58 protein-coding genes and 1 pseudogene (2 of these 59 running past the window's edge) are annotated in these 57,005 nt (G+C 45.3%); 20 read left to right on the forward strand and 39 right to left on the reverse strand.

All coding sequences use genetic code 11. The annotated features are described in order from the left end of the window. Positions 1 to 501, forward strand: partial view of a tRNA dihydrouridine synthase DusB gene (gene dusB, locus ACYQ0C_RS20545; RefSeq protein ID WP_016274700.1) — the 3' portion only. Its footprint begins 489 nt before the window's first position; only the last 501 of its 990 coding nucleotides appear in the window; its start codon lies beyond the left edge, outside the window; it ends in the stop codon at positions 499 to 501. A 67-nt stretch (positions 502 to 568) separates the two neighbouring features. On the opposite strand, the gene ACYQ0C_RS20550 is transcribed toward dusB, so the two are convergent. The 4 genes from ACYQ0C_RS20550 to ACYQ0C_RS20565 form a co-directional block, all read right to left on the reverse strand. After that, positions 569 to 1,423, reverse strand: a complete 855-nt coding sequence (locus ACYQ0C_RS20550; protein ID WP_016274701.1) for a head GIN domain-containing protein — start codon at positions 1,421 to 1,423, stop codon at positions 569 to 571. Between the two features lie 176 nt (positions 1,424 to 1,599). Then, the gene (locus ACYQ0C_RS20555) at positions 1,600 to 2,577 is read right to left on the reverse strand and encodes a phosphatase PAP2 family protein (protein WP_016274702.1); all 978 of its coding nucleotides are present in this window, start codon (positions 2,575 to 2,577) and stop codon (positions 1,600 to 1,602) included. Further along, positions 2,568 to 3,614 carry an NAD-dependent epimerase/dehydratase family protein gene (locus ACYQ0C_RS20560; protein WP_016274703.1) on the reverse strand — a complete coding sequence of 349 codons (1,047 nt, stop codon included), beginning with the start codon at positions 3,612 to 3,614 and terminating at the stop codon, positions 2,568 to 2,570. Before ACYQ0C_RS20560 ends, ACYQ0C_RS20555 begins: the two co-directional genes overlap by 10 nt. 10 nt (positions 3,615 to 3,624) lie before the next feature. Then, entirely contained in the window at positions 3,625 to 4,527 is a 903-nt protein-coding gene (locus ACYQ0C_RS20565; RefSeq protein WP_025018403.1) for a cation diffusion facilitator family transporter, read from the reverse strand. A gap of 130 nt (positions 4,528 to 4,657) precedes the next feature. On the opposite strand from ACYQ0C_RS20565, the gene rnr reads away from it, so the two are divergent. Further along, positions 4,658 to 6,805 (forward strand): ribonuclease R, encoded by a 2,148-nt coding sequence (rnr, locus tag ACYQ0C_RS20570; RefSeq protein ID WP_016274705.1) that lies wholly within the window; start codon positions 4,658 to 4,660, stop codon positions 6,803 to 6,805. A gap of 62 nt (positions 6,806 to 6,867) precedes the next feature. Here rnr and ACYQ0C_RS20575 read toward each other — a convergent pair whose 3' ends face one another. Beyond that, positions 6,868 to 6,996 (reverse strand): hypothetical protein, encoded by a 129-nt coding sequence (locus ACYQ0C_RS20575; protein ID WP_016274706.1) that lies wholly within the window; start codon positions 6,994 to 6,996, stop codon positions 6,868 to 6,870. A 109-nt stretch (positions 6,997 to 7,105) separates the two neighbouring features. Here ACYQ0C_RS20575 and ACYQ0C_RS20580 point away from each other — a divergent pair, with 109 nt between their 5' ends. After that, a complete protein-coding gene (locus tag ACYQ0C_RS20580; RefSeq protein ID WP_016274707.1) occupies positions 7,106 to 8,014 on the forward strand; it encodes a serine O-acetyltransferase in 909 nt (302 codons plus the stop codon). Positions 8,015 to 8,076: 62 nt separating this feature from the next. Here ACYQ0C_RS20580 and ACYQ0C_RS20585 read toward each other — a convergent pair whose 3' ends face one another. Then, positions 8,077 to 8,553, reverse strand: coding sequence for a Dps family protein (locus ACYQ0C_RS20585; RefSeq protein ID WP_016274708.1), 477 nt, complete (start codon positions 8,551 to 8,553; stop codon positions 8,077 to 8,079). Positions 8,554 to 8,678: 125 nt separating this feature from the next. Here ACYQ0C_RS20585 and ACYQ0C_RS20590 point away from each other — a divergent pair, with 125 nt between their 5' ends. After that, positions 8,679 to 9,605 (forward strand): hydrogen peroxide-inducible genes activator, encoded by a 927-nt coding sequence (locus ACYQ0C_RS20590; RefSeq protein WP_016274709.1) that lies wholly within the window; start codon positions 8,679 to 8,681, stop codon positions 9,603 to 9,605. An 812-nt stretch (positions 9,606 to 10,417) separates the two neighbouring features. Here the strand turns inward: ACYQ0C_RS20590 and ACYQ0C_RS20595 are convergent. After that, positions 10,418 to 10,615 (reverse strand): hypothetical protein, encoded by a 198-nt coding sequence (locus ACYQ0C_RS20595; RefSeq protein ID WP_016274710.1) that lies wholly within the window; start codon positions 10,613 to 10,615, stop codon positions 10,418 to 10,420. A 108-nt stretch (positions 10,616 to 10,723) separates the two neighbouring features. Between ACYQ0C_RS20595 and ACYQ0C_RS20600 the strand changes: the two genes are divergently transcribed. From ACYQ0C_RS20600 to mnmC2, 6 genes are read left to right on the forward strand one after another with little or no spacing between them, the layout of a single operon-like run. Continuing rightward, positions 10,724 to 12,235 carry a THUMP domain-containing class I SAM-dependent RNA methyltransferase gene (locus ACYQ0C_RS20600; protein WP_025018414.1) on the forward strand — a complete coding sequence of 504 codons (1,512 nt, stop codon included), beginning with the start codon at positions 10,724 to 10,726 and terminating at the stop codon, positions 12,233 to 12,235. A gap of 6 nt (positions 12,236 to 12,241) precedes the next feature. Next, a complete protein-coding gene (locus tag ACYQ0C_RS20605; protein ID WP_016274712.1) occupies positions 12,242 to 14,455 on the forward strand; it encodes a S9 family peptidase in 2,214 nt (737 codons plus the stop codon). Between the two features lie 15 nt (positions 14,456 to 14,470). Further along, positions 14,471 to 15,739, forward strand: coding sequence for a phosphoribosylamine--glycine ligase (purD, locus tag ACYQ0C_RS20610; RefSeq protein ID WP_016274713.1), 1,269 nt, complete (start codon positions 14,471 to 14,473; stop codon positions 15,737 to 15,739). 48 nt (positions 15,740 to 15,787) lie between these two features. Beyond that, a complete protein-coding gene (locus ACYQ0C_RS20615) occupies positions 15,788 to 16,693 on the forward strand; it encodes a hypothetical protein (RefSeq protein ID WP_016274714.1) in 906 nt (301 codons plus the stop codon). Continuing rightward, the gene (locus ACYQ0C_RS20620) at positions 16,669 to 17,136 is read left to right on the forward strand and encodes a YqaA family protein (RefSeq protein WP_016274715.1); all 468 of its coding nucleotides are present in this window, start codon (positions 16,669 to 16,671) and stop codon (positions 17,134 to 17,136) included. The genes ACYQ0C_RS20615 and ACYQ0C_RS20620 overlap by 25 nt, the downstream gene beginning before the upstream one ends. Positions 17,137 to 17,140: 4 nt before the next feature. Beyond that, on the forward strand, positions 17,141 to 17,824 hold the full coding sequence (gene mnmC2 / locus ACYQ0C_RS20625; RefSeq protein ID WP_016274716.1) for a tRNA (5-methylaminomethyl-2-thiouridine)(34)-methyltransferase MnmC2: 684 nt from the start codon (positions 17,141 to 17,143) through the stop codon (positions 17,822 to 17,824). 288 nt (positions 17,825 to 18,112) lie between these two features. Here the strand turns inward: mnmC2 and ACYQ0C_RS20630 are convergent, their stop codons facing one another. Together ACYQ0C_RS20630 and ACYQ0C_RS20635 are read right to left on the reverse strand one after the other, a co-directional pair. Beyond that, positions 18,113 to 20,941 (reverse strand): PL29 family lyase N-terminal domain-containing protein, encoded by a 2,829-nt coding sequence (locus ACYQ0C_RS20630; RefSeq protein ID WP_016274717.1) that lies wholly within the window; start codon positions 20,939 to 20,941, stop codon positions 18,113 to 18,115. Between the two features lie 60 nt (positions 20,942 to 21,001). Further along, a pseudogene (locus tag ACYQ0C_RS20635) lies at positions 21,002 to 21,168 on the reverse strand (helix-turn-helix domain-containing protein); the annotation flags it as partial. A gap of 673 nt (positions 21,169 to 21,841) precedes the next feature. Here ACYQ0C_RS20635 and ACYQ0C_RS20640 point away from each other — a divergent pair. From ACYQ0C_RS20640 to ACYQ0C_RS20655, 4 genes are all read left to right on the forward strand, one after another. Continuing rightward, complete coding sequence (locus tag ACYQ0C_RS20640) at positions 21,842 to 22,747, forward strand: metal ABC transporter solute-binding protein, Zn/Mn family (protein WP_016274720.1); 906 nt, start codon at positions 21,842 to 21,844, stop codon at positions 22,745 to 22,747. A gap of 9 nt (positions 22,748 to 22,756) precedes the next feature. Continuing rightward, positions 22,757 to 23,524, forward strand: a complete 768-nt coding sequence (locus tag ACYQ0C_RS20645; protein ID WP_016274721.1) for a metal ABC transporter ATP-binding protein — start codon at positions 22,757 to 22,759, stop codon at positions 23,522 to 23,524. A gap of 383 nt (positions 23,525 to 23,907) precedes the next feature. Continuing rightward, positions 23,908 to 27,312, forward strand: coding sequence for a glycosyltransferase family 117 protein (locus ACYQ0C_RS20650; protein ID WP_016274722.1), 3,405 nt, complete (start codon positions 23,908 to 23,910; stop codon positions 27,310 to 27,312). Between the two features lie 71 nt (positions 27,313 to 27,383). Next, entirely contained in the window at positions 27,384 to 27,995 is a 612-nt protein-coding gene (locus tag ACYQ0C_RS20655; protein WP_016274723.1) for a polysaccharide deacetylase family protein, read from the forward strand. Positions 27,996 to 28,055: 60 nt separating this feature from the next. Here ACYQ0C_RS20655 and ACYQ0C_RS20660 read toward each other — a convergent pair whose 3' ends face one another. Next, entirely contained in the window at positions 28,056 to 29,228 is a 1,173-nt protein-coding gene (locus ACYQ0C_RS20660) for a BT3233 family polysaccharide utilization protein (RefSeq protein WP_016274724.1), read from the reverse strand. Positions 29,229 to 29,659: 431 nt separating this feature from the next. Here ACYQ0C_RS20660 and ACYQ0C_RS20665 point away from each other — a divergent pair, with 431 nt between their 5' ends. Further along, positions 29,660 to 30,883 (forward strand): site-specific integrase, encoded by a 1,224-nt coding sequence (locus tag ACYQ0C_RS20665; protein WP_016274725.1) that lies wholly within the window; start codon positions 29,660 to 29,662, stop codon positions 30,881 to 30,883. A 21-nt stretch (positions 30,884 to 30,904) separates the two neighbouring features. Then, the gene (locus tag ACYQ0C_RS20670; protein ID WP_016274726.1) at positions 30,905 to 32,227 is read left to right on the forward strand and encodes a site-specific integrase; all 1,323 of its coding nucleotides are present in this window, start codon (positions 30,905 to 30,907) and stop codon (positions 32,225 to 32,227) included. A gap of 58 nt (positions 32,228 to 32,285) precedes the next feature. Here the strand turns inward: ACYQ0C_RS20670 and ACYQ0C_RS20675 are convergent, their stop codons facing one another. From ACYQ0C_RS20675 to ACYQ0C_RS20725, 11 genes are all read right to left on the reverse strand, one after another. After that, complete coding sequence (locus tag ACYQ0C_RS20675) at positions 32,286 to 32,597, reverse strand: helix-turn-helix domain-containing protein (protein WP_016273983.1); 312 nt, start codon at positions 32,595 to 32,597, stop codon at positions 32,286 to 32,288. Then, positions 32,594 to 32,887: a helix-turn-helix domain-containing protein gene (locus ACYQ0C_RS20680; RefSeq protein ID WP_016274727.1), complete on the reverse strand. Its 294-nt coding sequence runs from the start codon at positions 32,885 to 32,887 to the stop codon at positions 32,594 to 32,596. Before ACYQ0C_RS20680 ends, ACYQ0C_RS20675 begins: the two co-directional genes overlap by 4 nt. Positions 32,888 to 32,919: 32 nt before the next feature. Continuing rightward, entirely contained in the window at positions 32,920 to 33,219 is a 300-nt protein-coding gene (locus tag ACYQ0C_RS20685; protein WP_016274728.1) for a helix-turn-helix domain-containing protein, read from the reverse strand. A gap of 228 nt (positions 33,220 to 33,447) precedes the next feature. Next, entirely contained in the window at positions 33,448 to 33,864 is a 417-nt protein-coding gene (locus ACYQ0C_RS20690; RefSeq protein WP_016274729.1) for a dihydrofolate reductase family protein, read from the reverse strand. Positions 33,865 to 34,150: 286 nt separating this feature from the next. Next, on the reverse strand, positions 34,151 to 35,467 hold the full coding sequence (locus ACYQ0C_RS20695; protein ID WP_032941299.1) for a sigma-54-dependent transcriptional regulator: 1,317 nt from the start codon (positions 35,465 to 35,467) through the stop codon (positions 34,151 to 34,153). After that, positions 35,442 to 37,751: a hybrid sensor histidine kinase/response regulator gene (locus tag ACYQ0C_RS20700; protein WP_016274731.1), complete on the reverse strand. Its 2,310-nt coding sequence runs from the start codon at positions 37,749 to 37,751 to the stop codon at positions 35,442 to 35,444. The genes ACYQ0C_RS20695 and ACYQ0C_RS20700 overlap by 26 nt, the downstream gene beginning before the upstream one ends. Before the next feature lie 11 nt (positions 37,752 to 37,762). Beyond that, on the reverse strand, positions 37,763 to 39,139 hold the full coding sequence (locus tag ACYQ0C_RS20705; RefSeq protein WP_016274732.1) for an alpha/beta hydrolase: 1,377 nt from the start codon (positions 39,137 to 39,139) through the stop codon (positions 37,763 to 37,765). A 7-nt stretch (positions 39,140 to 39,146) separates the two neighbouring features. After that, a complete protein-coding gene (locus tag ACYQ0C_RS20710) occupies positions 39,147 to 39,947 on the reverse strand; it encodes an META domain-containing protein (RefSeq protein ID WP_016274733.1) in 801 nt (266 codons plus the stop codon). Position 39,948: 1 nt separating this feature from the next. Further along, positions 39,949 to 40,293: a DUF3795 domain-containing protein gene (locus ACYQ0C_RS20715; RefSeq protein WP_016274734.1), complete on the reverse strand. Its 345-nt coding sequence runs from the start codon at positions 40,291 to 40,293 to the stop codon at positions 39,949 to 39,951. Between the two features lie 2 nt (positions 40,294 to 40,295). After that, entirely contained in the window at positions 40,296 to 40,712 is a 417-nt protein-coding gene (locus ACYQ0C_RS20720) for a DUF3795 domain-containing protein (RefSeq protein WP_016274735.1), read from the reverse strand. 229 nt (positions 40,713 to 40,941) lie between these two features. Continuing rightward, positions 40,942 to 42,111 (reverse strand): M56 family metallopeptidase, encoded by a 1,170-nt coding sequence (locus tag ACYQ0C_RS20725; RefSeq protein WP_257205061.1) that lies wholly within the window; start codon positions 42,109 to 42,111, stop codon positions 40,942 to 40,944. Between the two features lie 28 nt (positions 42,112 to 42,139). Between ACYQ0C_RS20725 and ACYQ0C_RS20730 the strand changes: the two genes are divergently transcribed. Next, a complete protein-coding gene (locus ACYQ0C_RS20730; RefSeq protein WP_229107001.1) occupies positions 42,140 to 42,322 on the forward strand; it encodes a hypothetical protein in 183 nt (60 codons plus the stop codon). Here the strand turns inward: ACYQ0C_RS20730 and ACYQ0C_RS20735 are convergent. From ACYQ0C_RS20735 to ACYQ0C_RS20820, 18 genes are all read right to left on the reverse strand, one after another. Then, on the reverse strand, positions 42,303 to 42,668 hold the full coding sequence (locus ACYQ0C_RS20735; RefSeq protein ID WP_016274737.1) for a BlaI/MecI/CopY family transcriptional regulator: 366 nt from the start codon (positions 42,666 to 42,668) through the stop codon (positions 42,303 to 42,305). The two genes, ACYQ0C_RS20730 and ACYQ0C_RS20735, sit on opposite strands and share 20 nt — an antisense overlap. 165 nt (positions 42,669 to 42,833) lie before the next feature. After that, a complete protein-coding gene (locus ACYQ0C_RS20740; RefSeq protein WP_016274738.1) occupies positions 42,834 to 43,199 on the reverse strand; it encodes a VOC family protein in 366 nt (121 codons plus the stop codon). A gap of 92 nt (positions 43,200 to 43,291) precedes the next feature. Next, positions 43,292 to 44,098, reverse strand: coding sequence for an EFR1 family ferrodoxin (locus ACYQ0C_RS20745; protein ID WP_016274739.1), 807 nt, complete (start codon positions 44,096 to 44,098; stop codon positions 43,292 to 43,294). Continuing rightward, positions 44,095 to 44,724, reverse strand: a complete 630-nt coding sequence (locus ACYQ0C_RS20750) for a hypothetical protein (protein WP_016274740.1) — start codon at positions 44,722 to 44,724, stop codon at positions 44,095 to 44,097. The genes ACYQ0C_RS20745 and ACYQ0C_RS20750 overlap by 4 nt, the downstream gene beginning before the upstream one ends. Beyond that, a complete protein-coding gene (locus tag ACYQ0C_RS20755) occupies positions 44,721 to 45,323 on the reverse strand; it encodes a TetR/AcrR family transcriptional regulator (protein WP_025076937.1) in 603 nt (200 codons plus the stop codon). The genes ACYQ0C_RS20750 and ACYQ0C_RS20755 overlap by 4 nt, the downstream gene beginning before the upstream one ends. Positions 45,324 to 45,405: 82 nt before the next feature. Then, positions 45,406 to 46,206, reverse strand: coding sequence for an AraC family transcriptional regulator (locus ACYQ0C_RS20760; RefSeq protein WP_016274742.1), 801 nt, complete (start codon positions 46,204 to 46,206; stop codon positions 45,406 to 45,408). A 52-nt stretch (positions 46,207 to 46,258) separates the two neighbouring features. Further along, positions 46,259 to 46,678: a pyridoxamine 5'-phosphate oxidase family protein gene (locus ACYQ0C_RS20765; RefSeq protein WP_016274743.1), complete on the reverse strand. Its 420-nt coding sequence runs from the start codon at positions 46,676 to 46,678 to the stop codon at positions 46,259 to 46,261. A gap of 11 nt (positions 46,679 to 46,689) precedes the next feature. Beyond that, positions 46,690 to 47,370 carry a zinc ribbon domain-containing protein gene (locus ACYQ0C_RS20770; RefSeq protein ID WP_016274744.1) on the reverse strand — a complete coding sequence of 227 codons (681 nt, stop codon included), beginning with the start codon at positions 47,368 to 47,370 and terminating at the stop codon, positions 46,690 to 46,692. Positions 47,371 to 47,388: 18 nt separating this feature from the next. Then, positions 47,389 to 47,919, reverse strand: a complete 531-nt coding sequence (locus tag ACYQ0C_RS20775; protein ID WP_016274745.1) for a GNAT family N-acetyltransferase — start codon at positions 47,917 to 47,919, stop codon at positions 47,389 to 47,391. An 84-nt stretch (positions 47,920 to 48,003) separates the two neighbouring features. Then, on the reverse strand, positions 48,004 to 48,894 hold the full coding sequence (bla, locus tag ACYQ0C_RS20780; RefSeq protein ID WP_016274746.1) for a class A beta-lactamase: 891 nt from the start codon (positions 48,892 to 48,894) through the stop codon (positions 48,004 to 48,006). After that, positions 48,891 to 49,550 carry a hypothetical protein gene (locus ACYQ0C_RS20785; protein WP_016274747.1) on the reverse strand — a complete coding sequence of 220 codons (660 nt, stop codon included), beginning with the start codon at positions 49,548 to 49,550 and terminating at the stop codon, positions 48,891 to 48,893. Before ACYQ0C_RS20785 ends, bla begins: the two co-directional genes overlap by 4 nt. Before the next feature lie 13 nt (positions 49,551 to 49,563). Beyond that, positions 49,564 to 49,935 (reverse strand): BlaI/MecI/CopY family transcriptional regulator, encoded by a 372-nt coding sequence (locus ACYQ0C_RS20790; RefSeq protein ID WP_016274748.1) that lies wholly within the window; start codon positions 49,933 to 49,935, stop codon positions 49,564 to 49,566. A 144-nt stretch (positions 49,936 to 50,079) separates the two neighbouring features. Further along, on the reverse strand, positions 50,080 to 50,868 hold the full coding sequence (locus ACYQ0C_RS20795) for a PRTRC system ThiF family protein (protein ID WP_016274749.1): 789 nt from the start codon (positions 50,866 to 50,868) through the stop codon (positions 50,080 to 50,082). Next, positions 50,865 to 51,569, reverse strand: coding sequence for a prokaryotic E2 ligase family D protein (locus ACYQ0C_RS20800; protein ID WP_016274750.1), 705 nt, complete (start codon positions 51,567 to 51,569; stop codon positions 50,865 to 50,867). Before ACYQ0C_RS20800 ends, ACYQ0C_RS20795 begins: the two co-directional genes overlap by 4 nt. Further along, a complete protein-coding gene (locus tag ACYQ0C_RS20805) occupies positions 51,566 to 52,663 on the reverse strand; it encodes a hypothetical protein (RefSeq protein WP_016274751.1) in 1,098 nt (365 codons plus the stop codon). Before ACYQ0C_RS20805 ends, ACYQ0C_RS20800 begins: the two co-directional genes overlap by 4 nt. A gap of 35 nt (positions 52,664 to 52,698) precedes the next feature. Then, positions 52,699 to 52,920, reverse strand: coding sequence for a PRTRC system protein C (locus ACYQ0C_RS20810; RefSeq protein WP_016274015.1), 222 nt, complete (start codon positions 52,918 to 52,920; stop codon positions 52,699 to 52,701). Positions 52,921 to 52,924: 4 nt separating this feature from the next. Next, positions 52,925 to 53,998, reverse strand: coding sequence for a PRTRC system protein E (locus ACYQ0C_RS20815; RefSeq protein WP_016274752.1), 1,074 nt, complete (start codon positions 53,996 to 53,998; stop codon positions 52,925 to 52,927). 45 nt (positions 53,999 to 54,043) lie between these two features. Then, complete coding sequence (locus tag ACYQ0C_RS20820) at positions 54,044 to 54,253, reverse strand: hypothetical protein (protein ID WP_016274753.1); 210 nt, start codon at positions 54,251 to 54,253, stop codon at positions 54,044 to 54,046. Between the two features lie 398 nt (positions 54,254 to 54,651). On the opposite strand from ACYQ0C_RS20820, the gene ACYQ0C_RS20825 reads away from it, so the two are divergent. The 3 genes in view from ACYQ0C_RS20825 to ACYQ0C_RS20835 are tightly spaced (at most 22 nt apart) and all read left to right on the forward strand, a layout consistent with a single transcriptional unit that may run on beyond the window. After that, positions 54,652 to 55,002: a DUF488 domain-containing protein gene (locus ACYQ0C_RS20825; RefSeq protein WP_016274754.1), complete on the forward strand. Its 351-nt coding sequence runs from the start codon at positions 54,652 to 54,654 to the stop codon at positions 55,000 to 55,002. Between the two features lie 22 nt (positions 55,003 to 55,024). Then, positions 55,025 to 56,695, forward strand: coding sequence for a hydroxylamine reductase (gene hcp / locus ACYQ0C_RS20830; protein WP_016274755.1), 1,671 nt, complete (start codon positions 55,025 to 55,027; stop codon positions 56,693 to 56,695). 5 nt (positions 56,696 to 56,700) lie between these two features. Then, positions 56,701 to 57,005, forward strand: partial view of a hypothetical protein gene (locus ACYQ0C_RS20835; RefSeq protein WP_016274756.1) — the 5' portion only. 61 nt of this gene lie beyond the right edge of the window; the window shows 305 of its 366 coding nt (coding positions 1-305); the start codon lies at positions 56,701 to 56,703; its stop codon lies off the right edge, out of view.

The following is a 57,005-nucleotide window of genomic DNA, read 5'->3' on the forward strand; positions in this document are numbered from 1 at the left end:
ATTGAAGCACTGACCGTTCACGGACGTACCCGCGCACAAATGTACACCGGTGAAGCGGATTGGAGTTTAATAGGGGAAGTAAAAAAGAATCCCCGTATGCATATCCCCGTCATTGGAAACGGAGATATAACTACACCGCAACGTGCCAAGGAATGTTTTGATCTGTATGGAGTGGATGCTATCATGATTGGCCGGGCCAGCTTCGGACGTCCCTGGATATTCAAGGAAGTAAAACATTATATGGAAACCGGTGAGGAACTCCCTGCCCTTTCTTTCAACTGGCGGCTGAATGTGCTCCGCCAGGAAGTACTGGACAGTGTGAATCTGCTCGACGAACGTCGTGGCATTCTTCATGTACGCCGTCATCTGGCTGCTTCCCCCTTATTTAAAGGTATCCCCAACTTCAAAGAAACACGTATCGCCATGCTCCGTGCCGAAACAGTAAAAGAACTCTTCAGCATTCTGGACTACATAAAAGGGAATTACGGGATGACTGAATAATTTGTCAATGTGCCGATTGGCTGCGCTGTGTTACGCATGGCAATTGGCACATCGACAAATCAGCACATTATTCATTTATTTTACGCAGCCCCCTTTTGGGAGAGAAATTAATGTCTTTAGGATTGCCTTTATAAGCCACCTCACCACTACTGGATGCTTTCGCTGTCAGCGAGCCGGTCACATAACACTCCACATCACCAGAGGAACTGGCACTGGCAGACACATTTACCGCCTTCATCCCTTTTGCCTTTACATCCCCGCTGCTACTGGCTCTATAAGAAGCGTTCTCACAACTGCCAACCAAAACAACATCTCCGGAGGAACTGGCATCAGCAGATACATTGGCAGCGTTCAGATTCTTGATCGATACATCACCGGAACTACTGGCATCAGCAGAGAAATTCGTACAAGACACCTTTTCCAAAACCACATCACCCGAACTATTAGCGGTAGCCACGAAATCATCGCAAGAAACAGCACCGCCTGTCACATCACCACTGCTGCTGGCCTTGACCGTAACCTTTCCGTTTGTTTTCAGTCCGTTCTTTATAATAATGTCACCGGAACTGGAAGCTTTCAGACTGTTCACAGCCGGAGCAGAAACTCTTACTTCCTTTTTATGTTTCCCGTTTATTGAAAAATTGTTTCCCGGCGATTTAAAACCGACCTTAAGTACTCCGCCCTCCACACGTACATCAATATAATCCACCAGATTGTCCGGAGCATATATTTCCACATGTTGTCCACCGGAGCTTTGAGTATAGATTACATCCACCGAAGAACTGGTGGAAATAGCATTAAAACTACCCACATTCACTTTCCTGGTAACATAGTTCTTACTAGGAATTATTCTCTCCGCACATGCTGTCACCGACACTAACATGAGGGTTACCGCCATTAAAGTTGATACTAAATTTCTCATATTGCTTCTGTTTTTATTTATTAGACGTTATTTACAGGCCAAACGTTGCAGTGTTTGCCCACTATTTTAAAAGCAATATTCATGCCAAGGGAATTTACCATTGACAATCAGCACTATAGAAAAAGGCAGGGTGTCCGTAAATGGACACCCTGTACGTTTTTATATGCTTTTCAAGACTATTTCAGCACAAGTTGGAAGACTACCGATGCAAACCAACGCTTATACATATAAGTAGCCAAAATATAAATACATACCGCCGAAATCCAGCCGGCAATAACATCAATCAAATAATGAGCCTGGATATAGACTGTAGCACAACACAGAAGTACATAGAACGGTGCCAGGAAATAACACAGTTTCTTATTCACACGATAGGCCATAATCATCACAATGGTAGATATACCGACATGTGAGCTGGGGAAAGCAGCCGTGGGCCGTTCACCCACTTCCTGTGAGGCCTCCACCAGATTAAAGAAGAAACCGTGATCAAAACCGGGACCGGGCAACAGGATGTCATTGTTATTAAAATAATCACCGATAGCCGGGAAATGCTGCGCCATCACATTGTCCATCCCGATAGCCGGAAAATAAAATTGCGGACCGGCAACCGGAACCAATATATATATAAGGTAATAGATGAAAAACGAAGTGACCAGCACAAACGACGCTTTCTCGAACCACTCAAAACGGAACAGAAAATAATAGATAGTCACTATTCCGATCATCGGGTAATAAGCAAAATACCCCATATTGAACGGCTCACTGAACCATACGGAAGGAAAATGCTCACTAAATTCCACCGAAGGCTGGCAACGGAACAAAAACTGCTCCGCCGAAGCGAAGAAATTATCCAGATTGGGGAAAAGGCGGTTAAACTCAAAGGTATCGGGATACCAATACGCCAAAAATGCCATTTGCACAGCCATCCGTATAAACGCCGTCAGTTTACACGGATACTTGTGATACAGGTATATCAATGCAAACGTAATGACCACAATGCCCGCACGCTCCGAAAGCATCATTACAGGGTGGTCCATACGAGGAAATAATATTAAAACCATTATGGTCGTGAGGGCATTATATATCAGACTAATGCTCTCTACGGCAAACAATCCTTTCACACTGTCTACCCGTTTGAATAAATTTAAAGCCATCCTTCTTTCTTATACCATGCAATGATTTCCTTTACTCCCCTGTCTAAAGGGTACTCCGGACGATATCCCAGTTCTTCCACCAAGGGTGAAATATCGCATTGCCAATTACGTTGTTTCATTATTTTATATTTGTCAGCATTCAGCGTACTTACCTTTCCCAGGCAACGCGCTGAAAATTCAGCGAGCAAAGATACAACTTTTAAAATAAATAACGGGCATTTAATGTGTATAACCCACGGATTACCAAGTTCTTTTTGTATCAAATCAGAGAAAGCACGGCTGGAATAGACATTTCCGTCACTCACAAAATAGGCGCGCTGCCTCACTCCATGTTCTATCGCCAAATAAACAGCCTGCACCAAATCTTTCACGTAAATAAAGGTAAGATCCTGCCTTTTAAACCCGGGAGCAAAGTCTATATGCTGCTTGATGGACTTCGCCATCAGGAAATAATCGCGTTCGCGAGGCCCATAGACACCCGTAGGACGGAAAATCACTGCCGGAAAATCATCCAATGACTGCAAGTAATGTTCCGACTTCAGCTTACTGACCCCGTATGCCGTATTGGGCATTGCCGTATCACGCTCACTGATGGGCGCATAATTATCTTCATGGACAGGGCCGAAAATACTAAGCGAACTGATATAGACAAATTGCCGGGGAACCATATCCAAGGTTCTCAAAGCTTCTACAAAATTACGGGTATAGACATAATTACCTTTGTCGAATTCGTCTTTATGAAGACATTTAGTGACACCGGCACAATGAATGATGTAATCCCATCCCTCATGCGATTGTTTATGAACAGCCAATTGCTCCATCAACCTTCCGGGATGGGCAAAATCCAATTCGGCAAATTGAATGCGAGGATCTTTCAAATAGGTACGACTGCTGCTTTTACGTACACCAGCCCATACCTGCATGCCTCTTTCCAGTCCTCCCTCCACCAGGAAACTGCCAATAAATCCGCTTGCTCCGGTTACCAGCACTTTCTTTAATTGACAAGTGTTCTTTTGTGCAAATTCTTCGTTATTCATTCTTCGTATTTTATTTCACCGGTTCCACATGAATACCCACATGAGTATCCTCTCCAAACTTTTCTTTCAATCTATGTTCAATGCCGGTTGCTGTCTCGTGCGCTTTATGCAGAGAAATGTTCCCGTCCATGCGTATATGAATCTCTATAGCATAATTGTTTCCGATACGTCGCGTGCGCAAATGATGCGGCTCGCTGACTCCGTCAAAAGATAACACAATCCGCTCTATCTCACGTTCCACACTGTCCGGCAAAGACTTTTCCAACAATTCATCCAGACAAGGAATCAGCAGCTGAATGGAAACCCGCATAATAAAGAAACTGACTATCACAGCGGCAATAGGATCAAGTACCGCCCAATGAGGGCCAAGCAAAATCGCTCCGCCAATGCCGGCAGCCGTTCCGACGGATGACAATGCATCGCTTCTATGATGCCATGCATTCGCCACAACAGCCTGCGAGTGGCATCTTTTTCCTACTCTGACCGTATATTGATAAAGTATCTCCTTCAACAAAATAGAAATAATGGCAGCAATCAATGCCAACATGCCCGGCTGACGAAGCTCCCCGCCTCGCAGAAAAGCCAATATTTCTGTTGCTCCATTCCACAATATTCCAAACCCGACCCCCAGTAACGCCATACCAATCAAAGCAGTAGCCAATGTCTCATATTTCCCATGACCATAATCATGGCTTTTATCTACAGGTTTATTGGATATGCGCACGAAAAGAATCACCACTACGTCCGTAATGAAGTCAGAAAGAGAATGAACAGCATCCGCCAACATGGCGGCGCTATGCCCCGCTATTCCGGCAAGAAATTTAAAAATAACCAGCAAGAAATTAACAAAACTCCCCACTAGTGTAACTTTATAAATTTCTTTTTCCCTGATTTTCTTATCAAATTCAGTCATAACAATTGTTTTAGAACGGACAAAGATAGCATGTTTCATTTAGATTCAACCAAATTTAATGTATCTATTGAACCGCTATTCCAATTATTTTGTTTACTTTGTAGCACATAATACATTAATATATCCCCTTATGGCTAAAAAGAAAGAAAAAAAAGCAGGGAAACGTATGAAAAAAAGCGAAATGTCTGAACGACTGATCAGCTTATTCCACACAAAACCAAACGAAACATTCAGCCTGAAACAATTATCAAACAGTCTGAACCTCACGACACATCCGCTTAAAATGCTTTGTGCCGACATCATTGCTGAAATGATTGAGGATGATTTTCTGCAGGAAGTGGAAAAAGGACACTACAAACTGAACGATCACGGTCTGATTATGACCGGAGTCTTTCAGCGTAAAAGCAACGGCAAGAACTCCTTCATCCCCGATGATGGTGGAGAAACAATTTTCATAGCCGAACGTAATTCGGCACATGCCATGAATAATGACAAAGTAAAAATCGCCTTATTTGCCAAACGCAAGAACCGGAATCCGGAAGGTGAAGTGATAGAAATCCTGGAACGTGCCAACGATACCTTTGTCGGTACACTGAAAGTGGAAAAATTCTATGCCTTCCTGCTGACCGAGAACCGCACCCTGGCAAACGATATTTTTATCCCGAAAGACAAGCTGAAAGGCGGAAAGAACGGAGACAAAGCGGTTGTGAAAATTGTAGAATGGCCCGAAGAAGCAAAGAATCCGATCGGACAAGTGATTGATATTTTGGGAAAAGCAGGAGAAAACACGACCGAGATGCATGCCATTCTGGCTGAATTCGGCTTACCTTACGTATATCCCAAGAATGTAGAGACCGCCGCCGAAAAAATTCCGGCAGAGATTAACGAAGCGGACTATGCGGAACGTGAAGATTTCCGCAATGTCACAACTTTCACCATTGACCCAAAAGATGCCAAGGACTTTGATGACGCACTTTCTATCCGCCTCATCAAACCGGGATTATGGGAAGTAGGCGTGCACATTGCCGACGTTACTCACTATGTAAAAGAAGGAAGTGTCATCGACAAAGAAGCCGAAAAACGCGCTACTTCTGTTTATCTGGTAGATCGCACCATCCCGATGCTGCCCGAACGGCTGTGCAACTTCATCTGTTCCCTCCGCCCTGACGAAGAAAAACTGGCATTCTCCGTCATTTTCGACATGAACGAAAAGGGAGAGGTAAAAGACTCGCGCATCGTGCACACCGTTATAAAGAGCGACCGCCGTTTCACCTATGAAGAGGCGCAAAAAGTGATTGAAACGGGTGAGGGCGACTACAAAGAAGAAATACTGGAGTTGAACAAGCTGGCACAAATCCTGCGTAAACAAAGATTGGCCGCCGGCGCTATTGACTTTGACCGCGTAGAAGTGAAATTTGAGATAGACGAAACCGGCAAACCGCTCAGCGTTTACTTCAAAGAATCCAAAGAAGCGAATAAACTGATTGAAGAGTTTATGTTATTGGCCAACCGTACGGTGGCCGAAAAGATCGGTAAAGTACCTAAAAACAAAAAAGCCAAAGTATTCCCTTATCGTATCCACGACCTTCCGGACCCCGATAAACTGGAGAACCTGAACTGGTTTATCAATCGCTTCGGATATAAGATACGTACCTCGGGTACCAAAACCGAGGTATCCAAATCCATCAATCGTTTACTGGACGACATAAAGAACAAGAAAGAACAGAATTTGGTAGAAACCGTATCCTTGCGTGCCATGCAAAAAGCCCGTTATTCCACTCATAATATCGGTCACTACGGTCTGGCGTTCGACTATTATACCCACTTCACCTCACCTATCCGCCGTTTCCCGGATATGATGGTGCACCGTCTGCTCACCCGCTATCTGGCAGGAGGACGTACGGCACAGGAAACGAAATACGAAGAACTGTGCGACCATAGTTCTGAGATGGAGCAAATCGCTGCCAACGCAGAACGTGCGTCTGTAAAATACAAACAAGTAGAGTTTATGAGCGAACGTCTGGGCATGGAGTTCGATGGTGTCATTTCCGGAGTTACCGAATGGGGACTTTATGTAGAACTGAATGAGAACAAGTGTGAAGGTATGATTCCCATGCGTGACCTTGGTGACGATTATTATGATTTCGATGAAAAGAACTATTGTCTGACAGGCCGCCGGCATCACAAGAAATTCAGTTTGGGAGATCCGGTTACGATTAAAGTAGCCCGCGCCAATCTGGAGAAAAAACAACTTGATTTCGCTTTGATCGAAAAATAAAGATTCATATCCTGTTGCAGGGGCGGATAAAGCCTGCCCCTGCAACCCAATTACAGTTTCATTTACTTCACCCTTCTATTCAATTGGTTATTCGCTTTATCCGGCTTGGATTTGCCTACCCGTTTACCACCCGTCTTCTTTTTCATTTCCTGTTTCGCCTTAAAGGCAAATGGATTCTTCTTATTTACCATAAATATGCTCTTTTTTCTGCAAAAATAAAGGATTAAAGTCAATATTCATTCTATTTATTGGCAATAATATAGAATTTACTTACTTTTGTCCTTCTAAAACATTCTGTTCATGACTACATTCAATTACACGAGCATATTAACGCAGGCAGTAGATGAATTATCTGACAGCCAGTCCTATAAAGGATTATTCCACCAACACAAAGATGGAGATCCCTTACCCTCTGCCAAGTCTCTATACAAGATCGTAGAACTGGCACGCGCCATTCTCTTCCCGGGATACTTCGGAAATTCCACCGTCAACAGCCACACCATCAACTACCATATCGGGGTAAATGTAGAAAACCTGTTCGGCCTGCTGACTGAACAAATCCTGGCAGGACTCTGTTTCGGACAGGAAAATAATAAAAATGCAACCGGTGACAATGAACCATGCAGAGAAACAGCCACCTTACTGGCAGCTCGTTTCATCAATAAACTGCCCGAACTCCGCCGCATTCTGGCCACCGATGTGGAAGCCGCATATTACGGTGATCCCGCTGCCACATGCTTTGGCGAAATCATCAGTTGTTACCCCGCTATCCGCGCTATCAGCAATTACCGCATCGCACACGAACTGCTAATGCTGGGAGTGCCCTTAATTCCCCGTTTCATTACAGAAATGGCACATTCGGAAACCGGCATCGACATCCATCCGGGGGCACAGATAGGACATCATTTCACGATCGACCACGGCACAGGTGTGGTCATCGGAGCAACCAGCATCATCGGAAATAATGTGAAACTCTATCAAGGAGTGACATTAGGAGCCAAGAGCTTTCCGCTAGACGACAATGGAAATCCCATTAAAGGCATTCCACGTCACCCTATTCTGGAAGATGATGTCATTGTATATTCCAACGCTACCATTCTGGGACGTGTCACCATCGGCAAAGGAGCTACCGTAGGAGGTAATATCTGGGTGACAGAGAATGTACCTGCAGGAGCACGTATCGTACAGCGGAAAACCAAAGACGAATAAAAACAGCAAAGGGATACCGGCATCCCGGTATCCCCTGCTCCTAAACTAAAGCAAATCAATGATTACTTTGAAGCGTATGCACACAACATCCACACCATTTTCTCCTGTTCTTTCAGATAGTCACTCATTACAGCTACAGTAGCCTCGTCACCAGCCTGTGAAGCGACGGCCAGAAGTTTACGCTCTTCCACAATGAAATGACTGTAAGTCTCCAGAATGTTGTTCAATGCTTCGTCACCGCTTGTAATCCCCTCTACCTCTTTTATATTCGACACTTTCAGATAATCACTGTACTTGTTCTTCGGAACGCCTCCCAGCATCAGGATACGTTCTGCCAGTTCGTCCACTTTCCCGGCTGCATTGTTATACAAATCCTCGAATTTGCTGTGCAACACAAAGAAACCGTGCCCTTTAATATTCCAGTGGAACCCACGGAGATTAGCATAAAATACTTGGTAGTCTGCCAATAATTGTTGCAATGACTCCACTACCTTTGCAGCTGCAGCTGAATCCAGTTTGATATAATTTAATGTTCTCATAATGTTCTATTTTTAAATTGATTACTTTTATTTTTTTCTCTGATGCAAAGATAATGGAGAAAGTAATGCGTGTCAAACTGATAATTTCTATCTTTGTATAGACAAAATCTATTAAGCTGAAAATTATGAACCTGCAACAACTGGAATATATCCTTGCCGTGGATGAGTTAAGGCACTTTGCCAAAGCTGCCGAATACTGTAATGTAACACAGCCCACCTTGAGCGCCATGATACAAAAGCTTGAGGATGAGCTAAACACCAAATTGTTCGATCGTACCACCCAGCCCGTCCAACCCACACTGACAGGACGGAAAGTGATAGAACAAGCCAGAATAGCCTTACGGCAGACCAATCAGATAAAAGAAATAGTAAAGGAGGAAACACGTTCGGTGGAGGGTGTATTCCGCATAGGAGTCCTGCCTACAATCGCCCCCTACCTGCTGCCCCGTTTCTTTCCCGAACTGATGGAAGAATACCCTTCCCTGGACATCAGAGTTACGGAAATGAAAACGCAGGAATGCCTGGAAGCACTGAAAGGAGGCGTTCTGGAAGCTGTCCTCATTGCCGGAGCAGCAGAAGGAGACCATTTCCATTCCATCCCTCTTTATTATGAATCTTTCTTAGGATACGTTTCAAAGCACAACGCACTCTTCAAAAAAGAAATGATCCGTTCCAGCGAAGTCAACGGTGAACAGTTGTGGCTATTGGACGAAGGGCATTGTTTCCGCGACCAACTGATGCGTTTCTGCCAACTGGAAGCTGCCAAATCCTGCCAGATCGCATACCGGCTGGGAAGCATGGAAACTTTCATGCGCATGGTAGAGAGCGGCAAAGGCATTACATTCATTCCCGAACTGGCCGTCTTGCAACTCAATGACGAGCAAAAAAGGCTGGTACGTCCGTTTGCCATGCCACGCCCCACACGGAGAATCTACCTGGTGACACGCACCGACTTCATCCGCCACACACTGCTCAATATGCTGATAGAAAAAATCAAAGCCTGTGTGCCTAAGGAGATGCTGACGTTACAGAACGGACAGAAAGTGGTATGATGGCCGACTTTTCATAAAACAGGTATTCTTGCAGCTCCCCAAAAGTAAATTAATTCACTTGTCACAGGTAGTTAATGTCCATGACTCCGATACCCATAATTTCCAATCCAGGGATGATTATCTGTTCATTCACATGTAGGGATGCTGGAAGTATCTTCATTTTAAACGCCTCAGCGATAAAAACCGGCTGCTCCTTTTCTCCTTTCATCTACCGTTGAAACGCCCTGTCCATGGGTGTTCCGGTTATGAAAGGACTCCTGTCATTGCCCTGCCACTGTCCTTTCAGCCTCCTTTCACACACTCTTCATGTGTACACAGTGCGTATTCCTGATTTAGGTTGTGAAAGGAGACAAACATACGGCTGAAACGGAAGTGAGGGGAAGTGGTTTCAGTTTTAACCGGCAGATTGTCTGTGGGTATTACATAAAATGAAAGGGTGACGGGAGAAAGGGGGATGTTGACTTAGCGGGGGAATGCGATGAACAAGCTAGGTTTGTTCACTGAACAGGCTAGGTCTGTTCACGAAACATGCTGGCGTGTTTAAAAAACGTATAGTTGTTTTTAAAAAAGATGAAGATCTATTTTTAAAAGATGAAGATCTATTTTTAAAAGATGAAGATCTATTTTTAAAAGATGAAGATCTATCTTAAAAACATAAAGGCGTATTTTAACGACTCCGCACCCAGCTCCATTAAATCTTGCATCAAGTTCCATTTAATCTTGCATCAAGTTCCATCGCATCCTGCCCCAAGTTTCATTGCACTTTGTACCAAGTTCCATGCCATATTACCTCCCTCTTGACAAACGCCTTTTTATGTTGTGCATTTGTGTTCCTCTTTAAAGTTCCGGTAAAAACCGACCGAAGTATTGCTGTCATAATAGAGGCTGCAACCCAGATAGAACAATTGCCATTCGTATTTTTCGCCTCCATCATGCCTTTTGAGATAAGATTCCGGACCACCCGGGTAGATAAAAGAAGCCCACGAAGAAGCTGAAAGTCCCGGTTTCATCCTCTTTTTCACTGTATCAGACAGATTAATCCCCTAAATAATTGATTAGCAAACGGAAAATCACTAAATTTGTCCCATCAATTGAAATTACGTAATTATCATTATAAGATGAAGGAAGAATTCGAGCTAATCGCCAAGACTTTCCAGGGACTGGAAGAAGTGCTGGCAAAAGAACTCACCGAGCTGGGAGCCAGCAACATAGAAATAGGAAGACGCATGGTAGCCTTTACAGGCGATAAAGAGATGATGTATAAGGCAAATTTCTGCCTACGCACCGCCATCCGCATCCTAAAACCCATCAAACATTTTGAGGCGAAGAATGCCGACGAAGTTTACGAAGCGATTAAAGCCATCGCATGGGAAGACTTTTTGGATAAAGATAAAAGTTTTGCCATAGACGCTGTGGTTTTCTCGAACGAATTCCGTCACTCCAAGTTCGTGGCCTACAAGGTGAAAGATGCCATTGTGGACTATTTCCGTGAAAAGACGGGAGACCGCCCCTCTGTACGCATCAACCATCCGGATGTGGCACTGAACATCCATATAGCCGAGGATAAATGTACCCTGTCACTAGACAGCTCGGGTGAGTCACTTCACCGCCGGGGATATCGCCAGGAAGCCGTAGAAGCTCCTTTGAATGAGGTACTGGCAGCCGGTATGATCCTGATGACCGGGTGGAAAGGCGAGTGTGACTTGATAGACCCGATGTGCGGTTCGGGAACAATTCCTATCGAAGCCGCCCTGATAGCACGCAACATCGCTCCCGGCGTATTCCGCAAGGAGTTCGCTTTTGAAAAATGGAACGATTTCGACCAGGAGCTGTTTGACCGCATCTATAACGACGACTCACAGGAGCGTGAGTTCACACATCGGATTTTTGGATATGACAATAATCCGAAGGCAAATGAAATCGCCACTCACAATGTGAAAGCAGCCGGACTGAGCAAGGAGATCATCTTGAAGATCCAGCCGTTCCAGCAATTTGAGCAACCCAAAGAAAAAAGCCTCATCATCACCAATCCTCCTTACGGCGAACGTATCTCGACCAACGACCTGCTGGGCCTGTACCAAATGATAGGTGAACGCCTGAAACACTCTTTCACCGGCAATGACGCATGGATACTAAGTTATCGTGAAGAATGTTTTGACCAGATCGGCTTGAAGCCTTCTATAAAAATACCTCTGTTCAACGGTGCATTGGAATGTGAGTTCCGCAAATATCAGTTGTTCGACGGTAAATACAAAGAGTTCCGCAGCGAGAATGCAGACCAGGAATTCAAACCCAACCGGGAGGAAACCCGTCCGCGACGCAACACGGAGAGAGTAGAATATGGAGAACGTAGAGAACGCCGTAGTTTCGATGACAGACGTGAAGGACGCGGAGAATACAAAGGAGGAGAACGCAGAGAGCGCCGTGGTTTTGACGACAGACGGGAGGGACGCGGAGAATTCAAAGGAGGAGAGCGCAGAGAAAGACGCTATTTTGATGACAAACGGGAGGGACGCGGTGATTCCAGAAGAGGAGAGCACCGTAACTTTGGTGACAGACGTGAAGGACGCGATGATTTCAAAAGCAGACCCCGTAAATTTGATGACAATAAGGAAAAGACAGAAGAATAAACAGTTATGAGAAAATTAATCAATCTGATTGCCTTATTAATCATGATTTCATCTGTAACATGGGCACAAGACAAGAAAAGTTTCACCCTGGAGGACTTGATGCCGGGAGGAAACAATTACTATAACCTGCTACCACAGAATCTGTATGGTTTGCAATGGTGGGGGGATGTATGCATCAACGCCGACATAGAAGAGGTAAAAACCATCCATCCGACAAATGGAAAGGAAAACATACTGATCACTTTGCAGGAAGTGAATGAACTGTTGGCAAACAAGGAATTAGGGAAAATCAACCACTTCAGAAATGCATCTTTCCCCTACGCTGAAAAGATGATATTGGTAAATACCACTTCCAACAAAGTGCTGATTGACTTAGCCCAAAAAGAAATAGTATGGAGCCAGCCTCTTCCTCCTAAAGCCGCCAACCAGGACTGGAGCAAGGAAAGTCGTTCACTGGCTTATACCCTTGGCAACAATCTGTTTGTAACGACTGCCGACGGGAAAACACAACAAGTCACCGACGAACCGAAAGGCATCGTATGCGGGCAAAGTGTACACCGTCAGGAATTTGGTATCTCGAAAGGTACTTTCTGGAGTCCGAAAGGAAATCTGCTTGCTTTCTACCGTATGGACGAAAGCATGGTAACCGATTATCCACAAGTAAACACCTCCACCCGCATAGCGACACTGGAGCCGGACAAGTATCCGATGGCAGGAATGACCAGCCACAAAGTAACTGTCGGCATCTACCATCCGGCTACCCAAAAAACAGTTTATCTGAAAGCCGGTGACCCTACCGACCGTTATTTCACCAATATCAGCTGGAGTCCTGACGAAAAAAGCGTTTATGTCATCGAACTGAACCGTGACCAGAACCATGCCCTGCTATGCTGCTATGATGCGGAAACAGGAAAGCCGCTGAAAAGTACCCCCCTTTACGAAGAGGAGCATACTAAATATGTAGAACCTCAACATCCCATCGTCTTTCTGCCTTGGGACCACACGAAGTTCATCTATCAGAGCCAACGCGACGGCTATAACCATCTTTACCTGATGGACACCCAGACTTCCGTATCTCCGGAATCACATGGAGCTGCAGCCGGAGGTTCTTACCGGGAAAGCTACAAGACCAGACAGCTTACCCAAGGCGACTGGGTGGTGCAAAACATCCTCGGCTTCAACGAAAAGACCAAGGAAGTTATCATCATGAGCACAGAGGTTTCCCCTTTGCAAAGCAACGCATACGCTGTGAATGTAAAGACAGGCAAACGCCGCCTCATCGGCAATAAAGACGGTATGCATCATGTACAACTGTCCGGCAGCGGCAACTATGTGATAGACAACTATACTTCTTTCACCATTCCCCGGAATATCGAGATCGTTCCCACTTCCGGAAAGGGAAAGACTGTCAGCCTGCTGACCGCCACCAATCCGATGGAAGCATATAATATGCCCGAAATCACTGTCGGTACCCTCAAGGCTGCCGACGGCAAGACCGACTTATACTACCGCCTGATAAAACCGGTGAATTTTGACCCAAACAAAAAATACCCGGCCGTAGTCTACGTGTATGGCGGCCCGCACGCCCAGCTAATCCACAACAACCGCAACTATGACGCCCGCGGATGGGACATTTACATGGCGCAACTGGGCTACGTCATGCTGACCGTCGACAACAGGGGCAGTGACAACCGGGGACTGGAATTTGAGAACTGTACGTTCCGCCAATTGGGAACCGAAGAGATGAAAGACCAGGTAAAAGGAGTGGATTTCTTAAAATCACTGGGTTATGTGGACAATAACCGCATTGGCGTACACGGTTGGAGCTTCGGTGGCTTCATGACTACCAACTTGATGCTGACTTACCCCGAACTATTCAAAGTAGGAGTAGCCGGCGGTCCTGTCATCGACTGGGCTTACTACGAAGTAATGTACGGCGAACGCTACATGGATACTCCACAAACCAACCCCGAAGGCTACAAGAACGCCAACCTGAAGCTGAGAGCCGGAAACCTGAAAGGACGCCTGGAAGTGATCATCGGTGCCAACGACCCCACTTGTGTCCCCCAGCACAGCATCAGTTTCCTCCGTGCCTGCATTGATGCCGGAACCCAGCCCGACTTCTTTATGTATCCGGGCGACGGCCATAATATGTTCGGACGCGACCGTGTACATTTGTACGAACGCATTACACGCTATTTTGAAGACCATTTAAAATAAACAAAAGATAAGATTATGAAACTGTTGCTATTAGGCTCAGGCGGACGTGAACACGCCCTGGCATGGAAGATTGCTCAAAGCCCCAAAATTGAGAAACTATATATCGCACCGGGAAACGCCGGAACAAGTAATGTAGGCGAGAATGTAGCGATTAAAGCAGACGACTTTACAGCAATCAGAGAGTTTGTAGTAAAGAATAATATAGAAATGGTAGTGGTAGGTCCCGAAGACCCGTTAGTCAAAGGAATCTATGACTATTTCAAAAAAGATGAAGCGCTGAAAAACATTCCTGTTATCGGGCCTTCAAAAGCGGGTGCGGTACTGGAAGGAAGCAAGGAGTTCGCCAAAGGCTTCATGCAACGCCACAACATTCCGACAGCCGGTTACAAAAGTATCACTGCCGCAAATTTGGAAGAAGGATTAGCCTTTCTGGAAACATTGGAAGCTCCATACGTACTGAAAGCCGACGGTCTTTGCGCCGGAAAAGGCGTACTGATTCTTCCCACCTTGGAAGAAGCCAAGAAAGAATTGAAAGAAATGCTGAGCGGAATGTTCGGTGATGCTTCCGCCACCGTAGTGATTGAAGAATTCCTGAGCGGTATAGAATGTTCCGTATTCGTTCTGACCGATGGAAAGAACTACAAGATTCTGCCCGAAGCAAAAGACTACAAACGCATCGGCGAAGGCGACAAAGGGTTGAACACCGGTGGTATGGGCAGTGTTTCTCCTGTTCCGTTTGCCGACAAAGCATGGATGAAAAAAGTGGAAGAACGTATCATCCGCCCCACCGTGGAAGGACTGGCGGCAGAAGGCATCGACTATAAAGGCTTTATCTTCTTCGGCCTGATTAATGTAAAGGGCGAACCGATGGTCATTGAATACAATGTACGCATGGGCGACCCGGAAACGGAAAGTGTCATGCTACGCATCAAGAGTGACCTGGTGGAACTGCTTGAAGGAGTGGCAGCAGGCAATCTGGATGAAAAAGTCTTAGAGATAGACCCCCGTTCGGCAGTATGCGTCATGCTGGTATCCGGCGGATATCCGGAACATTACGACAAGGGATTTGCCATCAGCGGAGTAGAAGAGATTGAAAACAGCATTGTATTCCATGCAGGAACAGCACTGAAAGACGGTCAGGTAGTCACTAGCGGCGGACGTGTCATTGCAGTCAGCTCCTACGGCGCCAATAAAGAAGAAGCCTTGGCACAATCATTCGCCAATGCGAAGAAAATCAATTTCGACAAGAAATATTTCCGTTCTGATATTGGATTCGACCTGTAATCAGCGGACTATCAACCCATGGCAGGCTATGACAAATTCCAGACAGATATGGCAAAGGGAAGATTCACCTTCCCTGCTGCCATCCTTATATGCCTGTTTCTCCGGATCATCACCGGCAACGAATGGCAGGATGCAATCAACTTACTGGTCTGTGCCTTGACAGCTTACCTGCTGATCGAGATAAACACCGCCTTCACGCTGATACGGACACGCAGTACCTTGCATGTCAGCTTTTACGTAATCCTGTCCACAGCCTGCCTGTTTCTGCATTCCTTCCAGTATGCCGTTTTTGTGCCGCTCGCCTTTCTGGCCGCTATTTTCCAATTATTCAGCAGCTACGAATCCCCCCATCCGGCAGGAAGCATATTCCATGCTTTCTTTTTCATCGGTCTGGGAAGCTTGCTGTTTCCACAGCTGCTTTATTTTGTGCCGCTGTTCTATTTGGGAATGATCAGTTTCAGATCCCTGTCACTCAAAAGCTTCTTTGCCGGGCTTATAGGACTCTGTGTGCCCTACTGGCTCTTTTTCGGCTATGCGTTCTATTACGACAAAATGAATCTCTTTTATCACCCTTTACAGGAACTTATTCATTTTCAGTCCATCAGTTATGAGTCATTGGGACAGGACAGAATCATATCCTGCGGAATCATCACCCTGATATCGCTGGTCAGCAGCGTGCATTATTTTCATGTATCTTATCTGGATAAGGTACGCACACGTATATTCCTTTTTTTCCTGATTACCGTTGAAGCCTGGATTTATTTACTGGGTATCTTGCAGCCACAACATTTCGACCTCCTGCTACAGATGCAGATCATTGCAGGATCTATTTTAACAGGGCATTTATTTACTTTAACCCACAACCGCTTTACCGGCATCTTTTTCATCATTACATTTGTTCTATTAATAGTTCTAACTATATACAATTTATGGATGCAATTCTTCAATTCCTGATTGACTGGGGATACTGGGGCCTTTTCTTGGGCTCATTTATAGCCGGAAGTGTCCTCCCGTTCAGTTCGGAGGCCGTATTGGCAGCTTGTGTCGGTCCGCTGGGTCTGGACCCGGTGATCAGTATAGCCGCCGCCACCGCCGGCAATGTTGCCGGAGGCATGACCTGCTACTGGATGGGACATCTGGGCAATATGGAATGGATCGAGAAATATTTTCATGTAAAAAAAGAGAAGATGGATCGTGCGGAGCGGTTTGTACACGGACGGGGTGCCTGGATGGCCTTCTTTGCCTTTATCCCTATTTTGGGAAGTGCCATATCCATTGTATTGGGCATGATGCGTGCCAATATATGGATTGTCATTCTCGCCATGACCATCGGAAAGATACTCCGCTACGCCTTATTGGTATGGGGGGTATTGGAAGCCTCCGCTTTAATACATTAAAATGATGAAACTGGAACAAACAGCAGATGGAAGTTATACGCTCTATGTACCCGAACTGGACGAGCATTATCATTCGGTAAAAGGGGCACTGACGGAGTCACAACATATCTTTATCGAAATGGGGTTAAAGCATTCTCCCGCTTCCGACCCCCACATTCTGGAGATAGGACTGGGAACAGGCCTGAATGCCTTTCTGACACTGCTTTCGGCAGAAGAAACCCGGCGGAAAGTACATTATACAGGTATCGAACGCTATCCGTTAGCCGAAGAGACCTTGAAACAACTGGACTATCCCCGCCTGATCGGCAAACAGCATGAGGAGGATTATTACGCCATCCATCGGGCGCCCTGGAATGCAGAAACAGAGATATCCCCTTGGTTCACATTACATAAAATTGAAGACGATTTTACCCGGCTTTTCAACTCTGCGGAAGGCAGCCGTCCTGCCGTTCCCTTATACGATATCATCTACTTTGATGCCTTCGCCCCCGAAAAACAGCCCGAGATGTGGGAGCAGTCTCTGTTCGATACGTTATACAAGGTATTGAATGACGGAGGTATCCTGACAACCTACTGTGCCAAAGGGGTGGTAAGAAGGATGCTGCAAACAGCCGGATTCACAGTAGAACGCCTTCCCGGCCCTCCGGGAGGAAAACGCGAAATACTGCGGGCAACCAAGTCTGATTAGACTATCAAGGCAAAAACGGATGAGAGGTCAAGTCTTACCTAAAAGCAGTCTCACTATGAGATGGCTTCCGTTGCATACATAAAGAAATCTCCGACTTATCACAAGCCAGAGATTCCGCTTTATAAATTTAAAGTTTTTATTATATAAGATTCTCCCACCGGAGAAAGTCTTATCTTGTTGAAAAAATGAACTTTATCTGAATTGGGATTGTATCGTTTCCTGATAAATTCATTTGTTTAGAAGGAACCGCTTCCCCCCACGAGAGGGAAGCAGTTTTTTTAACCAAGTTTATTTTGCAGCCTTAACAACTACTTTCAGAGTCTTAGTTACACCGAACACATCTTTCAGTTTGAATTCGATAGTAACAGGTTCTGTAGTTCCAATGCTAGAAGGCAACTGGATCATGATACCACCAGGAACAGCAGCATAGCCTTGAGCCTTGATAGCTTCGTTAGCATTAAGATCTGTAACGATAACATTTGTTGCACTGGTAGCACCCGGTACCCAAGCTCTAGTCTTGGTGTTAGTATTAGTTTCGAATGTAGCATTAGTGTCGACCGCACCTACAGAAACAGGGATAGCAACTTTGTTACCGTTCTTGTAATAGTATGCAGATGCATTAGCATTAGCCAGCGTGAAGTTTGTAGCGAATCCTTCAGTACCTTCTTCAAATCCTTGACGGAGGTTCATATCAGAACGCTTGTCTACATTGCCGTCAGCCTTAACACCGTCGAACAGATAGAATGTATCATCCAAAGCATCCACCAAAGTAAAGTCAGCATCTGTCAGAACTACTTCACGAGTTACATTGTTAGAAGTAAATTCTTTCTTAGCTTCTACCTTCTTAGCGTCACCCAGCAAGCTAGCGAATCTCAGAGTAAAGTCTGATACTTGTTCTTTAGTTGCAGGATATACTCCGTAGAACTTGTAATCTGCTATGATATTGAATGCATAATCCTCGTCATTTACATATCCAGCATAAGCCCAAGTATTCCATTCAGCAGCCTTGCTTGAATAAACAATGTCCGTAAGTGATACATTTTCTAATAATTCATAGTTACGACCCAAGAATTTAGCATTGTACATTCTCAGAATTGCATCGTCTTCGTATGCATTACTCAATGTATAATATCTAGCACTTGGACCAAATTTGCTATATTGTGTAGCGTATGCAGTAGTGAATGCTTCATAGAACGGAACATACATATAGTTTTCATTTACCAAGTCACCATAGATGCTCAATACATTCTTCTTGTCATTCCAGATAGCCTTTTCACCGTTTACACGAGTGATATCCAAAGTAGGCTGAGTGAATTCGAACGGCAGGATGATAGAAGCAACAGGAGTCTTAGTATCCTCATCATTAACAGTAACTGTCAACTGATATGCCTTATTCAGTTTGTAATTGTAATACAAGTCAGCATTTACATAGAAACTGAATGTTACTGTGTTCTTCTTAACATCAAAGACAGGAGTACATGCCAGTGTATTGTTGTTTTCCCACCAAGTATTCCATTCAGCACCGTCTTCACCACCAATCAAATCCATTTTATAAGAATGAGATGCAATAGCACTCTTCCATACAGCTTTTTCTACATCTGACATATCGCTCAACAATGTTGTCAAATCGTATGCCTTAGTAGTCAATACATAATTATTTGTATAGTTTTTGTTGGCATCCAAGATTACTGTAGCATCCATCGGAGTGTACAGACGTTCCAAAGTAATTTCATGAGCATTTGCCATTTCTTCACGCTGATAAGCTAAGAAGTGAGGAGCATCTTTATCACCTTGTACGATAGTACCGTCCATCAAAATGTAGTTGTAAACAAACTCAATGGAGTTATTTACACCTGTCTCTCTTGTGAACTTGAAGCTATGACCTTCTTTATCTATTTCCACACCATACAACTGTGCGTTCTTCAAATTCTTGGCAGATTGTTCCAAAGTAATCCAGTAGTCATATACAGCAGCTGCATCTACAGACGGAGAAATATAAGAAACAATAGGAGTATAATCTACATTAACTGCACAATTTTCCAAAGATTTCAAACCTACATAAACTTCGCCAATCTTCTTCAACTGAGCACTCAAATCATACGGAGTCTTGATTGTTGTTTCATTCAAAGTAGCAGTCAGAGACAAGGCATGTTTTGCACCGTCATTAGCCTTGAACAACAGATAGTTCTTCGTTCTGGCATCGTCAATGTTTTCATAACGGACAAAGTCATGAGGCAATACCCATACTGCATTTTCAGAAGTAGCTCTAGTCAATACATCCTTAAACGGAACAGCTTCCTTAAACGGCAATTCCGTATCCACATTGGCAGAGTTCATCAAGCTAAATGAATAAGCAGAAGCATCTGTTCCCTGAGGATTAACCACAACTTGCAAATCACGGTCAAGAGTGGTGTACAAACCTTTCTTCAAAGTCTTTTTGGCCGGTCCGTACTCAACATCTTTTTCATTGATACCATAAAGTGCACGCATCGGGTTAGCGCCATTCAAGACATCCATATAGCCCATAGTAGCACTGCTCGGGATAAAGATAGTCTGTTCATCACCATTTTCATCCTTTACAGTAATGTTCCAGCCACCTTTCACCTGTGCAGCTACCGCACCACCGGCAATATATTCTGTTTCAACGTATGCAGCCTTTTCAGCATCCCATACCATCCAGTAACCGTTTTCACTAATCTTGGCATCGTGTCCGGCAGCGGCAGCATCACCCGGTTCGCCCTGATCACCCTTGTCACCCTTATCACCTTTGGCTGGATATTCAGACTTCACACCGTCGAATGCCCAGTAACCGTCAATAATGGTCACAACCGTACCATTCTTACCGTCTTCACCCTTGTCACCTTTGATAGTCTCAATGGTGCTTGTAGAATTGTCACTCCAAGTTACAGTGATACCGTCACCGTTCTTCACTACGTTGGTAACATACTTACCAGCGTCAACTTTTGCCTGTAAAGCTGAAAGAGCCGACTTGATATCGACCAATTCCTTGTCGATGCGGTCGATATCCTCATCATAGTCTTTACAAGACACGAATGTTCCTGTTGACGAAACCATCAAGGCTCCGAACAGAACTGCACTTAAAAACTTTTTGTTCATAAATAAAGATTTAAATTTATAAATTTAAAAAACTAAAAATTGGTTATACATATACTGTTATAAAAGATACAATATACCTTTATATATAAGGTGATGCCTGCCGGACGAACATCCGACAGTGACGAGAACTGCGCCATCCACTCACGACCGGTGGCACGATAGAGCAATGCCTTCTGCCTTACAGAAGTGCTGCTCGTCTTTTTACGTCTCAGAAACAGGTATTCCATCTAAACTCGTTATTCGTTCTTATTGGCTTTTTATATCGATCTCTTGGTAAGAGATCGATAATTAGACAATAACAAGCTTTAAATCAAGATATTAACCATACATATACAAGGTTAAACCAGAACTGGCAGAACCAGAGGAAATACTTTTTTTCACAATATTCCATATTTTTTCCGCGAAAAGTGTACTAGTTATCAAAACTTTCCTTATTTTTGCACGTGAAATGTCGATCTCTTACCAAGAGATTTATACTTTTTCATCTTCCAGACATACAATAACCCATTGATTTTCAATCATCCACAACAAATTCACACTTCCTTCCTTAACATATAGTAAGACAAATACATGAAACAAAGATTGAAAGGATTTTTTTACAATTCTTATTCTTCACGAATACGAGAGCCTTATATGGCATCTTAAAAAGATTGATAAACGATAAGACACTTCCCACAAAATATAAAGCGCATATTATAGAGAACTATAAAGACTGCATAGAATGCCATATAGAATCTCTTACTTGAAACTAAGGCTTCTCATACAGCCACAGAGCGGCCGCATGAAAAGCCTTAAACATACTGAAATTGTTTATCAATTGAGCAATTTGGGGAGTATTTGTACCTGATTAATGAGCAATTTGCGTATATTTGTTGTTACTAAACAGAAAAAACAACATTCATGAGAACCAGACATCACATATTCTCTCAATCGCATCCCGGCAGAAGCATCCTTTATTCATGCTGCATGGCACTGATAATGTGCCTGTTTACCGCCTGTGACAGCAAACAGTCCACATCCGGGAAACCGACCCTGACTGTCACCCTGGAACCCTTGCGCTATTTCACAGAAACCATTGCGGGCGATAAATTCAAGGTAACCAGCATGGTTCCGAAAGGAAGCAGCCCAGAAACCTACGACCCTACTCCCCAACAACTGGTCAATCTGGATAAAAGCACCGCCTATCTGCGCATCGGCCATATCGGTTTCGAACAAGCCTGGATGGACAAGCTGACCACGAACGCCCCTCATCTAAAAGTATTCGATACCTCAAAAGGGATAGACCCCATCTATGAAACAGGGCACAGCCACGGCGACCACCATCACGAAGGGGGTATAGAGCCACATATATGGAATTCCGCACGCAATGCCTCAGTAATCGCCCGTAACATCTACGCCGCCCTGAGCGAACTGGACAGTGCGAACGAACCTTATTACAAGCATCGTCTGGACAGTCTGCAACAAATTATCGCACAGACAGATACGGAAGTCCGTGAGCGATTACAGCATGCCGGCACCACTTTCCTGATCTATCATCCGGCACTCAGTTATTTTGCCCGGGACTACGGATTAAAGCAAATCAGCATAGAGGAAGGAGGAAAAGAACCCTCACCCGCCCATCTGAAAGAACTGATAGAAACCTGCCGCCGCGACAACGCCCGGGTTATTTTTGTCCAGCAGGAATTCGATACCCGCAATGCCCGGCTGATAGCAAATGAGCTGGGAGTCACCGTTGTTCCCATTAATCCGCTAAGTTACGAGTGGCGGGAAGAGATGATCAATGTAGCCAATGCACTTGCCAAATAACAGAGCCTTATGACGAATCCCATTATACAACTTACAGATATCTCCGCCTCTTACGATGAGAAGACAGTGCTGAGCCACGTCAATCTCACGGTATATGAACGTGACTTTCTCGGTGTGATCGGCCCCAATGGCGGCGGAAAGACCACACTGATCAAGATCATACTAGGACTGCTGAAGCCTGCTTCGGGCAGTGTCCGTTTCTATAAGAACGAAAAAGAAGTACCCGAAATGACCATGGGATATTTGCCACAATACAACAGCATTGACAAGAAATTCCCCATCTCCGTATATGAGGTGGTCTTATCGGGACTCAACAAACAGAAGTCCCTGTTCCACCGTTACACTCCCGGACAGCACGAACTGACAAACCGGATTATTGCCCGTATGGGGCTGGAAGGTTTGGAAAACCGTGCCATCGGCGAACTGAGCGGAGGGCAACTGCAACGCGCGCTCTTGGGACGCGCCTTGGTTTCAAATCCTGAGGTTGTCATTCTGGATGAGCCCAATACCTACATTGACAAACGGTTTGAGGCCAAACTCTACTCCCTGCTGGAAGAAATCAACCAGGAACGGGCCATCATCCTGGTAAGCCATGATATAGGCACTGTGCTGCAAAATGTAAAAACCATAGCGTGCGTCAACGAAACGCTGGATTATCATCCCGATACGGAAGTACCCACCGAATGGCTGGAAGAGCATTTCGGATGCCCCATCGAACTGTTAGGACATGGGAATTTTCCTCATCGCATCTTGAAATGCCATCATCACGACGAATAAATCCGATGATCGTAGCCGAAGCTTTTTATGCGGCAGGTTAAACCCTATCCACCTTATCAGCAAGCTGTTTCTTACGGTAGTCCGCTGTAGTGGTCTATACCGGTTTACCGCACAAAAAAACTTAACCCAGCCATCAATCAAGCTGGATCATAGAGTAGAAAAAAGTCAGGAATCTGACGATTCCCTCCGCCTGTACAAACTGAAATTTCAGAACACAGTGTACAGACCAGCTATAAAATATAGAAATTCCGTTAAGGGCTGAAAGAAACATTTTCTGCCGCATTCCCTAAGGATAACACTAAATAACAGACCATTGTACCCCTATTCCAACTTTCTTTCGTATCTTTGCGCCCATTGAACGTTAACGAAACAATAATATATTCATGAAACAGTACAAATTAGTCAACAACCTGGTAGGTTGGTTAGCTTTTGCCATCGCAGCCTATACTTACTGCATGACGATAGAACCAACAGCCAGTTTCTGGGATTGTCCGGAGTTCATCACCACCGGCTATAAATTAGAGGTAGGCCACCCGCCCGGTGCACCCTTTTTTATGCTCACCGCCAACTTATTCAGCCAGTTTACAAGCGACCCCAGCCAGGTAGCCCGGATGGTCAACACCATGAGCGCCCTGATGAGTGCGGCTTGTATCTTATTCCTCTTCTGGAGTATAACCCATCTGGTGAAAAAACTGATATGCCCCGATGACAACGAGATGACTCTGAGTAAACTCATTACCATCATGGGTTCCGGACTGGTGGGAGCTTTGGCTTATACATGGAGCGACACCTTCTGGTTCAGTGCCGTAGAAGGCGAGGTGTACGCTTACTCCAGCCTCTTCACCGCAGTCGTATTCTGGTTGATCTTAAAATGGGAGTCCGTTGCCAACGAGCCTCACAGCGACCGCTGGCTGGTTCTGATCGCTTATCTGACCGGACTTTCCATCGGTGTGCACTTGCTGAACTTATTGTGTATTCCGGCCATTGTACTGGTGTACTATTATAAAAAGAATCCCGATGCCAACCTCAAAGGCAGCCTGTTGGCACTGGCAGGTTCCATGGTACTGGTTGCGGCCGTGTTATACGGTATCGTACCGGGCGTAGTAAAAGTGGGAGGATGGTTCGAACTGCTGTTTGTCAACAGTTTCGGAATGCCTTTCAACAGCGGTCTGATAGTCTACATCATTCTGCTCGCCGCATCCATTATCTGGGGCGTCTGCGAAAGCTATACGGAAAAGAGCCGCAAACGCATGAACATCTCCTTCATGGTAACAATCGCCATGCTGGGCATCCCCTTTTATGGGTACGGATGGAGCAGCGCCTTGATAGGCATTATCATATTAGGAGTCTTGGGCGTTTATCTGTTTGCTGATTTGAACAAGAAATATCAGATCAGCGCACGTACTTTAAACACCTCTTTGCTGTGCATCATGATGATTATGGTAGGATACTCCTCATACGCCTTGATTGTGATCCGTTCTACCGCCAATACTCCGATGGACCAGAACTCTCCGGAGGACATCTTCACTTTAGGCGAATACCTGGGCCGCGAGCAATATGGAACCCGTCCTTTGTTCTATGGACAGACATACGCCTCCAAACCGGCACTGAAAGAAGTGGACGGAGGATGTGTATATGATGTGACGGAAGGCGCTCCCGTCTATCAACGGAAAGAGAAAGCGACTCCCGATGAAAAAGACAGCTACGAAATAGTACGTCATAAAACTGATTACAAGTATGCACAAAATATGCTCTTCCCGCGCATGTACAGCGACGCACACGCACAGGCCTACGAAGACTGGCTGGGCGGCATCAAAGGCGTGCAGGTTCCTTACGACCAGTGCGGACAGATGGTGATGGTTAAAATCCCGACCCAATGGGACAACATCAAGTTCTTCTTTATCTACCAGCTGAACTACATGTACTGGAGATATTTCATGTGGAACTTTGCCGGACGCCAGAATGACATACAGGGACAAGGTGAAATAGAGCATGGCAACTGGATTACCGGAATACCGTTTGTGGACAAGTTCCTGGTGGGCGACCAAAGCCTGCTCCCCTCCGACCTGAAAAACAACAAAGGGCACAATGTATTCTATTGCCTGCCGTTGATTCTGGGACTTATCGGTCTGTTCTGGCAGGCTTACAAGACAAGACGTATCACGGCTCCGAATGGGGAAGAGATAGAAGAACCGGTAGGTATCCAGCAATTCTGGATTGTATTCTTCCTGTTCTTCATGACCGGTCTGGCCATCGTGCTTTATTTGAACCAGACACCGATGCAGCCCCGCGAACGCGACTATGCATACGCAGGTTCATTCTATGCATTTGCCATCTGGATAGGCATGGGTGTGGCGGGTATTGCCCAATGGCTGCAAGGCAAACTGGGTGAGAAACCGGCTTCCGTCATTGCAACTGTAGTTTGTCTGTTCGTACCCATCCAAATGGTGAGCCAGACGTGGGACGACCACGACCGCAGCAACCGTTATGTGGCACGCGACTTCGGACAAAACTACCTGAGCACCGTACAGGAAGAAGGTAACCCGATTATCTTTACCAATGGTGACAACGATACTTTCCCCTTGTGGTACAACCAGGAAACGGAAGGTTTCCGTACCGATGTACGTGTATGTAACCTGAGTTACCTGCAAACAGACTGGTACATCGACCAAATGAAGCGTCAGGCATACGACTCTCCGGCAGTACCTATCGAATGGAGCCGTCTGGAATATGTACAGGGGCATAATGAAGGAGTGGCTGTACGCCCGGAAGTGATGGAAAGCATCAATAACTTCTACAAGCAGAATCCGGAAGAAGCCGCCAAAGAATTCGGAGACAACCCGTATGAATTGAAAAATATTCTGAAATACTGGGTACGCTCACCCAAAGAAGGTTTACAGCTGATACCGACGGACAGCATCGTCATCAAGCTGGACAAGGAGGCAGTGAAACGCTCGGGCATGATGATTCCCGACTCTCTGCATGGTGAAATCCCCGATTACATGAGTATCTCCCTGAAAGGCAAACGTATGCTGTACAAGAGCGAGCTGATGATGCTTGAGATGCTGGCAAATACCAACTGGGAACGTCCGTTATACATGGCTATTACGGTGGGTAGCGACAACCATCTGAATTTAGGCAACAACTTCATGCAGGAAGGTCTTGCCTACCGCATCACCCCGTTCAACACCACCCAGCTGAACGCACGCATCGACAGCGAGAAAATGTACGACAATCTGATGAACAAGTTCAAGTTCGGAGGAATTGACAACCCGGATATCTACATTGACGAAACTGTGATGCGTATGTGCCAGACCCACCGCCGTATGTTTATACAGCTGGCTACCCAGTTGATAAAAGAAGGCAAGAAAGACAAGGCGTTGAAAGCCCTTGACTACTGTTCGGAAGTAATCCCGAGCACCACTGTACCCCACGATTACATCATGAGCAGTTCGAAAGAAATGGCCGATGATTATCTGGCGTTAGGTGAAAAAGAAAAGGGAGAAGCCATTCTGAATGATCTGGCAAACAAAGCGGTGGAATACATCACCTGGTACCTGAGTCTGGATGACCAACGTCTGCAAGGTTCATACGAGGACTGTCTGCGCAATTTCTATATTCTGGATGAGATCAACAAGAGCCTTGCCCGCGCAAATGCTGCCGGCGGTGTACAAGGTGAAGGTGAACAGCAGAAAAAATCAGATATGGCAAGCCACTATGCCAAGAAGTTTGAAGACCTCTATGAAGTGTTCAACAAACGTGTAGGCGGCGGGGCAGCCAAAAAGTAAATAAAAGGTGTGGATTCACCACAGAATCCACACCTTTATATTTGTATAACCAACAAAAGACACACACATTCATGTTTATAGAACAACCCCCGCTGATACTCCGCTGGCTCTATCCACGCGCCTTCTGGCGAATGGACAAGCATGAAAAAGCGGTCTATCTGACTTTCGATGACGGGCCGATTCCCGAGATCACACCGTGGGTACTCGATTTATTAGACAAATACAAGATCAAGGCTACCTTCTTTCTGGTGGGCGACAATGTGCGCAAGCACCCCAAGGAATTCCAAATGATTGTAGAACGGGGACATCGTTTGGGAAATCATACATTCAACCATATCCGAGGATTCGAATACCGGAGCAAGAACTATCTGGCCAATACGGACAAAGCCAATGAACTGATCCATACCAACCTGTTCCGTCCGCCACATGGTCACATGCGCTGGATGCAGTACATGGTGCTGCGACATAAATACCAGATCGTGATGTGGGACTTGGTTACCCGTGACTATAGCAACAAACTGAATGGAAGACAGGTGCTGAGGAAAGTAAAACACTATGTGCGGAATGGCTCCATCATTACCTTCCATGATTCCATCAAAGCAGAGAAAAACATGAAATATGCCTTGCCCCGTGCCATAGAATGGCTGTTGGAACAAGGCTATGAGTTCAAGGTCTTTGACTGATAAGGTCAAATACCTTGTCTTCTTGTGGCGCATACATACGCATACTCTCTTGCGTATGTATTATTTTATGGCAACCTCCAATGGATTACGTACCTTCTGAGCATATTCTTCCAGATATTTGTTCCAGTCGGTATCGGCTTCGAAACCATATTTGCTCCACCCTGAACCCCAGTAATAAATATACTCGGATCCCGGCTCATACTCACTGGCCGCCAGCACATGCCCCAAAGCGCCCCCACGTTCTTTCTGTTCCTTTTCGGAGAACACTTGGGTAAACGCTCCTTTTATAGTAGCCGGAAATACGGCACCTACATAAATCACTCCATTGTTATTGGCCGCATTCTCCGTAGAGTCCGCATAGGCTATATAGCCCGCACCTGCATCAAAACTATATCCCATCGGGTTCTGCTTGTGCAACACGATGCCGGTCACCACCGGAGTGGTTGCCTGCAGATTGTCAAAAGTAACCACCGTCTTGTTCAATTGCGATCCCTTGTCCAAGGAAATGACACGCGTCTCGGTCACAGTTGAATCCCCTTTTACAACCAAAGGATTATAGACCAGCTTGACAGTGAACCGGAGCGGACCGTTATCCAATATTTCACAGTCCTTGTAACAATAAGGATAAATAATGGTACTGTCGGGGAACAAAGCGGCTGTTCCGCCCCCCAAAGTCGGACCTACCGCATAACAATCCATACCGTTTCCATGATCTACGTGATAGGAGATTTTCCGGTTCAAATCGCCGTCATAACGATCTTCCACTACCGGTTCGGGTACATTCTTAGTCCAGATGTCATAGCCAAAAGCACGCTCGCCCTTCTCCTGCAAGGCAGGACCGTAGGCACGATAAGCGGCACGGTCATTCTCCCATGCCATATCATCCAGACGTTCGGGGTATTGGCGTCCGCAAGCAACCACATCCACCGGCTGCGGAGTTCCTTCCGCAATCGTATAAACAGCCGAAGCATCCCCTTTTACCGAAGCAGGGAAAATAAGCATATCGTCGTATGTTATCTGATAAGGTACTTCCAGGCCGTTCTCGTCCGATACGATGACCTGTGCCGTATCGGGTAATTGTAGTTTGCCTGTTATTTCAGCCATAGAGATTTCTACCATCTCCCCATTTCTGTCAATGGAAAGCGGATTGGTTATAGTGACAGTCACCGGCTCCTTCTGCGAACAGGAGAACATGGCTAATGCCGTTGCGACTGCTAAAAAGATTTTTCTCATACTATTTATTTTTTGTCGGACTGAAAGACAAAAATACGAAGAATTCGCGAGACTATGGCAATAAATGGGGAATAAAGTAATGTGTTGAGAGTTAGGAGAGATCGGCGTTGTTCGTCCGAAGGGTGCATTCGGCGGAAAATTCGGTTTTTGGAAGGGTTAGGAGATTGAATCGCTACCTATCCGTTGCCTTTTTCATGTCCGGAATTCCGGTCTTGAAGACGGTTTTGCCGATGGATGATTATCCCTGTTTTATGCCATAGAACCCGCTTGTCAGGCATCTTTGCTACTACAAATTTAGCGATTTTTCCCGGCAATGCGAAGAAATATAGGCTCCGGGATGGCCTCTGTGATTCCTATTCGTGGTTCCGCTACGTTTTGCATACCTTCAAATGGCTCTATATCAGTTAATTTTGCAAACAAAGAATAGAGTTATGAAAAAGAGCGGATTAAAGGTTTCGTTCTACCTTAAAAAGAGCGAGATATCGGAAGACGGCCTGTGCCCGGTGATGGGGCGCATAAATGTCGGCAGATACTCGGAGGCGGCTTTCAGCGCGAAGCTCTCGGCTTCGCCGAAAGCGTGGATGCTCGGCCGGGCCACCGGCAAGAGTGCCGCATCGAGGAAAATCAACCGTCAGCTTGACGAAATCAGGGCAAGCGCACTTTCCGTGTATCAGGAACTGTCGGCTGTGCGCATGGTCGTGACCGCCGATGATGTGAAGTGCCAGATACAGGGCATGGCTTTCGGCCAGGAGACACTGATGGGATATTTCGGAACGTTCATAGAGAACTTCGCGAAACGTGTCGGAGCGAACCGGGCCCGAGCCACACTGAAATCCTACCGTTACACATACAAATGCCTGTCAACATTTCTGGAAACGGAATACAAACTGTCGGACATACCGTTCACGGCTCTCGACCGCTCCTTCATCGACAGATATGACGTCTACCTGCGAACCCAGCGCCGGCTTGCCACATCCACCGTTGGGTTTCATGCCACACGTCTGAAGATGATAGTGTCGGAGGCTATCACCGACGGCATCATAACCGCCGACCCTTTTGCCGGATACGAGGCGGAGAAGCCGCAGCGTGAGCAGAAGTACCTCACATCGGAGGAACTTCACCGGATTATGACGACACCGCTCCATGACAGCCGCCTGTACCATGTCCGCGACCTCTTCCTGTTCTCCTGCTATACAGGCATCCCATACGGAGATATTTGTCTTCTGACGGAAGACAACCTTGAAACAACCGAGGACGGTACGGTCTGGATCAGGTCTTCGCGCAAAAAGACGAAGATGGACTATGAGATACCGTTGCTTGAACTGCCGCTGAGGATTATAGAGAAATACCGGGGAATGGCGCCGGAAGGCAGACTGTTACCGATGTACGGAAACTCCACCCTGAACGATTATCTGAAAAAGATTGCCAAAATCTGCGGCATCGGGCGCAGGCTTGTCTATCATTGCGCCCGGCATACCTACGCCACCGAAATCACGCTGGCGCACGGTGTGCCGCTTGAAACCGTCAGCCGCATGCTGGGACATAGCCGGATTACGACGACGCAGATCTACGCCAAGGTGACCGATGACAAAATCGGCACAGACACCGAGGACCTTGACAGCAGGATAGCGTCACGCTTCACTGTCGCCATTTAACAATCACAAATCTTCATAGTCATGAAAAAGAATAAGGACTGCAATACGCCGAAACGGCGCAGCACATTCGCCGTACTCTTCTACATCAACCGGACAAAGATCCGTAAGGACGGAACATGCCAGCTTCTTTGCAAGGTCAGCATAGATGCCGAATGGGAGCAGATAGGGACGAAAGTGTCTGTGAATCCCGACATCTGGAATCCCGAGAAAGGCCGTGCCGACGGGCGCAGCGCCAACGCTGTCACTGTCAACCGCGCCATAGACTCTCTTACAGCCGAGATAAACGGGCATTACGAGGATATAAGACGCAGCCTTGGCTTCGTCACAGCCGAACTTGTGAAAAACGCCACGAAGGGCATCGGACGCAAGCCGTCAACACTTCTGGCTCTTTTCCGGGAGCATAACGAGGAGTTTCACAAGCGTGTGGGCGTTGACCGCACCAAGGAATCATACGAGAGCTATATCAATTCCTACCGTCACCTGTCGGCATTTGTGACCGAGAAACGGGATATGGAGGATGTTCCGCTCCGCGCGCTTGACAGGTCTTTCTATGACGATTTCGAGGTATTCCTCGGCGCAGACCGCGGGCTCAGACCCAAATCGGTTCACGAACACCTGTACCGTCTGAAGAAGATGACGATGCGTGCCGTCAGCCAGGGCACGCTCCGCCGTGACCCTTATGCGAGGCTTCATCCCCCGTTGCCACGGCGCAAGAGCCGCCACATGAGGCTTGACGACCTGAAACTGCTTATGGGAAAGCAGATAGATGCTCCGAACCTCCAACGGGTGCGCGACTGGTTCATCTTCTCGACTTTCACTGGGCTGGCATACGCGGATCTCAAACGGCTGTCGGAGGATGACATATCACAGGCTCCCGACGGAACATGGTGGATACATGTGAACAGACAAAAGACAGGCAGCCGCTCGGCGATACGCCTGCTTGACATCCCAATGCGGATAATGGAGAAATACCGGGATGAGCGGCAAGAGGGTAAGATTTTCAACCTGTATAGCAGAACCTATTTGATAAAACTTACCCGGCAGCTCGGCGAGAAATACGGTTTCTATCTCACATTTCACAAGGCGAGACATAATTTTGGAACACATATCACCCTTTCGATGGGTGTGCCGATTGAGACTGTCAGCCGCATGATGGGACACAAGAGCATTACCACGACCCAGATTTACGCCCAGGTGACCGACCGCAAGGTGGATGAGGACATGAAGCGTCTGCGTATGCAGGCATCCGGCTCTGGAATCACCCTGATAGACGAAAGCCAGGACAAGGAGATGACAAAGAGAAGGAAGTATAATTTCAGGAACAAGACGGGGAACGGCCTGTGATTGCAGACCGTTCCCGCCTATGTTTGATAGTGGCGCATATTGCGGAACTTAGCGGCTCTTACAGCCACTTCTGTTCCTCCACGCATTTTCGGTGCGCCTTTTCAAGAAGGCTCTGTATCTCGGATTCCCGGTACAGGGCCTTTCCCTGTACAATGTAGTAAGGGATAAGACGCGCGGTACGGTATTCCTGCAAGGTGCGCCGGCTCACTTTCAGCAGGCGCGACAGCTCCTCGTCAGTAAGGAACCTGTCCCCCTTGAACATGGGGCGTGCGACCGATTCAACTTGTCCGAGTGCCTGCCCGATGTTTCCGAGGCGGCGCAACAGGTCCGCCACACGCGGATCCTGCCTGTCGATAAAATAATGGCTCATAGCTGTGATGTGTTTGGGTGATACGACGACTGTAATAGTCTCTCTACATCCTCCGGACGGTAGAAGAGCTTGTTCCTGATGCGGCTGAACGGCAGGATGCCTTTGTCGCGGTAGGTCTGCAAGGTGCGCTTTGAGATTCCGAGGATGTTGCACACATCCTCGTTGTCGAGCCATTTCTTAAGGCCGATGTCCTCATGCTTACGGCTCAGCAGTTCGGATTTTTCCTCGATTTCCCTGATTCTGGCGAACAGGGCGTCGAAGGTTCTGATGTCCATGCTTATTATTTCCATGATGTTACGTTTTTTAGATTTTACGATATGTTTCAGCGGCTCACGGCGGCGGGTAGCGACTTCCCTTTCATCTGTAGGAAATCCTGTATCTCAGATGCCTTGTAGTAGGTGCGCCCGTCTATCATGTAATAGCGGATGAGTTTCTTCTGGCGATACCTCGCAAGGGTGCGCTTGGTGACGCCGAGCAACCGGCACAGGTCGTAGTTGTCGAGCAGCGTGTCGCCGTCCAGACAATCCTTGAGCTTGTTCATCCGCTCGAACGCTCGCTCCATCTTGTCAAAGCGTTCCATGAGGGAGGTAAACATCTTATGCACTGTTTCATTATATAGCATAGCTGATTTTTTTGATGTAAATGAATGTTTTTTCTTACACCGTGTTGCGCAATCGGTTATACTACATATATTGGCTAATGCCGTGCCACCGCCACCAAAAGGCATGACAAGACACCGATATTCATCAGAATATCAGTACGATAAAAAGATTCAAACGTAAAATGATGGAAATCAGAGGTCTTGCATTTTGCAAGACTTTCCGGCGGTATGCAATAGTCTATTGCGAGATTATCGCGCTTTGCGCCGGTAGATGTTTCGGCAAATCCCGTTCTTTAACCGGGTGGATTTGCTTAATATCCACCCTGACGGCACGCCGTTCTGAAAGGTATGGGTTCCTGTTCCTGCAATCTCAGGCAAAATATGGATTACCAGTTCGTCTATTATATTGTAACGGAAGAGCCGTGTCATAAGTTCCATACCGTCCAGATCAGACACTTCAGTGGTGTATATGCAGTATTTGTCGGCGCTGTCCTTGTCACACACAAGATCAAGGACCGGGTAATCCGCTTGGAGTGTGTATGTGCCTATGTCATGCCAGTGCCGGAACCCTTTGGCATCGGTCATAAGCCAATGCATACGGGGATTGTCGGCATCCGGGAGGAAACCGTCGATAGTCATTGCCGTTATGATGCGTACCGTTGCCATGTCGTTTCTCTATTATTTGCAAAAGAAAAAGCGCGGTGACTACGCTTTCAGACAGTGGCTCTGGTAAGCCAGTAAAGAGAAACGTAACACCACGCTATGACAAGGCATAGCACAAGTATTACGCAACAGTGCTCTTTACTTCAATTTACCAGATTTCTGTCTGAGACTCTTGCGAACTTATGTATGTAAAAGCAGGCATATCGGAACACGCCTACCTGTTTTTTCTATTTCACGCCCCAAAGTTACAAAAAAGTAGCGAGAAGGGCTGTATGTCAGGGCATAAATGTTACTCTATACCGTATTTGTTCATCTTGCGATATAATGTCGTAGGATTGATGTTGAGCATTCTCGCCGCTTTGGTCTTGTTGCCGTTGCATGATTCCAAGGTGCGGATAATCAGTTGCTTTTCTGCCTCGTCATCCTTGATCGGGCGCAAATCGGGAACGATTTTTGTGACATTATCACTTGTAGATTTACGGATATTCAAATCCGAGGCCGCAATAACGGGTACTTTGGAAATAAGAACTGCCCGACGCACCCGGTTCTGAAGCTCGCGGATGTTGCCGCTCCACGAGTGTGCCAGCATAAGCCGTTCGGCATCCGTGCTGAATCCGGAGGTCTCCTTGTGAAGTTCATCAGAGAACTTCTTGCGGAAGAATTCCGCAAGCGGGAGGATGTCTTCGGGACATTCCGCCAGAGATGGCTGGTGTATCTCGAACTCGCAAAGGCGGTGATAAAGATCCTCGCGAAAACGACCCTCGGTGATGGAATTCTCCATATCCTCGTTGGTCGCCGCGACTATGCGCACATCGGCACGGCGTTCTGAGTTCGCACCGACAGGCATATATACATTCTCCTGCAATACCCTAAGCAAAGATGATTGAGTGTGATAAGGGAGCGTGCCGATCTCGTCAAGAAAAAGCGTGCCGCCTTTCGCCGTGTCAAAATATCCTTTCTTGTCCGTATCTGCTCCTGTGAAAGCGCCTTTGACATGGCCGAAGAACATGGAGGCTATGAGTTCGGGCGGTATGGCGCCACAGTTCACCGCGACAAACGGCTCGTCTTTTCGTGGGCTGTTGAAATGAATGGTACGGGCTATGGACTCCTTGCCGGTTCCGTTGGCACCGAGAATCAGTACCGATATGTCAGCGGGGGCCACAAGCTCCGCCAGATGCAACGCCTCACGCGCCTTCGCGCTGTCACGCTTGAAAAGCCGTTCAAGCGAATGCTGTATGGTCACGGCCGGATGTACCAGTTCCTTCACAATCTCGAACAAGCACTCCCGGTGTACAGGTTTTGGCAGATAGTCCTTCGCGCCCATCTTTATGGCCTTGACGGCATCCGGATACGAAGCGTATTCCGTCATAATGACAACCGGAATGCCCGGCTTCTCTTTCTTCAGCCATGCAAGCAGGGACAGGCCGTCCCCTTCTGGCAGGCGTACGTCCGATAGTATCAGGTCAAAATCAGCTTTGCGTATAAGTCTGCGTGCCACGGCTGCATCTATTGCAGTCATGACTTCATATCCCTCGCGTGTGAGCCAGTCCTTCTGCATCTGCGATAAGGTTACGTTGTCTTCAACTATCAGTATCCTGCTCTTCATCCTTTAAAAGAATAATCTCTCGGTGTGCGTTGGCTCGTATATCAAAGATAATACGAGTTATTTCTCTAACGGAATTTGATATTATATTCCAAGAAGCATTCGATTTTTTTAGCTCTTCCCTCAAAATTTCCAACCGATCCGCCATAGATAACATTTCCCAAACAGGGTAAATTCTATGGATCACTTCACGTAACTTAATTTTATCATGATTTTCTGCGGCTTTCCTTAGCTCAGAAATATCGTTATCACAACTGGTCATTAAACTTTGCAGAATACTGATTTTATCTGTTGCTTCTAAAAGTAATATAGAAAAATCAATATGTTCACCATTTGCTTTATGAGGCATAATATTTGCAATATGTTCCAACAGTTCCTGCATGGAAAATGGTTTGAAAATGCTGCTTGCAAAACCATATTCAAGGAGCGCATCAATCTCACAATCACCTCGAGCCGTCATCGCTATAATTGGGATGTTCCGTGAATTGCCAATGTTTGATTTTCGTAGTAATTCAAATAGGGCAAAGCCATCTGTTCCCGGCATTTGAATATCTGACAATATCATGTCATAATCATGAGAACGCATTTCCTTTACAACATCTGATGCCGTTTTACATATAGTGCAACTTACCATATTGCGTTCAAGCATTTCTTTTATAATCTCAAGTTGTAATGGGTCATCATCAACGACCAGAACACTGTGAGGCATGTGCACAGGATTCGATTTTTGCATCTGTGAATTATTGACACAACTATCAGTTAATTTGAGTGGCAGAGTTACCTGAAATTCTGTACCTACTCCTTCTTTACTGGAAACATTTATCGTTCCACTAAGTAACGCAACAAGTCCTTTTGTAATGGTCAGCCCTAATCCAAATCCATCAATATTTTCTAAGTTATCTGCACGCTCGAATGGGCGAAAAATACGTTTGATGGTATTCTCACTCATCCCTATTCCGGTATCTCTAACGATCATATCCAAATTACCGTTACTATATGTAACAATAAATGCAACTTTACCGGTATGAGTAAATTTAACTGCATTGGACAATAAATTATCTGCAATCTGTTCTATCCTGTCTTCATCCCCCAAAACAGTCACATCCATATTCTTAAATTCAGCTTCAAAAACAAGTCCCTTGTTGTTAATAATATGACTGGCACCAGTAGATATGCGTTTCATCAAATCTCCAAGTCTAAAAGGAATATTATTAGAAGTCTCTTTTGCTTCGTTAAGACGATACATGTCAAGTAGATTATTGAGTAAATGTAATACATGACTACAGAGGATTTGGACGTTTTTAAGATAATTGTCGCGTTTCTTCTTTTCTCTTGTATCCAATGCCAATTCTGCGCTTCCTCCAATAATATTCAATGGGCCTCGTATATCATGAGATATAGTGAGAATGATTTTCTTACGCATCTCAAGCAAAAGATTATTTTGACGTATACTTTCTTCAAGTTTGTGCCGCGAACGTTCTTTCTGCCGAAAATCCCAAAGTATTACAATATAGGATAGGAGAAGAAGGACAATCAGTAATACAGTAAGACCGCCCATTTGTCTGTATGAGCGTTCACGCATAATGGAGATCTCATTCTCTCTGCATCGAAGATTATTACGGGACTTATCTTCAAGTTGCCGTATTATTTTATTAAGTTGGGTGTTCAACATCTTATTACGCTCCACAATGCTGTCGGTAAGTTCTGAAAGATGACGATTGTGATTTGCATATTGAGATATGGTATTACGGTTGAGTGTTTGAAGCATTGTAGATGTAGCTGTTGGAGATAATTCTTCTTTTTCCCCAAAAAAGCCAAGAAAACCTTTGCGTTTCGGTTTCCTTATCTGTTCCTGACTACTCGTTCGTGCAATAATTGGAATTTCTTTTGTTATTTTATCATTGGTTCTTTTTTGTTTAAAAATGACATCTGCAAGATTTAGCAATCCTTTGGCTTTATCATCAATTAATTGCCGTACGCTGTCAATATGTTCATTAGGATACATCTCATTGAAATGAAATAATATACTGTCAATCTTGATATGCTGTTTTTGATATTGTTCCTTATCCACATCATCCCAATTCAAGAACCCTTCACCAGCAAGAGAAAATTCAGAAAGGATCATATTGAAATCATTGATATCTTCTTGCAATTTGTTTGTTTCCCGATTTTGCTCTTCCAATTCTTCGAGTCTAACCCATTCATAATAATAGGAATAAATAATCATTCCTATTAAGATAAATATCAAGATATACCCTGATGTGACTATTTTACGTGCCAGACTCATACAATATTGTACTATTTATACTTCTTGATAAAATCAATTATGTCCTGAAGGACTTCGGGGGAGATCGTTTCCTCAATTGTGCCGTATTCCTGTACTGCGCCCGTTTGAGCGTGCTGGAAAAGGTGATTAAGTCCGGGATAAAGTTTCACGGTCGCTTTCGGGGCGAGTCGTTGCATTTGAGGCATATTCAGTTCTGGGCGAACTTGTATATCTTTTTCTCCGTATAGTGCGAATACAGGGCAATCCGTATCTGCAATGCTTTCCGCCGGTGAAAAACCGATATAGAAATTTAACCACAGGTTATTGTCGGCTGCAATCTTTTTCAGATTGGCTTTCAAAGGTGTGTGAACGGGAGTATTCTTCCAATTTGCACATATAGCCTCAATATTTTCAACTGCCATATTGTTACCCTCCCTTATTTTCAGTTCATACATCTTGTGCAATGCCTCAACATAATCCGATACAATATTCGCCGGCATGTTGCCCTGTTCCAGCATTGTCGCACTTTGGTCTATCAATACCGAGTCACCTCGAACCGCCTGTGCGCCAATGGCAATAATGAAATTCGGATTTGAGAATAATCCCGAATTGTTCTCTGCTCCCAGTATAAATGCCACTGCCGCTCCCTCGCTATGCCCCAATATTCCGACATTTTTGAATTTCATTTCTTTGCGCAGGTATTCCATTGCCGTTTTCGCATCCCGTGCAAAATCTTCAGTGGTGGCATTTTTGCCGTCGCCGGTTGATTCTCCATATCCTCGGTCATCATATCGTAAGGTTGCAACGCCGTTTCGGGCAAGGTAATCTGCGATGACAGCAAACGGCTTATGTCCGCATATTTCTTCATCGCGGTTTTGCAGTCCGCTACCGGTAATCATTACGATAGCCGGAGTTGTCTCATTAAGACCTTCAGGTAAAGTAAGTGCCCCAGCGAGAGTAACTCCATCTGATAAGTTATTGAAACGAACCTCCTTTATAGTGTATGGATATGGTGGCTTAGGCGTTTGAGGTCGTTTTAATTCCACAATGCCCGGAAATAATTCAAGGTCGGCATTCATTGTTCCTTGTGCGCATTTCCCAGTGAGTTTCCCATCCTGTTTGCGTCCGGTAAACGTCAATCCTATGCGTCTAACTGTTACATTTACAGAATCAGCCGAAATGAAATTCACTTCTCCGGCTATTCCGTATGCACCTTGATCCGGAGAATCAAGCATAACTGACGGTTTGCCATCTTCTCCTGTCTTGAAATTGAACACGATCTTTAACTCCACTTGTGGAGTTATCTTCAACGTACCATGCCACGCTCCCGAAATATTATCATCGGAAGCCATGATGTTTAACATGGAACAAGTGGCTAAAATAGCTGCAATTATTATTCTTTTCATCATTATAAAACTATTGCTTTGTTAGCTCCATTAATATATGACCATACGTATCTTTCAGATACAGAACGGTGTTGTTTTTTAGCTCGTATGACTTGACACAGTGTAGATTTGCCTCTATACTTCTTTCCAATTCCATATCGTCACATGATACTATACCCTCTATTGACTTTTCAGTCATGGATATGTTGGAGAAGCCCAAAATATTATTATCCTCGACAAAATTGCCTGATATTATGTTACAGTCAGTGGTGCAGACAAATCCGGTGTTATTCAACTGTAAAACGCAGTCCGATTCCTCGTTTACGTCAGTTAGTTCGTTTGAAGTTGTAACAATGCTGTTGTATTTTTCAAGTCGCCATTTTCCACACAAACTTTCATCCGGTAAATCGTAGCTGATTAGTTCCATCAGAATATGACCTTTATCATCTTTCAACACCAAGATAGAATCGTCTGTAATTTCGTATGATTTGATACAGGGTAGATTAGACACGATACTCCTTTCCACTATCATGTTATCGCAAGCCAGTTCGGTAAAGGATATATCGGAGAATTTCAAGGCGGTTTTACTTTTTTCAAAACTGCCGGAGATAGTATTGCAGTCGGTGGTACAATGGAATACTCCGGTGTTGTCAAATTGCAATACAAAATCACAATTTCCATTTACCTGTGTCAGTCCGTATGACGAAGTGGCAATACAGTTGTATTTCTCAAGTCTCCATTCTCTGTACAGGGCATTATCTGACGGAGAATTGCATGAGCCAACCAATATGGCTAATGCAAGCATTATTGCTGTAAGAATGTTTGTTTTCATATCATTTGCGTTTTATTGTCTGACATTTTCGCTTGTTCATTTCCTCTGCATACGCTATTTCTCCGTGTTCCCGTATATAGCTGATACAAGCCGGACGATCAGAGTTGAAGAGCAAAGCGAACACTTTGCTTATAAAGTTGGAATAGATTTTACACTCCCTTACGTCACGCTCGCACTCGGCACAGGTATGATAGCCTTTGCTTATGCAACATTGGCGGATTTTACACCACGATGCTTTCTCGTTGTTCTTGCATCCGGGGCATTTGCCAGACAAGAATTTGCGACACGCTCCACAATACAGCCCACAGGCGGCTATATTGTCTTTACTTACTGTTATACTTTTCATATTCAATGTTTTCTATCTGTATGGTTTTTACCACAGCCATAACATATACCGTCATGAACTGATATGATCCTTCCGCAATCAGAACAAGTCCAACGCTTTTTCTCCCTTTGCAGGAATTTTTCAATACCATTTTCTCTGATAAAGGCAAGATTGCCCATAAGCGATTCTATCATCGGATAGTCGTTGGCATACCAGCACTCCTTATCAACAATCTCCCTGCACGGATATTGAGGACATTCGTCACAGAATCCGTCCGGCAGTGTTTTCCGTATTTCGCACTTTACAATCTTACATATATTGGCGCAATACTCACCTTTGTAACCCTCATTCCGGCAACCGACGCAAGAGCTTTCTTTTCGCAGTGCTTCGCTGCACACAGTACAGTTCAGCCCGCATGGGGCAATCATATTTTTATTCATAATACAGTTTTATTCAATTTGTTAAATTGCGCCCATTACATTTTTTAGGCCGCTGTCTATATGTGAGAAAGACCCATACAGTCACAAATCAAGCAATTGTATCCGCACTAATCCAAATTCCGTTCAGTCCCAGATTGAATATTTCAGATACAGGAGATGCCATACTGAAAGTACGGCACACTCCAAGTATCAGATAAGATATTTGTACTATTGGTATTTCTTCCTGTTTTTATTCGCCGTTTGATGACCAATATTCGTTGCATATATAGTAGTTGAACTCCAGCGTGTAGCTTGATTCCGACGGCAGCCCGCTATTTAGTCCGGGGTGGAATTTGGGGAGCATATGCGCCACACGCAGAGCTTCGGCATCAAGTGTCTTGCCTGAGCTTTTAACGATTCGGGCATCCTTTACAACTCCGTCTTTGGCGATGGTAAGCTGCACTACGGCATCCATGTTAAGAACACCGTCTTTGTATGCAGTTTCAGGGAAGGAGATGGTTTTATTGATAAAGGCTCTCAGTTTGTCCTTGCCACCGGGGAAGTTGGGGGCGGTTTCAGTCCTGATGAATGGCACGGCATCGGCCGCGTCGGCTTTCTCCGTGACCACCACATCTGAATTTCTTTCTGTCACACGAATGGTAGAATCGGATTTTTGCGTAATTTTGTAGCGCAGATCCTCCACCGGTGTAGCGGCTGATACCTCGTTGATTACTGCTGACACCGCAGGGGTTGCCAGACCGATTAACGCGAGTGCCATTGCAGGCACCATGACAAAGGCACGCACACGGGCTTTGCCTGTCGGTTTGCTTGATAACATCATAGTTATACGTTTTTTAAGTGAACTGTGATTTAGACAGTTGGAAAGAGTAGCGAACCTTGCTCCAACTGTCTTTTTTATTAGAAATATCTGATACTCCTCTCGTTTTATGCCCGATGCAAGCACACGGCTGTCGGCTTCATACTCATGAAGGGTATGAAGCTCATTGCGCAGAAGCCATATAGCGGGACAATACCAAGTGATAATAATCGCTGCCTGCATAAAAAGCAAGTCAATCCAATGGCGACATTCTATATGCGCTTTTTCATGGCATACTATCATCTGCCCGAACTCGTACCAGTCACGTCTTGGCATCATGATATATCCGCACCATGCAAACGGGGCGACGCTGTTATGGCGATGAAGTATAATGCGGCAGTCATCCTGTTTTATATGCTCACCTTTGAGAATGAACAGTGTCAGCCGTACCAGTGAAACAAGGAAATAAATAGTCATGACAATAACTCCTATAAGGTAAAGTGTGACTATATAATCCCATATCGGAGTGATTTGCTCTGATACCGTATTGGCTATATAGGCAACCTCTACCGGATTAAAAGCGGTTTCAATATTATTCTCCATAATATCCGCTAACCAAAAGGGATTAAGTATGAAGATGGGGGAAACAAAAGCAAGCGTTATACTGGACAACAACAATATCCTGTTGAACCGGAAACATCCGATATTGGCAAGAACGCATTTGTACACCACCCAGACTACAATCAGGAGGGTACTTGCCAATAATGAATATGCTAAAAATATGCCTGCCATTGTTATTCCTTTCCTCTGTTAGATATTTGCAATATTATTTCCTTAGCTTCTTCATCGCTATATTCCTCGCTTTTAATCAGGAAGTTCACAACATTTTGAATGGAATTGTCGAAATACCGCCTAATGACACTCTTCAGATTTTGTCCACAATAATCCTCTCGCTCTATTATTGGGAAATATATGAAGCCAGTGCTTTCGGCCTTGTGGTCAAGATAGCCTTTCTGTTCGAGAAATTTCACGAATGTGGCTACCGTCGTCCGACTTGGCTTCGGCTCATCGTGAAGGGCAACGACATCTCGAACCGAGAGTGCCCCGCTTTCCCAAAAGAAGTTCATCACTTCTTCTTCTCTTTCTGTTAATGGCTTCATATCTTTTATTTGTATTTAGTCTAATCAACTTAGACGATTTGATGATACAAAAGTAGTCTAAATTGTTTAGACAACAAAATGATATGGCAGAAAAAATTGATTATAGATACGGATAGTGGAGAAAACCGAGTAGTTCTCTCCACTGTAACCTACGTTTTCGGCTCTTTACTTGTCGCCATAAAGCCCTAAGCGGTTGCCGACAGGATCGGCGATGATGGCGAAGTAACCCCAACCGTCAACCTGAATCTTGGTCTTGGGGGTTACGAGCGTTGCTCCGTTGTCCAGAGCTGTCTTCACGCTTGCTTCCAAGTCTTTTAATTGGAGATACACCAGCACGCCTCCATTAGAGGGTGAGAAACCGGGGAACGAGGGGGCCGAGGAGATTGAGCAAACACTCTTGCCGTCTTTCATAAGACAGGCCATTTTCTCGTCGCCGAACTGCGACACTTCCAGCTTTTCGCCGAAGAGTGCCTGATAGAACGCCACCGACTTGTCGAAGTCATTGGTGGGAATTTCAAAAAATGCAATCATACTTTTTATTATTTGATTAGTACGCTGCAAAGTTACAGCGACATCGTAGCCCGTGATAGTAAAAAGCGGACATCCGTGTTAGGTTAAAAGACCTAATGATGATTATCCTCAGCTTTATAATTATTCTGCAATTTGTTACTGAATGATTCCCTGAGGGCTATCCGCAATCCGTTCAAGAAAGATTCTTGGATATATATTGAGAATGTCGGACAGTTGTCGGCGCATAATCGGCACTGGATACAATTTTTCTCGTCCATCGGCAAAGCCGTATCTTTTAGTGAGAATATGTGCATCGGACAAACATTGATACATTTTCCACACTTTATACAGGTAGAGGTATTGAGAAACACCACCTTGTTACCGGCTACTATATATGAACCCTTGCGGCGTATCGGTATGCTTTCAGAATATCCTGCAATCGGATTTTTACAAACAAATGCCAAAGGATGCAATTTCCACCGAAGCTTTTCCGAGAACAGTCTTGCCTTGAACATATCCCGCTCATTCGGTCTGGCTTTATTGTAGCCGTCCATCAGAACCCACGGCCCGGTGCGGTCAAATCCTTGACAGGAAAACTCTCCGACTATAATTCCTCCTTTCGCCTCTATGATTTTTTTGAGGTGCTTATGATATGCTCCCAAGAAAGGTCTACAACGGGTGGAAAATACGAACACGTTTTTACCTTTAAGATATTGACCTGAAACAAATCTTTGAAGTCGTATATCGTGAGCGGCAAAGTTTATCGCGGAGCCAAAGCCAATAAGGTCATAATCCGACAGGTCGATTGACGGATTGCTGTCGATAGATACCAATTCGGCAGATAGGGCATCCTTCATGCTTTCCGCAATCTTCAACGTGTTTCCTCTATATGAGGAACGATAGAATATTATTGTCTTCATCTTGCGACTGATATTTTTGTTTCCGGTGTTCCGAAGCCTCCATTTACGCCTTTATAGCCTACAAACATCAGAGAACTCGTGTCAAAGTAATAATCACAGCTCCAGAAAGCAGACATAAAGCCGGTAAGACTGACTTCGATTCTTACTGCATTCTTCCCGTCGAATTTCTCAGATCCTTTCTTGGTTGCTGACATGGTATATAGTTTTATGTTGTCGGGGCGGAAACACTCGTATTCCGCCGATTTACCGTTTTTCAGGGTCAGCCCCGCATTATAGGCGATATTCTGATACCACGGCTTGCCTTTACTTTTCACCGTCTTTGAAATCTGTTTCCCATTGAACTTGCCGGATATGGAGTACATACCATTATTTAACCTGATTGATAGATTGGTGTTTGAAGAAGTATTTACTATCTTCCAACTCTCGGTTTTATAATCGGTTCCTAATATATACTCATGCTTCTCACCACCTTGTACCGTATATAGGTATATCTTTCCATCCTTGTGTTCCTCCGTCCATTTGATAGCGGTTTTTGTCTTGCCGCAGGTGGAAATATAGTTTCTTTCCTGCGCCATTGCAAAAGCTGTAAGAAACAGCGTAAGTGTTATTGTAATGATATGTTTCATAGACAGTTGTTGTCAAAGATAAAATCCACATATTTGGAAATCATAGCTTCCATTCTTTCCCATGCTTCCGGTTTGCTGAAATCTATGCCATTGATTTTATGATATTGCCTTGTGAAAAGAACTATGTAGTTGATTGCGGATATGATTATGGCGATAGACATATTGTTATCGCCGCCCCGATCCAAAAACTTATTAAGTTCCTCCTGCAATTTATGACCGATACGCTCACGTTCTTCGATAATTCCCTTGAAAGACGAATGACCTGACAGTTCACATACCAGAAGTTCCTGCATGAGTACATTATCTTTTAGATAGTTAAGCTGACACATAAGCACATCCTTAACAATCTGCTTTATGTTACCGTCTTTAACTCGTTTAATGGTGTCAATAAACTCCGAATAGGCAAACGAATAATAGTCATGACGCTTTGCCCATTCCACGAGCAAACCATCCAACCCACCGAAATAGCGATAAATCAAAACCTTATCGCATCCGGCTTGATTAGCTATGCGATTAACTCCGATTTTGGTAAAACCGTCGTTCTCTACGATATGGCTCACGGCTTCAAGAAGCCTTTTTTCTGTTTCTTTCAATTCCATCTTATATAATGTCACCAAGTAGTGACAAAATTATAAAAATAATCGGTGACAACCAAATGCAGGGCTGTATAACCGCTATTTTTCAGTATGTAAAATAGTCTGAGACAGGAGAGTGTCGGACGATATACTCTTTTGGAGTGTATCCGGAGAATAGCTTGAACTCTTTAATCATGTGAGATTGGTCTGTAAATCCACAATCATAAGAAAGTTGAGCAAACCCAATTTCAGGATTGTGCTGCATTGCCGATAATATGCGTTGAAGCCTTACTATACGCATAAACTCCTTTGGCGTTGTTCCTACATTATCTGAAAAAACTCGACAGAACTGCTTTTCACTCAGACATGAAATATCAGCAAGCGTTTTGATATTACCCTGTCTTGAATTGTTTATGTAACGGATTACTTCTGCAAGCCGAGGCAAATGGTACGACGTTTCATGAATCAACCGTTTGCATAAATAGGATTCAATCAAATCAATGCAGGCATCCTGATCTTCGCACTCTTCAATCTTTTTTGCAAGATCAAGCAGTGCCATGTCTCCAATATCGGACAATGCAACGTTCCTGTCACGGAGGATATTGACAGGCATACCGAAAAACATCTTTGCCGTATGAGGCTGGAATACGACAACAATCATCTCGATATTTCCTGTCGCGATTATCTCTGAATATCCGCTTTCCTGACCGCAAATAAAACTGCGGGGCTGTAATTCTTGACGGTTGATAATCCGCAATCTTTCGCCACGATGGAATACAAGGGATGCACAACCCATAGGCAACGTGCGCTGTGATACGCTGCCTGACGATGAAGACTGTAATATCCAATAATATCGGATAAATGGCTTCAGAATATCAGATGGTTGTATAACTCTGAAAGTTTGCATCTAACAAAATTATGGCGAAATATCCTGCCGTGATAGTAAAAAACGGACAAATTCAATCAACCGAAAATTCCTCCGAATGATAGTTGCTGTAAAAGCGTCCGGAAATTGCAGTGAATTTAAGCACACAATAGTCGGGATCGGTGACACCTTCCGGATAATATTCCGTATCTCCGTCACGCCAAATCATTTCCTTGCTTTGTGCATCTGTCAGCACTTTCATTGTTCCGCGAAGCATTGCACCTCTGAAAAAGCGGTTGTCACAGAAATATACACAGGCTTTGTTGTCTGCGAGATATTGACGCACACGCATCGAGGATGTGTTTGTTGTGAAGTAGAATACTTTTATACCTTCTCTTTTCCGAGGCTGGAGCATCGCCTTGACATTCGGGAATCCTTGCTCGTCAACAGAACCGATGAAGGCGGTTTTTAATTTGTCAGCCATATTGCCGACTGTTTGTTCCGGATTTCGCATAGTTTATAGAATTATATAGTAATATGTGTAAATTCATGGTTTATCCAGATGGTCGCCTCCTTGCCGATGAAATGCACAAGCACATAGTTTTGATCTGTCGGGCCGGCTGGGAAGTAATTTATAAAATGCTCCTGCCACATCCGTTTGCGGGTTTCATCATCTTTAATGACTTCAACTGTGCCTCGCAACGCGACACTATCGCCGTAAAACGAATATGACAGTCCAGCTTTAGAATTGACTTTGAAATCCCTGACTTTCTCCGAATCAGCAGCAGTGACTACCCAGACATCATTGCAACCTACCGAATGGATTTTATCCAAAGGCACAGGACGCGGAAAACCGTCCGCATTGACCGAAGCTAACGTAACTTCTTTGCACTGAGAAAGAAGATGTGCTGCCTTTTCAATCAAACTTCTCTCATCTTTCTGCTTCCAGCGTTTTAACGTCGGAAAGAGTTGCTGCATTTGAGCCTTTGCCTGTTGTGGTGTCAGATTCCAACCGGTTTCCTTGTTAATCTGGTCGGTAAACTGTGTACAGAACTCAATCATCTGATTCATGTTGAAGTCCTGCAAGAACACACCGTTTTTATAGCAGTAGCCACAATAGTCCTCGCTTCTACTCCCGTCAGAATTTGTACCGATATTTGCATCAGTAAGCGGCATCCCGCAACTTTGACAAAATTTTTGTTCCATATATTGAGATTTATCAAGTCATTTTTGTGGTTCAAGATTGCCAAAATCAACTTTTAGCAATTCATAATAATGGCAATCTAAAAATTTCCCATTCTTGAAACAGGCATCACGATGTATGCCACATTTGCGAAAGCCTGTTTTCTCCAATACTCTCATTGATGAGATATTATCTGCATAGACATTTGCATAAATACGAATAACATCTGTATTGGAAAAATAGTTACCAATAGCAAATGCCAACATTTTAGTCATAATGCCCTTACTCCAATAAGGCTCGGCAAGCCAATATCCTAATTCAGCATTGTAGCGTTCTACGTCAACGCCACGAGTAAAACCAATATTTCCGACAGCCTCACAATTTACTTCAATGCAATAATTATTCTGCTCGTTTTGATTTAACACAAATTGGATGAATTGTTGTGCATCGCTTTCCGAGTAAGGATATGGCAGACTATCCCGACAATTATCCCATATCTTTTTGTTATTAAGATATTTTGCCAAAGTGGAATAATCTGCTTTATGCCAACTTCTAATTTTATATTTGTCCATATTGTCAATCTATTTTATTACTGCGTTTTCACTCAAAGAATAGCCAGGATAATTCTCTTTCTTCCAGATTCTTACTTCTTTCTTCTATCCAGTCAAACCAATCCAGACTATTCTGGAAATTTCTGCTATGATAGCTGATGTTCTTGCCATGTCATAGCCGGAGTCAGCAACAAATACCGCAATGGAGTACCTCACACCATTGGGCAGGTTAACATATCCGCAGTCGTTTATGGCTGATATGCGTCCGTCAGGTGTCGGGAAGCCTGTGCCGGTTTTATGTCCAATCGTGGCATCACTTGACAATAAGGGAGCAACAAGCCTGTCAATTCCGGTACGGCATTGTTCAAGCATAGTTGCGATTACGGAATACGATAGTGATGTGTTCCTCATCTCAGCATCAAATCTGTTAAAGAGTTGCGCCATTGCCAAAGGTGTGGTACGGTTAAGATAGCTTAGGTATGGATCACGGTGCATATCTTCTTCCGAGGCTCCGATTACAATCTCATCAGAGATACCCATTTGCCTCATTATTGATGTTACTCCCGATGTTCCACCGACGCGATGCAGGAGTATGTCTGCCGCATTGTTGTCACTCTCAACCAAAGACCATTCAAGCAGTTCTCTTACAGTCATGGCATTTCGGCTCTTACCATACTTTTTGAGCATTGGACTATATGTGTCCTCGTCCAAGTCATTCTTCCTGAATGTTATGGAATCGTTCAGCGACATACCGTTAGTATCTATCCAGTGCGCTACCGTCAGAGCCAGCGGAAATTTGACTACGCTCATCATAGGGAAATCCCGATTGCCGTTGACAGAAGCGGTGTCTTTGCCATTGATAATGACCGCGACACCTATCCGGGCATCTTTCCCTTTGATATACTCCTGCAAAGCATTCTCTATCGCCTTGTTTCCATCAGCGAAAGCAGGCGATATAAAAGACAAATATATAATTATAAACAGTAACTTTCTCATTTTGAATACAGTTTGTTCCTAATTAGCATACAAGCGTAGATGTGAGCCATCCAATGCTCGGAAAACGGCATAAGAATCAGCCCTTTCAAATCCTCGCCACACCAATAATCTATCAACCATTTTGCATTATCGGATTGGCTTACTACACATAAGGATTCAAGACGTAATTTATCTTCGATTGTAAAACTACGCTTCAAATCTGCGAATACCAGATTCTTGATCATAAACTCAGTATTAGCTTTGACCTTTGTAGAGTATTGATATAGTGCCTCTAAATCCAATTTTTCCGAAAAGTCACCGATACGCTGTTTTACAAGTTCATTGCCGGTAGTTATTATCGGAGAACCGATGCGCTCTTGAAAATTCTCGGAAAAGAATATTTGGTCATCTCCGTTAATCAGAGCATGGCTGACAATATCCTCAATACGGAATATATGCCAGATGGAATAAGCGATTGTCTTGCTGTGAAAGCCATCCTCTCCTATGAATGGCATAGCATTAAAATCATCACGACATAATTCCGCTTTTAATTGTAATATGGCGTTGAACAATCGTTTACGCAACAGCAACAAATTTTCAATCCCCAAATGAAATGTGCTTTCATTGGAAATATCTGCTTTTATCTTACTGCATAATCCTATCAGTTCGTTATCCATATTGTTATCAGCCTTATTCTTGGTGATTGCCTTCTATCACCTGATTTATCAACTCCTGGACTTCATCGTCTGACATTTTCCTGTCCCTTACAAGAGTGCTTATCACTCCACGAATGGAATTGTTGAAATATCGCTGAACGACATTTTTCAGATTGTTACCACAATACTCCTCTCTTTCTATAAGGGGATAGTAGATGAATCCGTTGTTTCCTGCCGGCTTGTGGCCTAAAAAGCCCTTATCAACAAGAAACTTCACGAATGTAGATATGGCGGTTCTGCTTGGACGAGGTTCGGGATAAGTGGCGATAATCTCCTTAACGGTAGCTTCACCCTTCTCCCAAAACTTGTTCATCACTTCTTCTTCACGCTTGGTAAGTTGTTCCATTATCTTCAACTTAAGATTTATAGTGCAAAGTTAGTCTAAATTCGTTAGACCGCAAAGATTTATATGCTTAAATTTAGAATCATTATATCTACTCTCCAATAAAAGAAAGAAATTTGAGATTCATGTACAGGTGTAATATATCTGTTAAATCAGGATAGGATTTACTTTCATGGTGGAGAGATTCAGATACAGCCCATGGTACTCTATCATGCCGTGGCGGAACATTTTCCATAACAGATTGCATCCGAGCTGTGCCAATGTTGAGTTGATGAACAGATCCTGTTTTTCCAATGCTTCGGCAAGAGAGCAACTCGGACCAGAATCATTATCTTTCACTTTTGAGTACCGCACGAGGCGTGTCACCACTTTCAGTGAGCTTACCGTTTCATAAAGATGTGATTCGGGCTGCTTTATTTTTCTCGGCACGGTTCCCAATACCACCTGTCCGCTTGACTGCGAGTTGCCGAAGTCAAGCCAATATATCGGTGTGCCGTGATTGGAGGAGGCTGATTCCGGTACAGCTTTCAGTACTTTCCATAAATCCATACGTGATTTCACATTGTCGGTACAGGTGATGGTTATGTTTGCAAGATTATCCATACGTGCATCCTTGGGGCTTACAGGATATAATCCGGGAATTGCAGCCCAGTCGTTCCCGAAGAAATTGTTTATCCGTGTCACCAGGCACTGCGCCTTGTTCAATCCTATATCCGACCATCCGAAAAGCTGACGCCCGATATTGGCCTCGGTAACTATGTCGGGGTCATATACTGTTACAAACAGACCGGGATGGTTCAACGCCCTCAGCGTCACATCGAGCCTTGCGAGGTTTGTAAGCACTTGTGACCCGGTGCCGCCTGTACCTATGAGATTCACCGTAACCGGATGTTGTGGATTGAGCAGGTAATTATGAATGTAATGTACGCGTTTCATTTCAGTATGTCGTTTAATTTCAGATTATTCAGAGGAATTAGCTCATCAAGGTTGAACGGCCTGTCGCGTGCATCCTTTGTCACCAGCACAAGGTTGGATTTCGTTGGGTTACGGCCTCCGCCCAGGTGTGAGAACTCCGTCAGCCAGAACCTTTTCTCAAGATATTCCAGAAAGGTTCCGAATGTCGGTTTCCTCGGACTTTCAATTTTCGGATTCCCCATACACACATTGGCCCCCGTGACATTAAAAAACGGGGCGGCATACAGGTTCGTCTCCGGAGTTGGGACTTCTCCCTTGAAGGCATACACGTTCATTCCGCCACCTTCCTTTGATTCATAGATCACTCCCGGAACATTGTATTCCGCATTCTCAATTTTGAGGCTTTCCACAAAGTACATCATTCGTCTTTGCGGCGGATTGTACCATACGTACCGTTCAGATCCCTTGCGTGTATCGCAATACAGCAGATTTGACGGCAATATACCGCATGGAGTGCCGTCATGGACTTCCGAATAATTCCTCACAAGATCGTTCATGAACTCCAAGGTCACCGGACGTCCTTCACCCATATTGCCATTTTGATCTATTGCACGCATCTCAAGGAAATGTTTCTTCTCGTCCTCGCTGACATAGGCGATGAGAACGGCTTTGGGATATATTACGGAGCTTATCTCCCGAGTCAGTTGGTTGGAATTCGTCATGATTCATGATTACTTATTATGTTAATGAACTTATCGGACCATTGGAAGAACCGTTCGGGATACTCATCCGATATTTTGAAGAGTGATTCCGTTTTTGGAGTCAGTTTCATAGTTGTCACCGGTATTATCTCATACGATTCCTGATAATCCGAGTTTATGAAGTCAATCAGTGTCCTGGTGACTATGTCATCTTCCTCATAGACAATGCAGATCTGACGGTGCAGGTCCACCGGACGTATGTCCGGGTCATCATCGTAATATGGGTCATAGGCATAATGCATTATCGGTTTCTTCGGTTCAAGGAATTCCATTCCATCCAGCATGGCATCTATAAATTTTGATTCCCATGCGTTAACGGGTTTATAACCGTGCAACGCCGTGTGTATGTCGTTATGATATGACTTACTTTCAACACGTCTGAGCAGTTTGTGTATTGCTCCTGACTGATATGACTCTATGCGCTTCCTGTCCCTGATAATTTCTTTGTCTGCCTCGTCAGTGTCATAATCCATAAGGACACATTCCATTATACAGTCATGTTCATCGCAGTCCAATATTGAACCGATTCCGTTGGCGTGCATAAACTTGTTAAGGAACGATATGGCTATGCGCCTAAGCCCGTTGTTGATTCGGGTCAGAAATTTCACCGGGAAATAATACAGCTTGCAGGTTCCCCACCTGTGGCATTTCCAGAGTGTAAAATGAAGCCTGCTGTCATACATCTCGATATTCAGTCCAATATTGTCGGAGAGAATGGTCTGCATGTCATAATACAGTTGGTTGATACTTTCATTCAGAGTCCTGCCGGGTGTGTGATCGGTCTTCACGTTCAACAATTCCGCATACCGGAAATATGAATCACGCAGGAAATCATAGTTCTCCTGCGTGATTATGTTGAATGTATCCTCTCCATAATCCTTGATTATGAAAGAAGGTACGGTGCTCTGGAATGTCGTTTTCAGAAAAGAATTACAGCACCGCTGGGCGCTGTAATTCTTCTTTGCCGGTTCACTCCGTAATGATAGCGCCTCTCTGTCTGACTTATGAGCAGCTTTGCGAGCTGTTCCGACTGTGATTCGCTCAGGAGTCTGCATTGGTTCTCTTTTTTAGGTTTTACGGGCATTGGTTCTTATCCTTTGGTTCCGATTGTGGTCTTGAACTCATAGACCGCCGCGTCGTCCTTCATGGTGGGACCGTGTACCGTGGCGGTTGTCAGTTCGGGATAGGTATTGGAATAGAATCCCATCACCATTTCGGGGCTGTCCGACGGATTGGGGTCGTCGAGTGTGATTGTGGCTGTCCCTTTCTTGAAAGTGAACACGCGTTTGATTCCTGTGATTTCGAGTGCCATAGTCTTACATCATTTGGGGTTGTGCATAATTTCCTTGTAACATTGATGCCGGGAAGTCGGGATATTCCGCATATTCCTCCGGTCGGTATGGTGGTGCGTCATCCGGATCCGCCATTCTCGGTACATGAGCCGCCATGTCGTGCTCGAACGGCATCGGCTGCTGTGAGTACCGTGGCTGACCGTTGTGAGGATACGAGCCGTTCTGACCTCCGTTTGGCGGCATTATCCCGCCATTTGGATGCGCATATTGCGGATAGCCGCCGTTGGGTTGCGCCTGCTGCGGCCATCCCTGCGGCTGTTGCGGATATCCGTACCGGCCACCATATCCCTGTCCGGGGTTGCCGTATGGCTGTTGAGCGGGGTGTGCGGCTTGCGCCGGCATTTCCTGCTGTGGCATCGCAGACTGCTGTTGTGGGGCAGCTTGCTGTTGAACAGTCGGTTGCTGAACAGGCTGGACTTGTTCCGGCATTTGCTTTGGCTGAGGCTGAGCCGTCGCGGGCTGTTGTGTCGGTTGCTGGACTTTGGACTGCTGCGGTTGAGCCTGCTCGGGTTCCTCCATCATTGCGAAGAGATCTCCCTGTCCCAATAATTTCTTCTGCTCGTCAAGCCGCTCGTCGATTGTCTTCAAGTCGTCGGGTTTGGCGTACTTGCGTGCCTCGGTAAGCGCGTCCACGGCCTCCTTATGTCTCTTGGCGGCGATATGCTCCTCCGCCTTCTTGAGATTTTTCTCATACTTCTCGCGCTTCTCCCTGTCCTCTTTGGATTCTTTCGCCTTGGCTTCCTTAGCACCCTTGCTCGATGACGCGGCTTTGTCGGCCTGCGCCTCGAACTGCGCCATGTTGGAGATCAGTCCTGATGCTTTTTGCATAGGGCGTGCGACCACTTGCATAAAGCCTGAGTCGAGTTCTTCGGGTGTGCCGTTCAGTGTCAGCGGCACGATGCTGTTCTGCGCCTCATCCTTGAGAGTGTTGCACTTCGGTAGCACCGACACTGCCATGCGCCCGTCGGCGGACTTGCGGATGACCAACGTGATATCCACGTTAGGGTTCATCATCTGGTTCATTGATTGAAAAAACATATTCTTATCGTATTTAGTGTGAATATTTCCGGTTATTGCCTGCGCTCATCCCTTGAAGAATTCTGCGAGAAGCCTGTTACGGTCAGGATGGCGGCTTATCTCCATTATAGGATCCAGGATGGTGGAGATATGCACCGGTCCCCCTGTCCTGCGTGACGGGAACTTGATTCCGGGTCTTTCAATCCGGACGATTCTTTTCTTCGGCACTGGAATTGTCACCGCCGGTTGTGCCGCTGTCATGATAGCCTGTCTCATAGTCGTTTCTTTTTTAATTAATTATTGAATATCCGGGCTTGGCAGCCCGATGAACTACAAGGGCATTACAGCGGCCGACTCCGGTAATGCAAGGCTTTCGGGAAAAATACCGGAGCGAAGCGAGGATGATTTTTCCCGAAACCGATAGGCCCGGCCTTGCAGTCCGAAAGAGGCGGACGCTAATTTTGCCCGGTAGTTTCTTCGGGTCTGTCAGCCAGACTATTCCTCTCGACCCTGTTTCATGCAGTCATTTTTCAATGGGGTTCTACTAATATCAAGTTTTGTTGTATGCTTTGTTTCAAATAAAATTCAATCCTCATGACGCATTATTAATTATGAACCATACAGCGGATACAGGTGTTGAAATTGGATAGTAAATATATGTAATATCACAGTTTATGACACAATATCAATTAAAACGGGCTTACGAACCCGCTTCTCCGGAAGACGGTTTCAGGGTATATATAGACAGACTTTGGCCGAGAGGTCTCTCGCACGAGACTTTCCATTATGATTTGTGGGATAAGGATATCGCGCCGTCCACAGAACTCCGCGAATGGTTTCATGCGGATCCCGATAACCGATGGTCTGAATTTGAGACTCGATATTCCAAAGAACTGGAGACCAGCCCTTCGTTCGGGGCATTGCGACATCTTCTTGCACAGAAATCTGTAGTGACATTACTTTATTCGTCTCATGATGAACGGCATAACAATGCCATTGTGGTTTACAACTTATTGACAAAATAATCTCTTAACATATCCTCCACTTATGAAAATGTTCTGTTACCAGTGCCAGGAGACCGCACGCGGCAAAGGCTGCGAGATACAAGGTGTATGCGGAAAGAAATCCGAAACGTCTGCAAGAATGGATCAGCTGCTTTACATCGCCCGTGGCATGGCCATCGTAAACCGACAGTTGCGAGAGAAAGGCGCATCAAGCAAGGATGCATCCCGGTTCATCGTCGACGCACTGTTCACCACCATCACCAACGCGAACTTCGACAATGATATGCTCGACGGCTATATCACAAAAGCCCTCGACCTGAAAAACGAACTCGAAGGAGAGTCGAAAAAGCGCGGCATGGAGCCTCCTTTCATGCCTGAGGTGTCGTATCATATCCCAAAGGAGGAATATGGCGTACATGAGGTAATCGAACACAGCGGCACTCTTGAAGAAGAAATCACAAGTGTGCTCCATGACAAGAACCCGAATATAAGAGGTCTCAAGCAGCTTGCCATGTACGGCTGCAAGGGTATGGCGGCCTATGCCCGCCACGCCTGTAACCTCGGTTATGAGGACGAAGACATATATGTCGTGATAGAGAACGCCCTTGCCGAGATAAGCCGTCCTGACATAAGCGTGGATGAGCTGTTTTCGCTCGTGCTCAATGTGGGTGACGGGGGTGTCAAGGCTATGGCTCTGCTTGACAAGGCAAACACATCGACCTACGGCAATCCCGAAATCACAAAGGTAAACATCGGAGTAAGGAACCGTCCGGGCATACTCGTGAGCGGTCACGACCTCAAGGATCTTGAGGAACTGCTCGAACAGTCAGCAGGCAAAGGGGTTGACATCTACACCCACTCGGAGATGCTCCCTGCCCAGAGTTATCCTTTCTTCAAGAAATTCCCCCACTTTGCAGGTAACTACGGCAACGCATGGTGGCGGCAGATTGACGAGTTCGAGACATTCAACGGCATGTTCCTCTTCACCTCCAACTGCATCGTGCCCCCGCGTCCGAAAACCACCTACATGGACCGCGTCTACACGACCGGTGTCGTCGGAATGCCCGGCACACATTTTATCCCCGAGGGGAAGGACGGCAAAAAGGATTTTTCCGAAATCATAGAGCGGGCGCAGACATGCCAGCCGCCGACAGAGATAGAGCACGGTGAGATTGTCGCCGGATTCGCCCATAACCAGGTGCTTGCTTTGGCGCCTAAGATTATCGACCTCATCAAAAGCGGTAAAATCCGCAAGTTTGTGGTCATGGCAGGCTGTGACGGCAGAATGCCCTCGCGCAAATACTATACGGAATTTGCGGAAAGGCTTCCTAAAGACTGCGTGATTCTCACCGCAGGCTGTGCCAAATACCGCTACAACAAGCTTCCGCTCGGTGATATCGAGGGTGTTCCGCGCGTGCTCGATGCCGGACAGTGTAACGACTCCTATTCGCTCGTCGTGATTGCCAATGCTCTCAAGGACGCTTTCGGCCTGGAGAGTGTCAACGATCTGCCGATTGTCTACAACATCGCATGGTATGAGCAGAAGGCGGTGATAGTGCTTCTGGCCCTGTTGAGCCTCGGAGTGAAGAATATCCACACCGGCCCGACGCTGCCGGCGTTTTTCACCCCCGAAATTCTGAAAGTGCTTCAGGAGAAGTTCAATATAGGTACCATCGCCACCGTTGACGAAGATTTGGCTACCCTTATCGGTTGAAAGAAATGGACGGTCGGAATGTGAATCGGTTTATCCATAAATATGTGATAGCGGCGGCGCACGCCATCCTTTGGCTGGCGGCGCTGTCTCTTGCCGCATATTTCCATCTTGACCACGGATATTCGGCTGCCGAGGCGCTTCTCGGCTCCACGCTCATGGCATATTGTGCATATGTCTGTGAGTCCGGACTGGGCACATGGCGCGTGGCGGCCGCTGCCGATGATGTTAGGATTGATTTCAGGAAGGCCGGATTGTGGGGATGGATTGTCGTGAACATAGCGGTAGCAATAACCCTGTCGTTGCTTTTTCT

Source organism: Phocaeicola sartorii JCM 17136 = DSM 21941, assembly GCF_054653615.1.

Excerpts from the sequence above, each read along its gene's own strand:
- ACYQ0C_RS20550 (WP_016274701.1), bottom strand. The coding sequence starts at position 1,423 with ATGAGAAATTTAGTATCAACTTTAATGGCGGTAACCCTCATGTTAGTG.
- ACYQ0C_RS20555 (WP_016274702.1), bottom strand. The coding sequence starts at position 2,577 with ATGGCTTTAAATTTATTCAAACGGGTAGACAGTGTGAAAGGATTGTTT.
- ACYQ0C_RS20560 (WP_016274703.1), bottom strand. The coding sequence starts at position 3,614 with ATGAATAACGAAGAATTTGCACAAAAGAACACTTGTCAATTAAAGAAA.
- ACYQ0C_RS20565 (WP_025018403.1), bottom strand. The coding sequence starts at position 4,527 with ATGACTGAATTTGATAAGAAAATCAGGGAAAAAGAAATTTATAAAGTT.
- rnr (WP_016274705.1), top strand. The coding sequence starts at position 4,658 with ATGGCTAAAAAGAAAGAAAAAAAAGCAGGGAAACGTATGAAAAAAAGC.
- ACYQ0C_RS20575 (WP_016274706.1), bottom strand. The coding sequence starts at position 6,996 with ATGGTAAATAAGAAGAATCCATTTGCCTTTAAGGCGAAACAGGAAATG.
- ACYQ0C_RS20580 (WP_016274707.1), top strand. The coding sequence starts at position 7,106 with ATGACTACATTCAATTACACGAGCATATTAACGCAGGCAGTAGATGAA.
- ACYQ0C_RS20585 (WP_016274708.1), bottom strand. The coding sequence starts at position 8,553 with ATGAGAACATTAAATTATATCAAACTGGATTCAGCTGCAGCTGCAAAG.
- ACYQ0C_RS20590 (WP_016274709.1), top strand. The coding sequence starts at position 8,679 with ATGAACCTGCAACAACTGGAATATATCCTTGCCGTGGATGAGTTAAGG.
- ACYQ0C_RS20595 (WP_016274710.1), bottom strand. The coding sequence starts at position 10,615 with ATGAAACCGGGACTTTCAGCTTCTTCGTGGGCTTCTTTTATCTACCCG.
- ACYQ0C_RS20600 (WP_025018414.1), top strand. The coding sequence starts at position 10,724 with ATGAAGGAAGAATTCGAGCTAATCGCCAAGACTTTCCAGGGACTGGAA.
- ACYQ0C_RS20605 (WP_016274712.1), top strand. The coding sequence starts at position 12,242 with ATGAGAAAATTAATCAATCTGATTGCCTTATTAATCATGATTTCATCT.
- purD (WP_016274713.1), top strand. The coding sequence starts at position 14,471 with ATGAAACTGTTGCTATTAGGCTCAGGCGGACGTGAACACGCCCTGGCA.
- ACYQ0C_RS20615 (WP_016274714.1), top strand. The coding sequence starts at position 15,788 with ATGGCAAAGGGAAGATTCACCTTCCCTGCTGCCATCCTTATATGCCTG.
- ACYQ0C_RS20620 (WP_016274715.1), top strand. The coding sequence starts at position 16,669 with ATGGATGCAATTCTTCAATTCCTGATTGACTGGGGATACTGGGGCCTT.
- mnmC2 (WP_016274716.1), top strand. The coding sequence starts at position 17,141 with ATGAAACTGGAACAAACAGCAGATGGAAGTTATACGCTCTATGTACCC.
- ACYQ0C_RS20630 (WP_016274717.1), bottom strand. The coding sequence starts at position 20,941 with ATGAACAAAAAGTTTTTAAGTGCAGTTCTGTTCGGAGCCTTGATGGTT.
- ACYQ0C_RS20640 (WP_016274720.1), top strand. The coding sequence starts at position 21,842 with ATGAGAACCAGACATCACATATTCTCTCAATCGCATCCCGGCAGAAGC.
- ACYQ0C_RS20645 (WP_016274721.1), top strand. The coding sequence starts at position 22,757 with ATGACGAATCCCATTATACAACTTACAGATATCTCCGCCTCTTACGAT.
- ACYQ0C_RS20650 (WP_016274722.1), top strand. The coding sequence starts at position 23,908 with ATGAAACAGTACAAATTAGTCAACAACCTGGTAGGTTGGTTAGCTTTT.
- ACYQ0C_RS20655 (WP_016274723.1), top strand. The coding sequence starts at position 27,384 with ATGTTTATAGAACAACCCCCGCTGATACTCCGCTGGCTCTATCCACGC.
- ACYQ0C_RS20660 (WP_016274724.1), bottom strand. The coding sequence starts at position 29,228 with ATGAGAAAAATCTTTTTAGCAGTCGCAACGGCATTAGCCATGTTCTCC.
- ACYQ0C_RS20665 (WP_016274725.1), top strand. The coding sequence starts at position 29,660 with ATGAAAAAGAGCGGATTAAAGGTTTCGTTCTACCTTAAAAAGAGCGAG.
- ACYQ0C_RS20670 (WP_016274726.1), top strand. The coding sequence starts at position 30,905 with ATGAAAAAGAATAAGGACTGCAATACGCCGAAACGGCGCAGCACATTC.
- ACYQ0C_RS20675 (WP_016273983.1), bottom strand. The coding sequence starts at position 32,597 with ATGAGCCATTATTTTATCGACAGGCAGGATCCGCGTGTGGCGGACCTG.
- ACYQ0C_RS20680 (WP_016274727.1), bottom strand. The coding sequence starts at position 32,887 with ATGGAAATAATAAGCATGGACATCAGAACCTTCGACGCCCTGTTCGCC.
- ACYQ0C_RS20685 (WP_016274728.1), bottom strand. The coding sequence starts at position 33,219 with ATGCTATATAATGAAACAGTGCATAAGATGTTTACCTCCCTCATGGAA.
- ACYQ0C_RS20690 (WP_016274729.1), bottom strand. The coding sequence starts at position 33,864 with ATGGCAACGGTACGCATCATAACGGCAATGACTATCGACGGTTTCCTC.
- ACYQ0C_RS20695 (WP_032941299.1), bottom strand. The coding sequence starts at position 35,467 with ATGAAGAGCAGGATACTGATAGTTGAAGACAACGTAACCTTATCGCAG.
- ACYQ0C_RS20700 (WP_016274731.1), bottom strand. The coding sequence starts at position 37,751 with ATGAGTCTGGCACGTAAAATAGTCACATCAGGGTATATCTTGATATTT.
- ACYQ0C_RS20705 (WP_016274732.1), bottom strand. The coding sequence starts at position 39,139 with ATGATGAAAAGAATAATAATTGCAGCTATTTTAGCCACTTGTTCCATG.
- ACYQ0C_RS20710 (WP_016274733.1), bottom strand. The coding sequence starts at position 39,947 with ATGAAAACAAACATTCTTACAGCAATAATGCTTGCATTAGCCATATTG.
- ACYQ0C_RS20715 (WP_016274734.1), bottom strand. The coding sequence starts at position 40,293 with ATGAAAAGTATAACAGTAAGTAAAGACAATATAGCCGCCTGTGGGCTG.
- ACYQ0C_RS20720 (WP_016274735.1), bottom strand. The coding sequence starts at position 40,712 with ATGAATAAAAATATGATTGCCCCATGCGGGCTGAACTGTACTGTGTGC.
- ACYQ0C_RS20725 (WP_257205061.1), bottom strand. The coding sequence starts at position 42,111 with ATGGAGAATAATATTGAAACCGCTTTTAATCCGGTAGAGGTTGCCTAT.
- ACYQ0C_RS20730 (WP_229107001.1), top strand. The coding sequence starts at position 42,140 with ATGAAGATGGGGGAAACAAAAGCAAGCGTTATACTGGACAACAACAAT.
- ACYQ0C_RS20735 (WP_016274737.1), bottom strand. The coding sequence starts at position 42,668 with ATGAAGCCATTAACAGAAAGAGAAGAAGAAGTGATGAACTTCTTTTGG.
- ACYQ0C_RS20740 (WP_016274738.1), bottom strand. The coding sequence starts at position 43,199 with ATGATTGCATTTTTTGAAATTCCCACCAATGACTTCGACAAGTCGGTG.
- ACYQ0C_RS20745 (WP_016274739.1), bottom strand. The coding sequence starts at position 44,098 with ATGAAGACAATAATATTCTATCGTTCCTCATATAGAGGAAACACGTTG.
- ACYQ0C_RS20750 (WP_016274740.1), bottom strand. The coding sequence starts at position 44,724 with ATGAAACATATCATTACAATAACACTTACGCTGTTTCTTACAGCTTTT.
- ACYQ0C_RS20755 (WP_025076937.1), bottom strand. The coding sequence starts at position 45,323 with ATGGAATTGAAAGAAACAGAAAAAAGGCTTCTTGAAGCCGTGAGCCAT.
- ACYQ0C_RS20760 (WP_016274742.1), bottom strand. The coding sequence starts at position 46,206 with ATGCAAACTTTCAGAGTTATACAACCATCTGATATTCTGAAGCCATTT.
- ACYQ0C_RS20765 (WP_016274743.1), bottom strand. The coding sequence starts at position 46,678 with ATGCGAAATCCGGAACAAACAGTCGGCAATATGGCTGACAAATTAAAA.
- ACYQ0C_RS20770 (WP_016274744.1), bottom strand. The coding sequence starts at position 47,370 with ATGGAACAAAAATTTTGTCAAAGTTGCGGGATGCCGCTTACTGATGCA.
- ACYQ0C_RS20775 (WP_016274745.1), bottom strand. The coding sequence starts at position 47,919 with ATGGACAAATATAAAATTAGAAGTTGGCATAAAGCAGATTATTCCACT.
- bla (WP_016274746.1), bottom strand. The coding sequence starts at position 48,894 with ATGAGAAAGTTACTGTTTATAATTATATATTTGTCTTTTATATCGCCT.
- ACYQ0C_RS20785 (WP_016274747.1), bottom strand. The coding sequence starts at position 49,550 with ATGGATAACGAACTGATAGGATTATGCAGTAAGATAAAAGCAGATATT.
- ACYQ0C_RS20790 (WP_016274748.1), bottom strand. The coding sequence starts at position 49,935 with ATGGAACAACTTACCAAGCGTGAAGAAGAAGTGATGAACAAGTTTTGG.
- ACYQ0C_RS20795 (WP_016274749.1), bottom strand. The coding sequence starts at position 50,868 with ATGAAACGCGTACATTACATTCATAATTACCTGCTCAATCCACAACAT.
- ACYQ0C_RS20800 (WP_016274750.1), bottom strand. The coding sequence starts at position 51,569 with ATGACGAATTCCAACCAACTGACTCGGGAGATAAGCTCCGTAATATAT.
- ACYQ0C_RS20805 (WP_016274751.1), bottom strand. The coding sequence starts at position 52,663 with ATGCAGACTCCTGAGCGAATCACAGTCGGAACAGCTCGCAAAGCTGCT.
- ACYQ0C_RS20810 (WP_016274015.1), bottom strand. The coding sequence starts at position 52,920 with ATGGCACTCGAAATCACAGGAATCAAACGCGTGTTCACTTTCAAGAAA.
- ACYQ0C_RS20815 (WP_016274752.1), bottom strand. The coding sequence starts at position 53,998 with ATGTTTTTTCAATCAATGAACCAGATGATGAACCCTAACGTGGATATC.
- ACYQ0C_RS20820 (WP_016274753.1), bottom strand. The coding sequence starts at position 54,253 with ATGAGACAGGCTATCATGACAGCGGCACAACCGGCGGTGACAATTCCA.
- ACYQ0C_RS20825 (WP_016274754.1), top strand. The coding sequence starts at position 54,652 with ATGACACAATATCAATTAAAACGGGCTTACGAACCCGCTTCTCCGGAA.
- hcp (WP_016274755.1), top strand. The coding sequence starts at position 55,025 with ATGAAAATGTTCTGTTACCAGTGCCAGGAGACCGCACGCGGCAAAGGC.